We start from the raw sequence: 54,666 nt of genomic DNA, 5'->3' as shown, positions 1-54,666 counted from the left end.
GCCGCCGAGCACGTCCTGATCGGCCTCGAGCGCGTCGCCCGCCGCGTCGGCCGCGCCCTCACGCTCGACGCCGGCACCACTCCCCCGTCGGCCGCCGTCGAGGCGCTCTGGGCCGCGTGCGTCGAGAAGGCGCCCGAGCTCGCCGCGGTGATCGCCGAGCGCTCGCCGAGCGAGACGCACCGCCGGGTCCTGCTCTTCACGGCCGACCGGCTCGCGGCGACCCGCTCCGGCGGCGCGCTCGCCTACGGCTCCGCCGCCGAGCTGCTCGCCGATCTGCGCACGCTGCAGGACTCGCTGGTCGACGCGGGCGACGTCCGCTCGGCCTACGGCGACCTGCAGGACCTGCTCTGGCAGGTCGAGACCTTCGGCTTCCACCTCGCCGAGATCGAGGTGCGGCAGCACTCGAAGGTGCACCGCGAGACCCTCGCCGCGGTCCGCGCCGGCGGCGAGCTCGACGAGCGCAGCGTCGAAGTCCTCTCGGTCTACCGCGCGATCGCGAAGGTCCAGGAGCGCTTCGGCACCGACGCGGCCCGCCGCTACGTCGTCTCGTTCACTCAGTCGGCCGAGGACCTCAAGACGGTCTTCGACCTGGCCGAGGCGGCGACCGACGGGAACCCGCCGATCATCGACGCCGTCCCGCTGTTCGAGACCTTCGCGGACCTCGACGCCTCGACGGACATCCTCGCCGAGATGATCCGGCTGCCCCAGGTGCGCGCGCGCCTCGCGGCGACGGGCAACCGGCTCGAGGTCATGCTCGGCTACTCCGACTCGTCGAAGGACGTCGGCCCGGTCTCCGCGACGCTCGCGCTGTACGACGCGCAGGCGCGCATCGCGAAGTGGGCCGAGGACGAGGGCATCGTGCTCACGCTCTTCCACGGCCGCGGCGGCGCGCTCGGCCGCGGCGGCGGACCGGCGAACCGCGCGGTGCTCGCGCAGCCGCCCGGCTCGGTCGACGGCCGCTTCAAGCTGACGGAGCAGGGCGAGGTCATCTTCGCGCGCTACGGCAACCCGGACATCGCGACCCGGCACATCGAGCAGGTGGCCGGGGCGACGCTGCTCGCCTCCTCCCCCTCGATCGGCGACCGCAACGCCGGTGCCGCCGACCGCTTCCGCGACGTCGCCGCGACGATGGACCGCGAGTCGCGCCGCCGCTTCTTCGAGCTGGTCAAGGCGGACGGCTTCGCGCCCTGGTTCGCCCGGGTCACTCCGCAGGAGGAGGTCGGCCTGCTCGCGCTCGGCTCGCGACCGGCCCGCCGCGGCCTCTCGGTCGAGTCGCTGGAGGACCTGCGGGCGATCCCGTGGGTGTTCGCCTGGACCCAGGCCCGCGTCAATCTCACCGGCTGGTTCGGGCTCGGCAGCGCGCTGGAGGCGGTCGGCGACCTGGACGAGCTGCGCGAGGCGTACGCGACCTGGCCGCTGTTCACCACGATGATCGACAACGTCGAGATGTCGCTGGCGAAGACGGACGAGGGCATCGCCCGCCGCTACCTGGCGCTCGACTCCCGCGACGACCTCGCCGGTCTGGTGCTGGACGAGATGGAGCTCACCCGCCGCTGGGTGCTCTCGATCACGGGCGAGGAGAGCCTGCTCACCGGGCACCGCGTGCTCGGCCGGGCCGTGCGGCTGCGCACGCCCTACGTGAACGCGCTGTCGCTGCTGCAGTTGCGCGCGCTCCGGGCGCTGCGGACGGATCCGGGCGGCTCGGGCACCGAGCAGAACCAGCGGCTGCTGCTGCTGGCCGTGAACGGCGTGGCCGCGGGCCTGCAGAACACGGGCTGATCGGCACTCCTGCGCGATCTCCGCTGGAACGACGGAACCCCCGGTGGCCTGAGCGGCTGCCGGGGGTTCCGTCGTTCGTGCGGGTGGTGCGGTGGTGCCGCGTGATCAGATCTGCGCGCCGTGGTCGAACTTCTGCGGGGCGCCGGACTCCTGGGCGGCCTTCGCCTCGTCGTACTGCTTGCGGACGGCGACCATGTCGAGGCCGCGGACCTGCTCGAGCAGGGCGTCGAGCGCCGGGGCGGGCAGGGCGCCGGGCTGCGCCATCAGCGGGATGCCGTCGCGGTAGACGACGAGGGTGGGGATCGACGAGATGCCGTAGCTGCCGGCGAGCTGCTGCTGGTCCTCCGTGTCGACCTTCGCGAAGGTGACATCGGGGTTCTTCTCGCTGGTCGCCTCGAAGACGGGGGCGAACTGGCGGCACGGGCCGCACCACTCCGCCCAGAAGTCGATGAGGACGATGCCGTCGGAGACGGTCTGGTCGTGGGTGTCGAGAGTCATCGCTGTCGTGGCCATGAGGGGTGCAACGACCCCGATCCGCGCGCTATTCCCGGGCGGAGGGCGGGGCGGCGTCGAGCAGATCGAGCAGGGTGCGCGGGCCGAGCGCGGAGGCGCCGAGCTCCTCGATGCGCGCGACGAGGCCGCGGTCGGCGGTCACGACGCGGGCGGAGGCGCCGATCGCCGCGACGCGCTCGACGATCGCGTCGTCGCCCGATCCGGTGGCGCGCTCGACGCTGAGGCGGCCGCGGGGGGCGGACTCGGCCGCGCCGTCGGTGCGCGCCGCGCGGGCGTCGCCCTCGAGGACGACGGCGATCCGCGGCCAGACGGTGTCGGCGTCGACGGCGAACAGCGAGCCGGGGAGGCCGAGGGTCGCGAGCCGCTGGAGTCCCGCGACCAGGCGCTCCGCGGCGCCGGCGCGGTCGCGCCACCAGCCGTCCGGGCGCGAGCCGACGACGTTCGCCGCGTCGACGACGAGGACGCAGGGCTCGGTGTCGAGGGCGCGGAGCTCGCGCCAGGAGGCCTCGAAGCCGGGGTGCAGCGGGAGCGCGTCGACCTCGGCCGGCGGCACCCAGCGCAGCTCCTGGCTCTCGGCGTCGGCGATGCGGGGTGTGAAGTGCTCGAGGGCCTGCGCGACGACGGTGGTGTAGCTCCACGGGCCGATCGTGACGACGCGGGAGAGGACGGGCACGACGATCCCGTCGGGCACGCCCGCCTCCTCGACCGATTCGCGCAGAGCGCCCTCGAAGGCGGTCTCGTCGGGGTGGCGCGCGCCGCCCGGGAGTCCCCAGGTGTCGCCGAAGTGACTCCAGGTGGCGCGGTGCTGGAGGAGGACGCGGCCGTCCGGGTCGCGCAGCAGCAGGCCGGCGGCGCCGAAGCGGCCCCAGAAGCGGCGCCCGTCGCCGATCTCGACCCAGCCGTCACCGAGCGCGGCGTCGAAGGGGTGGCGCGGAAGCGCTCCGCCGTCGGCCGGGCCGTCGCTCGTCATGCCGTCCAGCCTTCCACATCGCGCTGTGCGCACCGGACCGCCCGGCACACCTGAGCGGCTCCCCGGGCGCCTCCGACCACCTGGCAGAATCGACGGATGCGCCGCTCGAGGATCCTCCTGCCCGCGACGCTCGCCTGGCTCGGCGTGATCGCCCTGATCACCCTGACGCCGGCGCCGTACCCGGCCGGGCAGCCGTCGGCGCTCGTGCGCGGCGTCATCGCGTTCATCGCCTCCACGCCGGTGACCACCTGGTTCACCTTCGACGTCGCCGAGTTCCTCGCGAACGTGCTGATGTTCGTGCCGCTCGGCGCGCTGATCGCGCTGCAGCTGCCGACGCGCCGCCGGCTGCTCGCCGCGCCGATCGGCCTCGGCGTATCGGTCCTGATCGAGACGATCCAGCTGCTCGCGCTGCCCTCGCGCGTCTCGGACGTGCGCGACCTCGTCTCGAACGGCACCGGTGCGCTCCTCGGGGCGCTGCTGATCGTCGTGCTCGCCCGACTCCCGCTCCGCCCTCGGAAGGACCGCACCGCCCATGCCCGCTGAGACCCTCGTCGTCCTCGCCCGCCCCTCGCTCGACGCTCCTGCGCACGACGGCGCTCCGGACGGCACGATCGACGTCACCGACCTCGGCTTCACCCGGGGCGACGGGGTCTTCGAGACGATCAACCTGGTCGACGGCCGTCTGCAGGCGCTCGACGCGCACCTCGACCGCTTCGAGCGCTCGGCGCTGATGCTCGACCTGCCGCGACCGGACCGGACCGCGTGGCGCGCGGCGATCGACGAGGCCGTCGCCGCCCATCCGCGCGTGCCGGAGGCGATGGTGAAGACGATCCTGAGCCACGGGGTCGAGGGCGACGGCCGGCCGACCGGGCTCGTCTTCGTGCAGACCAGCCCGGACTTCGGACCGGCGCGGCGCGACGGCGTGCGGATCGTGCTGCTCGACCGCGGGCTGCGCTCGGACGTCCAGCGCACCTCGCCGTGGCTGCTCGCCGGTGCGAAGACGCTCTCCTACGCGGTGAACCGCGCCGCCTCCCGAGAGGCCGTGCGGCGCGGGGCGGACGACGCGCTGTTCGTCTCCAGCGACGGCTTCCTGCTCGAGGGGCCGACCTCGAACCTGGTGCTGCTCGCGGGCGGCGAGCTGGTCACTCCGCCGCCGAGCCTGGGACTGCTGCCGGGGACGACGCAGGCCGATCTCTTCGCGCTCGCGGGCGGGCTCGGGCTCAGCACGGCGGAGCGACCCCTGCGGGCGGAGGACCTCGCGGCGGCGGAGGCGGCCTGGCTGGTCTCGAGTGCGCGGAACGCCGCGCCGATCCGCGCGGTGGACGCGCAGGAGCGCCGCTTCGACCGCGAGCTCACGGCCCGGATCAACGCGGCGCTCCTGGCGCGCTAGGCGCGGTCGCTCAGACCTGGCCGCTCAGACCGGGCCGCTCAGACCCGGTCGCTCAGACCTGGTCCTCGATGTCGGCCGTGCCGTGGTGCATGAGGCCGCCGCGCGTGTAGTCGAGCGCGGGGTCGGGGCTGCCCTGGACGCGCTCGTCGGCCGCCTCGTCGTTGATCACCGCGGAGACGATGCCGCGCCAGTCGGTGCCCTCGGCGACGGCCTCGTCGGAGCCGACGCGGCGGGTGACGAAGACCGCCTCGCCCTCCTCGCCACTGTGCGAGATGATCGCGAGGACGCCGACGGGCCGGCCGTCGGGGTGGCGGACCTGCCACTCCTCGTGCCCGGACGGGACCAGGGTGAACTCGAGTCCCGCGTGCGGGAACACGCTCTCGCGCAGCTCGGACGGCGAGCCGCTGTGCTCGGGGGCTCCGCGGGTGGGGACGCCCTCGCCGGTGTCCTCGCCGTAGCTGTGGTACGTGCTCATGGTGAACCTCCTCGGTCGGCGGCCGGTGGGGCCGCGGATCCTTCGTCGATGGGACTGCCTCCATCATGGCTTCGTAGACTGGACGGATGCAGATCCCGGTGACCGGCTCCGTCCGCGTGGACGCCTGGCTGTGGGCCGTCCGGGTGTACAAGACGCGCTCCGCCGCCACCACGGCCGCCCGGGCCGGTCACGTCCGGGTGAACGGCGAGCGAGCCAAGGCCGCGCAGACCGTCAAGGTAGGCGACGAGGTCCGGGCCCGGATCGGCGGCTTCGACCGCGAGCTGGTGGTCCGCGGTCTGATCGTGAAGCGGGTCGGCGCACCGGTCGCGGCCGAGTGCTTCGAGGACCGGACTCCCCCGCCGCCGCCGCCGCGCGAGGCGGCGCCCGCGATCATCGAGCGCGACCGCGGGGCCGGCCGCCCGACCAAGCGCGATCGGCGCGAGATCGAGCGGCTCCGCGGCTTCTGACGGCCGGCTCTGCGCGACTCAGGGAGCCGCGCCGCTCAGGGAGCCAGGGCGCGGGCCCGCTCGAGGAGGTCCTCGGCGACCTCGTCGAGGAAGCGCTGCTGCAGGGCGTCGCCGACCTGCACGAAGGCGATGTCGGTGAAGCCGGCCTCGATGAAGGGGACGACGCTCTGGGCGAGCTCGTCGAGGTCGGGACCGCAGGCGATCGACTCGGCGACGTCCTCCGGGCGAACGAACTGGCTGGCGCCCGCGAAGCCGGCCGTGGTGGGCAGGTCGGCGTTGACGGACCAGCCGCCCGCGAACCAGCGGAACTGCTCGTGCGCGAGCGCGACGCCCTGCTCCTTGTCCGGCGCCCAGCAGATCGGGATCTGCCCGATCGAGCGCGACGGGGCGGCGTCGGCGCCGCGGACGGCGGTCCACTGCGAGATCAGCTCGGCCTCGGGCTCGGTGGTGATCAGGTGGTCGCCAAGCGGGGCGAAGCGCTCGATCGACTTCTCGCCCGAGACGGCGAGTCCGATCGGCACGGGCTTGTCCGGGAGGTCCCAGACGCGGGCGGAGTCGACGCGGAAGTAGTCGCCCTCCCAGGTGACCAGCTCACCGCTGTGCAGGGCGCGGATGATGTGCACCGCCTCCTCGAGCATGTCCTGGCGCGCGGCGACCGCGGGCCAGCCCTCGCCGACCACGTGCTCGTTGAGGTTCTCGCCGGAGCCGAGGCCGAGCAGGAAGCGGTCGTCGGAGAGGATCGCGAGCGTCGCCGCCTTCTGCGCGATCACGGCGGGGTGGTAGCGGATGGTCGGCGCGGTCACGTAGGTGGCCAGCTCGATGGTCGAGGTCGCCTGCGCGACGGCGCCGAGCATCGTCCAGGCGTAGGAGGCGTGGCCCTGCTCGGTCAGCCAGGGCGAGTAGTGGTCGCTCGAGACCGCGAACTCGAAGCCGTGCCGCTCCGCGTCGACCGCGTAGCCCACCAGCTGCTTCGGGCCGCTCTGCTCGGTCATCAGGGTGTAGCCGAATCGCACCATCGTCCGCCTCGTTCCGCTCGTCGTCGTCGCCGTGCCGGAGGGCAGGCGTCTGTCGTGTGCCTCCATCGTCGGCGCCGGGGCGACGGCACCGACAGCCCCTTGCCTGCGGGCCGGGGGCGGGCTAGCGGCACCGCGCGTCAGACGAAGCGGACGCGGTTCTGGACGCGGGTGCGGACCTCGAAGGACTCGCCGTAGCCGCCGAGGCGGGGGTCGTCGGTGCCGGAGCGCAGCAGCTGCGGGAGGAGGGAGCGGCGGATGAGCACGTCGCCCTGGTGGCGGCCGCGCTCGACCTGCTCGTAGGGCTGGTCGAGGGCGTCGTCGGGGACGACGATCACGCTCGCGGAGAAGCGGACGCCGAGCTCGCGCCCGAGGCGGCGGGCGGCCTTCGAGAGCGAGGCGAGCGGCTTCTCGTCCTCGGCGAGGCCCACACCCTCGACCTCGCCCTTGCGCAGGCGCACGGGCTCGCCCCAGTCGGCGGAGGTCAGGGCCAGGAGGCCGGACGGGCCGAGCACGAGGTGGTCGATCTTGACGCCGCCGTCGCCGACCGCGACGTCGTTCCAGATCGTGAAGGCGATGCCGAGGGCGCCGACCAGCGACGCGGTGGCCTCCTCGGCCTGCGCCTTGGCCAGCCAGGAGCGGACCTCGCGCGGGGCGGAGCGCACCAGCGCGGGATCGAACGGGTCGTCGATCTCGACGCCGCGGCCTACCCACTCGCGGACGAGGCGGAGGTAGTACTCGCGGGCGGCGCCGCCCGGGTGGCCGTAGGAGCGGGCGCGCACCGAGGACGCGGTCTGCTGGCGGGGCGAGCCGGTGTACGGGGCGTGCGAGGAGGCGCCGGGGGCGGGGGCTCCTCGGTCGTAGTCGCCGCGGGCGCCGGCGCTGCCGATCCGCTCCCAGGCGACCTGCACGGCGTGGAAGGAGGCCGCGTCTCCCCCGGTGTCCGGGTGAGTCTCGCGGAGCAGGCGGCGGTAGGCGCGCTTGAGCTCGTCCTCCGACGCGCTCGCGGGGACGCCCAGCACCTCGTAGGGGGTGCGGGCGGCGTGGCTGTCTGGCATGTGCTTCCGGAGGGTCGGGGGCGGCGGATGAACGCCCGGTCTCCGAGCATATCGACGCCGCCCGGGCGCCCGGTGGGAGCGCGCAGTGCGCAGCCTCCACGGCGCCCGGGTGCGGGTCGGCGCCGAACGCGTGCCGGCGCCGTGCGGCTCAGCGGTCGGCGAGCAGCTCGCGGACGCGCGGGATCACCCGGGTGCCGTAGAGCTCGATGTTCCGCATGATCGCGGCGTGCGGCAGGGTGCCGGCGCTGTACTTGAGGTCGAAGCGGTCGATCCCCAGGGCGCCGACCGTGTTCGCGATCTTCCGGGCGACGGTCTCGGGAGAGCCGAGGTGCAGCGCGCCGTCGGGGCCCGCCTCCTCGGCGAAGCGCTCGCGGGTGAGCGGGGCCCAGCCGCGCTCACGGCCGATCGAGTCGAGCATGCCCTTGTAGTGGCCGTAGTAGAGCTCGTGCGCCTCCTCGTCGGTGTCGGCGATGAAGCCGGGCGAGTGCACGGCGACGGGCAGGCGGGGCTGCTCGAGCTGGTCGAGGGCGCGGCCGAAGAGGTCGACGTAGGGGCGGAAGCGGGCGGGTGCGCCGCCGATGATCGCGAGGACCAGCGGGAAGCCGAAGCGCGCTGCGCGCACGACCGACTCGGGGCTGCCGCCGACGCCGATCCAGGTGCGCAGACGGCGGTCGCCCTCCATCGACGGGTAGACGCTCTGCTCGGTGAGGGCCGGGCGGACGGTGCCCTGCCAGGTGACGGGGCCGCCCTGCACCAGCTCGTGGAACAGCTCCAGCTTCTCCTCGAAGAGCACCTCGTACTGCGAGAGGTCGAGGCCGAAGAGCGGGAAGGACTCGGTGAAGGAGCCGCGGCCGAGGATGACCTCGGCGCGGCCGTTCGAGAGTCCGTCGAGGGTCGCGAAGCGCTGGTAGACGCGCACGGGGTCGTCGGAGGAGAGCACGGTGACCGCGGAGCCGAGGTGGATGCGCTCGGTCTTCGCGGCGATCGCGGCGAGCACGACGTCCGGGGCGCTGACGGCGAAGTCGGCGCGGTGGTGCTCGCCGACGCCGAAGAAGTCGAGGCCGACCGCGTCGGCGAGGACGCCCTCCTCGACCACGTCGCGCAGGACCTGGCCGTGCGGGAGGAGCGTGCCGTCGGGGGCGGCCGTGACGTCGCCGAAGGTGTCGACACCGAACTTCAATTCATGCGTACTCATGGACTTTGCAACCTCCGAGGGTCGGGGACTATTCCGTGCTCCGGCGGGACGATCCCGGCCGCGACGGCCGGCTCGCGGTAGGCCAGCCCGAGCGACGCGACGGTATCGTGCGCGTTCAGGCCGCTGGGGTTGGGCAGCACCCAGAGCGGGGCTCCGGCGATCGGCTCCTCCTGGCGCCCCTGGCGGGCGCTCCTCCGGCCGAAGGCGGCGCGGTAGGCGGTGATGCCGACCATCGCGACGGCGGCGGGGCGGACGCGCTCGACCGTGCGGACCAGGCGCTCGGCGCCGGCGCGGAGCTCCTCTGGCGTGAGCTCGTCGGCGCGGGCGGTGGCGCGAGGGGCGAGGTTGGTGATGCCGACGCCGCGATCGGAGAGGGCGCGGCGGTCCTCGGCGCTCATCCCCTCGGAGACGCGGAGCACGCGGTCGAGGATGCCGGCGGCGGCGAGGGCCGGGTAGAAGCGGTTGCCGGGGTGGGCGAAGTGCGCGCCGGTCGCGGCCGTCCAGAGTCCGGGGTTGATGCCGACGAAGAGGAGGCGGACGTCGCCGTCGAGCAGGTCCTCGACGGTGCGGTCGCGGTACGAGGCGAGCTCGGCGCGGGAGAACGGCATGCGGCCATCCTGCCGTGCGCGCTGCCCGGCCTGCTGCCCGCCCTGGGCCCGGCCTGCCCCGCACGCTGGGCCGTCGGTGGCAGCATGGGGGCATGACGAACGCATCGCAGGACCACCCGATTCAGCACGGCAGCGACGACGCACCCCTGGACGAGAAGCTCCGCGGCATCCTGCTGCAGGTCGCCGGCGACGCCGAGCTGCGGCCCGAGGAGGACGTCGAGGCGCTGCTGCGCCAGCGTCTGCGCGACACGCGCATCGAGATCGCGGAGGAGCACATCGCCGGGCTCGCGCGGCGGATCCCCGGGCTGACCCAGCGCGGCGGCGGCGACCTGAGCCCCGGGGCGCACTGACGTCACTCCGGCCCTCGCTCCGGCAGCGCGCTCACTCCGGCAGCGCCGGCCCCTTACGGTGGTGGTCGAAGACCAGGCTCGTCCGGGTCGAGGCGACCGCCGGGTGCGCCGAGAGGTTCGACACCACGAAGTCGCGGATGTCGTTCGAGTCGCGCACGGCGACGTGGAGGAGGAAGTCCTCCGAGCCGCCGAGGAAGAACAGCTGGACGACCTCGGGCAGCGCGCGGATCTCCTCGGCGAACCGGGTGATCGCCTGGCGCTGACCGGCGCGGATGTTGACGCTGATCAGCGCCTGCAGCGTGAGCCCGAGCGCGGCGGGATCGAGCTCGGCGGTGAAGCCGGTGATGATGCCGCGGTCGACGAGCGAGCGCACCCGCGAGACGCAGGTGGAGGGCGCGATGCCCGCCCTCTCGGCGAGGCGGCTGTTCGGCGTGCGCGCGTCCGCCCGGAGCAGGCGGACGAGAGTGCGGTCGATCGGATCGAGGTCGCCGAGGTCGTGCAGATCGTGCGGTCTCACGGCGGTGCCGCCCTTCTCGATTGCGGATCCTGCGGTCTGTGGAGAGGATATCGACGATCCTGCGGATGTTCCCCCGTTCGAAACACGATCTTCGCACGATAGGGGCAGTCCACCGCGAAGGAGCAGTCATGCGCATCGGCATCCCCACCGAGATCAAGAACAACGAGAACCGCGTGGCCGCGACGCCCGCCGGAGTGCACGAGCTCGTGCGGCGCGGGCACGAGGTGCTGGTCGAGGCCGGTGCGGGGCTGGGCTCGCGGGTCTCGGACGAGGACTTCGCCGCCGCCGGCGCCCGGATCGCGGCTGGCCCGGACGAGGTCTGGGGCGAGGCCGACCTGGTGGTCAAGGTCAAGGAGCCGATTGAGGCCGAGTACCCGCGGATGCGCTCGGGGCAGGTCCTCTTCACCTACCTGCACCTCGCCGCCTCCCGGCCGTGCACGGACGCGCTCCTCGCCGCCGGCACCACCGCGATCGCCTACGAGACGGTGCAGCTGCCCGATCGCCACCTGCCCCTCCTCTCGCCGATGAGCGAGGTCGCCGGCCGGCTCTCGATCACCGTCGGCGGCTACCACCTGATGCGCGCGGCCGGTGGGCGAGGCGCCCTCCTCGGCGGAGTGCCCGGGACTCCGAAGGCGAAGGTCGTCGTGATCGGCGGCGGTGTGGCGGGCGAGCACGCGGCCGCGAATGCGCTCGGCATGGGCGCGGACGTGACCGTGGTGGACCTGTCGATCCCACGGCTGCGCGAGCTCGAGGCGCGCTTCGACGGGCGGATTCAGACGCGGGCCTCCTCGACCTACGAGATCGCGGCGCAGGTCGCGGACGCCGACCTGGTGATCGGGTCGGTGCTGATCCCGGGTGCGCGGGCGCCGAAGCTCGTCACCGACGAGATGGTCGCCACGATGAAGGCCGGCTCTGTGCTGGTGGACATCGCGATCGACCAGGGCGGCTGCTTCGAGGGCTCGCGGCCGACCACTCACGACGACCCGGTCTTCGCGGTGCACGACAGCGTCTACTACTGCGTCGCCAACATGCCCGGCGCGGTGCCGGAGACGTCGACACGGGCGCTGACGAACGCCACGCTCCCCTACGTGGTCGCCCTGGCGGACCGGGGCTGGAAGGCGGCGCTCGCGGCGGACCCGGCGCTCGCGAAGGGACTCAGCACGCACGACGGGCAGGTCGTGAACGCGGCGGTCGCCGAGGCGTTCGGGCTGCCGGCGGCGAGCCTCGAGGCGCTGCTGCGCTAGGCGGCCTGGAGGCCGAGGGTCGCGATGATCTGCGCGATCTCGTCCTCGGGCGCGGCGGCGAGATCGACGGTGAGGTGCCGCTCGTCGTCGCCGAGCGGCTCGAGGGCCTCGAACTGCGAGTCGAGCAGGGCGGGCGGCATGAAGTGGCCGGTGCGCGCGCCGAGGCGGTCGGCGATGAGCTCGCGGGTGCCGGCGAGGTGCACGAAGACGAGGTCGTCGCGGCGGAGGACGTCGCGGTAGCGGCGGCGCAGGGCGGAGCAGGTGACGACGACGGGGTCGTCGGCGCTGACGAGGGTGTCGATCCGGGCGGCGATGGTCGCGAGCCAGGGGGCGCGGTCCTCGTCGGTCAGCGGGGTGCCCTCGGCCATCTTCGCGACGTTCGCGGCCGGGTGGAGGTCGTCGCCCTCGACGAACGTCCAGCCGAGGCGGTCGGCGAGCAGCCGGGCGATCGTGGACTTGCCGCTGCCGGAGACGCCCATGACGACGAGGGCGCGGACGGGAGCGGCGGCGGGGGTGGCCGGTTCGGTCATGGCTTCGATTATGTCCGACGAATAGCTGGTCGGGCGAGGCGCGCGCCGGAATACTGAGGGGATGGATGGACCGCGCTCGCTGCACGAGGCGGTGCTCGACGAGCTGGGGGCGCAGATCGTGCAGGGGGCGCTCGCGCCGGGCAGTGTCTTCAGTGCCGACGAGCGGGCGGAGCGCCGCGGGGTGTCGCGCTCGGTGATGCGCGAGGCGGTGCGGGTGCTGGAGTCGCTCGGGCTGGTGGTGTCGAGGCGGCGGGCGGGCACGCGGGTGCAGCCTCCCGAGTGCTGGAACGCACTGGATCCGCGGGTGATCGGCTGGAGCCTCGACGGACCGGACCGGCAGGCGCAGCTGCACCGGCTGAGCCAGCTGCGCCTCGGGGTGGAGCCGCTGGCCGCGCGGCTCGCAGCGGGGCAGGCGTCGAGCGAGCAGGCGGCCGCGCTGGTGGCGGCGGCGGGTGGGATGTCGGAGCACGCGCGGGCGGCGGACCGGGCGGCGTATCTCGCCTCCGACACCGCGTTCCACCGGACGCTGCTGGCCGCCTCGGGGAACCCGCTGCTCACGCAGCTCGGCGATCTGGTCGCCGAGGTGCTCGCGGGGCGCACGCGGCACGCGCTGATGCCGCGCGAGGCGGATTCGGAAGCGGTGCGGCTGCACCGGGCCGTAGCGGCGGCTGTGGTGGAGGGCGACGGCGAGGCGGCGGAGGCGGCGATGCGCGCGATCGTCGAGGAGGCCGACCGGGCGGTGCAGGCGGGGTGAGTGCGGGGGCTGAGGCGGTGGGTCTCGATACGCGCTGCGCGCTACTCGACCAGCGCGAGGAGGGTGCACTGTCGAGAGAGGGCCCGCTCCGCATGCTGATCGAGTAGCCCGCGGAGCGGGCGTATCGAGATCCACCACCGTCAGAAGGACGACTCTGCAGACCCGTTCTGCTGGTGACGGCGGGTCTCGATACGCCCCTTCGGGGCTACTCGACCAGCATGTTCTGCGGGCGTCTCTTCCAAGTGGATCCACCGTCGTCCGGTGGGCGGGTCTCGATACGCCCTGCGGGCTACTCGACCAGCATGAGGAGGCCGCACTTTCGAGGGAGGGGCCGCCCTCCATGCTGATCGAGTAGGCCGCGGAGCGGGCGTATCGAGATCCACGAGCCTCAGAAGGACGAGTCTGCAGACCCGCCCTGCTGGGGACGGCGGGTCTCGATACGCCCCTCCGGGGCTACTCGACCAGCATGACGCGGCGCCGCCGCGTCCTTTCCCTCACCACTGAGACACGAAGCGGCTGAGGGCGCGCTTCGGAGAGGGGGCGGCCCATGCTGATCGAGGAGCCCTCGCAGAGGGCGTCTCGAGATCCACCCGCGTCAGAACGGTGCGGGTGTGTCGTCGAAGCGAGGCCTCGGCGGCGGGTCCGGCGGGCGGCCGGGCAGCGGGGGTGGTCGGTTGCCGATCCGGCGGCCGGTCGGGCTCGTCCAGACGAGGGTCCCTCGGTGGTCGATCCGGTCGTAGCTCCACTGTTCGCCGTGCCGGACGTGGTGGTGGGACGTGCAGAGGCTCACGAGGTTCTCGAGGGAGGTCTCGCCGCCGTTGCGCCATTCGAGGGTGTGGTCGGCCTCGCTGGTGCCGGCGCTGCGAGTGCAGCCGGGAAAGCGGCAGGTCTGGTCGCGCAGTTGGAGGTGGAGGCGCATCTGGGGCGGTGGGACGCGCCAGGTGCGGCCGACGGAGACGACGGCGCCGGTGTCCGGGTCGGTGAGCACTCGGGTGAACGAGGCGGCGGTGCGGATCAGCTCGCGCGCGACGTCCGCGGGGACGGGGCCGTAGCCGTCGAGGTCGGCGGGCGCGTCGTCGAGACCGACGGCGGTGGAGGCGGCGAGGGTGAGGCGGACCTCGGCGCGGACTCCGGGAACGTACGTCGGGTCGGGCCGGCGACCGACATCGGGAGTCGTCCCGGCGATGTCGCCGTCGCAGAGGAGGTCGATCGCCGCGTCCGCGCTCAGCTGCTGCAGGGTGCGCGGGTCGCCCTCATCGCGGAGGGTGCGGGCGATGCGGCGGAGACGGTCGTAGGCGCCTGCCACTGCCGGCGCGGGAGCGTACAGGCAGAGCGTCGCCATGCCGTCGACGTCCGGGGTGACCCAGACCACGCGGTCCTCGCGGGCTCGGATGTGCCGCTCGGCGAGGGGCTGCTCGTGCAGCTCCTCGCGCCAGCGGACGAGGGCTCGGCGCAACTGCGTCGTCGTCATCGTGAGGGCGGCGTCGGCGGCGCGCTCGTCGAGTGCGCCGCGGGAGTCGGCGGAGAGGCTGCTCGCGGTCGCGCAGATCGCCTCGGCGGTCTCCCAGTAGATGCGGGCGCCCGCGAGGAGGGCGCGCGTGAGCGGGAGGTGCTCGATCAGCAGCTGCGCCTGCTCGAGGAGGCGCGAGGCGTCCCGCTCGGACAGGAGCATCGCGGCGGCGAGCTCGGCGCGGACGGAGCGCTCGAAGAGGTCCCGGCTCTCGCTGCGAGAGGCGCCGCGAGCGAAACGGTCCGGGCGGGCGAGGGCGGTGCGGTAGCCGTCGTAGACCTCCTCGGCGGCGGCGAGCTTCTCCGGGGCGGCGGCGCGGGTGCGAGCGGCGGCGCGGTCGAAGCAGGCCTGCACGTGGGCCAGTGCGTCGTCGTCCGCTCTGTGGTCTGTCATACGAGTATTGAATCAGGGACCACCGACACTGAGGCCTGGAGCCGGGGTCGGGTGGGGAGAACGGGGGCGGAAGGGGGGGGGGCTGGGGAGGAGGCCTCGGGCAGCAGGTTCGGCGGTGGTGGGTCTCGATACGCCCTTCGGGCTACTCGACCAGCATGACGCGCGCAGGCTATGGTCGGGCTTGCCGTGGGTCTCGATACGCCCTGCGGGCTACTCGACCGACATGCAGCGGCATGCTGCAGCCCGGCGGGCTGCGAATCGGGTGGGGCGGGTTGCTGCGGGGGCGGGCGGGGCGCACAGTGGAGGGATGGTCGAGGGATACTCCTCCGCGCAGGTGCGGGCCGCCGAGGCGCCGCATCTGGCGCGTCGAGAGCCGCTGATGCAGCGGGCGGCGGACGGGCTCGCTCGCGAGCTGCGGGCAGCGCTCGGCACGCGGAAGGACCGGCACGGCGCGGGCAGCGTGCTCGTGCTGGTCGGGCCGGGGAACAACGGCGGGGACGCGCTGTACGCGGCCGCCGAGATCTCCTCCTCCGGCAGCGACGTGTCGCTCGTGCTGACCGCCGACCGGGCGCACCAGCGCGGGCTCGCGGTCGCGCTCGACGACGGCTGCGGGCGCGTCGCCGCCGACGACCCGGCCGCCCTCGCGGCGGCGGTCGCCCGGGCGGACGTGATCGTGGACGGCATCCTCGGCATCGGCACGGCGGAGCCGGCGCTGCGCGGACGGCCGCGCGAGGTGGTGGCGACCGTGATCGAGGCGCTCGGGCGCCGCGAGGACGCGCCCGTCGTGGTCGCCGTGGATCTGCCGAGCGGGATCGGGCCGGACGACGGCGCGGTGCCGGACGAGACCGTGCTGCCCGCCGACGTGACGGTGACCTTCGGGGCGATCAAGGCGGGGCTGCTGCTCGAGCCGGCGCGCTCCTACGTCGGGCGGATCCGGCTCGTGGACATCGGGCTCGGGCCCGACCTCGCCGGGGTCGAGCCGATCGTCAGAACCTAGAGCCTCGGCCTAAGCCTGCGCGCCGCGGGTGAGCAGGTGCGCCCGCTCCGGGTGCTGGTCGAACCACTGGCCGACGTACCAGCACATCGGCACGATGCTGCGGCCGCTCGACGCCTCGATGTCGTCGACGGCGAAGGCGACGAGCTCGCCGGCCAGGCCCTGGCCGCGGTGCGGCGGCGAGGTGAAGGAGCGCACGAGCGACACGCTCTCGTCGTTCTCGTGGTAGTCGAGGACGCCGACGAGCGCGCCGTCCTGGTGCAGTTCGTAGCGGGACGCGTGGTCCGCGCGGCGGAAGTCCTTGGCCATCTCCCCAGGGTAGGCCGCTCGCACTCCGTGTGGCCGGGGTGGTCAGGATCCGTCGTCGAGCAGTTCGCCGTCGACGTAGTACCAGCGGCCGTCCTCGCGGAGGAAGCGGCTGCGCTCGTGCACGAGGCCCGGCCCCTCGGAGGAGCGGTAGGAGGCGCGGAACTCGACGAGTCCCTCCGCGTCGTCCTCGCCGCCGAACGCGGTGTCGACGATCTGCAGGCGCCGCCAGCGGACGTCGTCGTCGAGGTCGACGCGCTTCGGCCGGGTAGAGGGGTGCCAGCTGGAGAGCAGGTAGCCGGCGCTGCCGAGCACGTTCGCGCTGTAGCGGCTGCGCATCAGGCGCTCGGCGGTCGGCGACGGCGTCTCGCCGAGGTGGGCGGGGCGGCAGCAGTCGGCGTAGTGGCGGCGGCTTCCGCACGGGCAGGCGTCGGCGGGGTGCATCCGGACAGTCTCGCAGGGCGCGGGACCCGCCACTCCTCCGCTACTCCCCCGCGCCCGCCACCAGCGAGACCGCGAGCAGCTCGCCCGTCGGTCGCGCGCCGACGGCGTGCAGCGAGAACTCGACCAGGCCGTCCTCGCCCGTGGACGGGGTGATCGCGTAGTCGGCCTCGACCTCCCCGTCGCGCGCGCGGACGGCGAGCGGCTCGCCCAGCGGACGCCCGTCGATCCGGAGCTCGTGCTCGCCGCCGCCGTCGCGGAGCAGGACCCGGAGCACCGCCGCCCGCTGCTCCGCGTCGACGAGGGTGTAGCCGAACCAGCCGTCCGGGCCCTCGGCGCCGCGCCAGTGCCGGCCGTCCGCGCCACCGGCCCGGCTGCGGTGCCCGACGAAGGCGTGGTCCGACTCGGGCTGCTGCTCCCCCGCGGTCACGGAGTCGATCACGGCGGCTCCCCCGGCGGCCTCGCGGTCGAGCGCGGCCAGCTCGGCGCGGCGCGCGACGGCGTCGGAGCCGGTCGGCCAGTAGAGCGTGTACCGGCTGTCGTGCAGTCCCGCGAACGGCTCGAGCCGCACCGGCCCGGCGTCGGTGGCCAGCTCGGCGGTCAGGGTCGCGCGGTCGAGGAGGGCGACGGCTCCGACTCCCCCGGTCACGATCGGTGTCGCGGCGAGGTCGCGGAGCGGGCCCGCGGCCACGTGCGCCATCCGCCGGCCGTCGGCGATCAGGCCGTCGAGGTCGGCGGCGTCGGTCCGGGCCGCGAGCACGACGGGGCCGTAGGAGAACGCCGACCAGGCGGAGCCGTCGGGCAGCGGCTCGGCGCGGAACGCGAGCGAGAAGCCGACCCGGATCTCGTGGCGGCCGGGCGTCAGGACCGCGGTGCGGACGACGCCGTCGACGGCCGCGGCGTCCAGCGGGGCTCCGTCGACCGTCACCGTCATCGACTCCGCCCAGGCCGGCCGGCGGAGTCGCACGGCGCCGGGGCGCTCCAGATGCACCGTGATCGTCGCGTCGTCCGCGTGCGGGAAGGCGGTATCGATCCGCGCGCGCAGGCCGTGCTCCGGAGAGTCGAGGGTCGAGGGCAGGTAGAGGGCGATCAGCAGGTCGTCGCCGTCGTGCGCGTCGTCACCGGCTCGGGCATCGTCACCGACGAGGGCGTAGATCAGCTCGCCGTAGCGGGCGTGGTTCTCGAGCCCGGTGCCGACGCAGCACCACATCCCCTCGTGCGGCGCCGAGTAGACCCGGTAGTGCGCCGGCCGCAGCGGAGTGAAGTAGACGAAGCCGCCGTCGGGGTGCTGCGAGGAGAGCACGTGGTTGTACTGCGCGCGCTCGAGGTAGTCGAGGTAGCGCTCGTCGCCGCTCGCCTCGAAGAGGACGCTGCTCAGCTCGATCATGTTGGCGGTGTTGCAGGTCTCGGGGCCCTCGCGGTCGAGGATCATCGGGGTGAAGTCGCTCGAGCGGTGGAAGTGCTCGCGCACGCTGTTGCCGCCGATCGCGACCGTGCGCTCGCGCGTGACCTGCTCCCAGAAGAACCGCGCGGCCGGCAGCAGCTCGCCGCCGAGGCGGGCGTAGCCGACGGCCTTCGGGATCTGCGTGTTCGCGTGCAGCCCGTCGAGCGCGTCGCGGTGCTGGAGCAGCGGGTCGAGCAGGGCGCGGTGCGAGAAGCGCGCGGCCTCGGCGCGGTAGGCGGCGGCCCGCTCGGGGTCGCCGGGGTCCGCGCCGGCCACCTGCTCCGCCAGATCGGCGAACGCCTCGTTCATCCCGCCGAACTCGGCGTGCAGCATCGCCTCGAACGCCTCGTCGTCCAGCCCGGCGGAGACGCCGAGCCACCAGTCCGCGAAGCGCACGGCCATCGCGAGCGCCCGCTCCGAGCCGCCGTAGGCGGCGGCGTCGAGCAGGCCCGAGAGCGTCTTGTGCAGGTTGTAGAGCGGCACCCACCGGCCGTTGAGGGTGAACAGGTCGGCGTCGACCTCGCCGCGCGCCAGCTCCTCGCCCAGGGCGCGTCCGCCGGGCACGCCGCCGAGGTAGCCGGTGCCGACCGCGTCCTGGGCGCGCTCGAACCCGTCGAGGAGGATCTCCATCCGCTCGCGCGCGGCCTCCTCGCCGGTGGCCGCGAGCATCAGCGCGCTCGCGGAGAGCGCGTGACCGCCGACGTGCCCGTCGAGCCCGTCCGCCTCCCAGTTGCCGTAGCCCTCCGCCGCGGGCAGACCGGCCTCGCGCAGGAACGGTGCGAGCAGGCGGTCGGGGTCGAGCGCGAGGAGGTAGCGCTGGCCCGTGGCCTGGGCGTCGGCGAAGGCGCTCGGCAGCAGACGGACGGAGCGCAGCGGGAAGCGGCGGACGGGGCGGACGGCGGGAGCGGTGCGGGGCAACGGGAGACCTCTCAGCCCTTGACGGCGCCCGCGACGAGACCGCGGACGTAGTACTTCTGGATGGCGGCGTAGAGCAGCAGGCACGGGATCATCAGCAGCACCGCGCCGGCGATGACGTAGCCGAAGTCGGTCTGGCCGAAGGCGCCGGAGGAGATGTTCTGGATGGCGACCGGCAGCGTGAAGAGGTCCTGCCGGGTGAGGAAGGTCAGCGCGCCGAGGAAGTCGCTCCAGGCGCCGAGGAAGGCGAAGAGGAAGACCGTCGCGACGCCCGGGACGATCATCGGCCGCAGCACCGAGAAGAGGATGCGGAACGGCCCGGCCCCGTCGATCCGCGCGGCCTCGGTCACCTCGCGCGGGATCTGCGCGAAGGAGTTCCGCATCAGGAACACCCCGAACGGCAGGTTGAAGGTGAGGTAGAAGAGGATGATCCCGACGTGGGTGTCGGTGAGGCCGAGCGCGTTCATCTCGAGGAAGAGCGGGGTCAGCACCGCCTGGAACGGCACCATCATCGTCAGCAGGATCAGGCCGAACGCGACGTTCGAGCCGCGGAACGGGAAGAGCACCAGCGCGTAGGCGGCGAGGGTGGTCACGACCACGCTGAGCACGGCGGTGCCGAGGGCGATGATCAGCGAGTTGACGATGTACGTCCCCGCGCCGATCGAGCCGAGCAGGCCGGTGTAGTTGTCGAGGGTCAGGTCCGAGAAGGACTGCTCGGCGGCGGGCGCGACGATCTGCGCGCCGGGCTGGAACGAGCGCAGGATCGACCAGGCGACGGGCGCGACGAACGCGACCGAGACCAGCGTGCCGAGCACGACGTAGAGGACGGTGCGGAGCCGGGCGGCGGGCGTGCTGCGGCGGCGGGCGGGCGCGGGAGCCCCGGCGGGTGTCGCCTGGCGGGTGGGCGTCGGAGTGCGAGGGGGCATCAGTCGTCCTTCATCACGCGGAACTGGAGCAGCGTCAGCGCGGCGGCGATGACGACGACCACGAACGACAGCGCGGTCGCGTAGCCGACCTGCAGATCGCCGAAGGCCTTGTTGTAGACGTAGAGCATCACGGTGAGGGTGCCGGTGCCCGGCCCGCCGCCCGTGATCACGTAGAACTGGGTGAAGGCGAGGATCGCGCCGACGAAGCCGAGCACGCTGAGCAGCCCGAGGTAGCGCTTCACCAGCGGGACCGTCACCAGGAACTCCTGCTTCCAGCGGCCGGCGCCGTCGATCGCCGCGGACTCGTAGAGGGCGTCGTCGATGCCCTGCATGCCCGACATCAGGACGATCATCGTGAAGCCGGAGCCGACGTAGGCGCCGAGGAGGACGATCAGCGTCGTCGCGCTCGTCGCGTCGAGCAGCCAGGCGGTGGGCGCGTCGGTCAGGCCGACGGCCATCAGCACCTGGTCGAGCGCACCGCTGTCGGGGCGGAACTCGAGCAGGGCGACGAAGCTCAGCGAGGTGAGGCCGATGACGTAGGGCACGAAGACGGCGGTGCGGATGATTCCCGCCCCGCGCCGGTTCGAGCGCACCAGCACGGCGAGCAGGTAGCCGACGACGATGCCCAGCAGCGTCGAGACGACGGCGAAGCCGAGCGTGTAGAGCACGGACGCCCAGAACGTGGTGTCCGAGAAGGCCGTCGCGTAGTTGTCGAACCCGACGAAGCCGACGGTGCCGACCAGCGGCCAGTCCGTCACCGAGATCACCACGGCGAAGAGCAGCGGCACCACGACGAAGACGACGACGAGGACGAGGGCGGGCAGGATCATCAGGAGCCCGGTGCGGGCGTCCTTCTTTCCGAGGGCGACGCTCATGCCTGGTTCACCTCCAGGACGCGGGCCGTCTCCTCCTGGCCGCGGTCGAGGACCGCGTCGAGGTCGTCGCTACCGAAGACCGCGCCGCGGAACATCGCGAGCCACGGGGACTGCACGGTGTTGGTGAGCTGGGTGTACAGGGTGGTCGGGGCGGCGAAGCCCTCGTTCATCCGCTCCATCCCGGGGACCATCAGCGGGAAGTCGTCGGCGAAGCCGGTCTCGAGCACGTCGTCGCGCACCGGGTACCAGCCGAGCGCGGCGAGCTCGGACTGCTGCTCGAGCTCGGTGACGAAGCGCATGAAGTCCCAGGCCGCCTCGGGGTTGCGCGCGCCGCGCGGGATGGAGAGCACCGCGCCGCCGGAGAACTGCGAGACGCCGCCGTCGGGGCCGGGGAACGCGCTGACGCCGAGGTCGCCGAGGAACTCGGGCGTCGCTCCGCCGACGATGAGGTCGTAGGAGCCGGGGAAGAGGCCGACCGTACCGTCGAGGAAGTCCTTGCCCCAGGCCGTGCCGCTGTCGGCGGAGACGCCGGGCTGGGCGAGGCCCTCCTGCGCGAAGGTGCGGTAAAGCTCGAGGGTGCGCCGCAGCGGCTCGTTGCCGGAGACGGTGGCGCGCTGGCGGCCGACGACGCCGTCGTAGAAGGGGCTCTCGTCGGCCCAGAAGTGCGGCTGGACGACGTAGCCGAGGATGCCGGCCGAGTTGCCGGTGAAGGTCACCCCGGAGACGCCGTCGAGCTGCTGGAGCGCCCGCGCGTGGGTGAGGTACTCGTCGAAGTCGGTCGGCCCCTGCTCCGGGTCGAGGCCGGCCTGCTCGTAGAGCCGCTTGTTCCAGAACAGCTGCGACACGTTCGAGAGGGCGGGTAGGCCGTAGACCTTGCCGTCGAAGGAGGCGACGTCGAGCAGCGGTCGGTTGAGGCGGTCGGCGTAGGGCAGCGCCTGGATCAGCGGAGTCAGGTCGGTCAGCGCCTCGCGGGAGCTGAAGACCGGCGTGGTGACCGAGTCGGGAGCGACGACGTCGGGCACGGCGTTCGCGCGGATCGCCGTGGCGAGCTTGGTGACCATCTGCCCCTCGGGCAGCACGGTCAGCTCGACCCGGACCGCGCTCTGCGCGGCGTGGTACTTCTCGGCGATCGCCTGGGCGGGCGTGAAGGCGACGCTGCGGCACCAGAAGCGGATCGTGCCGCTCGGGGCGGCGGCGAACGAGGGCGCCGAGACGTCGGCCTCGGGCAGCACGGCGGAGCAGCCGGTCAGGCCGAGCGCGGCCGCGAGGCCCGCGCCGCCGAGAGCGAGCGCGCGGCGGCGGGTCAGGTCGGGCAGGTGCGGGTCGAGCAGGCGGAGAGCAGAGTGCATCGTCGGTCCCTCGTCGTTCGGTCGGTGCGGGCGGTCGGGCGCGGGCGGGCGGGCGGGCGCGGCGGGTGAGCGCCGGGTCAGGTGGAGTCGCGGACGATCAGCTGGCAGGGGTGCGCCTCGATCCCGGGGCGCGGGCGGCCGTCGATCGCCTCCAGCGCGCGGGCGCCGGCCGCCCGGCCGAGCTCCTCGAGATTCATGTCGACCGTGGTGAGGGCGGGGCGGGAGTTCATCGCCGCGGCGGCCCAGTTGTCGAAGCCGACGATCGCGACGTCGTGCGGGACGCTCACGCCGGCCTCGCGCAGGCCGTCCGCGACGCCGCGCGCGATCTCGTCGCTGCCGCAGAGCACCGCGTCGACCGGCTCGACCCGCTGGCGCAGCATCTGCGCGGCCTGGCGGCCCCAGGTCTCGGTCCAGTTGCCGTAAAGCGAGCGGTCGCCGACCAGGCGGAGGCCGAAGGAGGGCGCGTGCTCCTGAACCGCCTCGGCGCGGATCCGGGCGGAGTAGTCGAGCCGGGGCCCGGCGACGTAGGCGATGTCGCGGCGGCCGAGCGCGGCGACGTGCTCCAGAGCGAGCAGGATGCCCTGGGTCTGGTCGACGACGACCGACATGTCGGCCGGGTCGTCGGAGGAGCCCATCACGTAGACGATCGGCACGCTGGTCGCGGGCAGCGCCGGACGCGGACCGGTGAGGTTGGTCATCACCACGATCGCGTCGACGCCGCGGGCCGCGAGGATCTCGACGCAGTGCCGCTCCCGCACCCGGTCGCCGCGGGAGTTGCTGAGCAGCACCGAGGCCTGCTCGGCGGGGAAGGCGTCCTCGAGGCCCCACATCACCGGGATGCTGAAGCGGCCGATGTCGTCGGAGGTGACCAGTCCTATCGTGAGCACCCGCTGCTCCGGGGCCGGCCCGCTCGCGGCGGCCGGCAGCGCGAAGCCGAGCTCGGCGGCGGCGGCGAGGATGCGGCCACGGGTGTCACCGCTCAGCTGGCCGCGGTTGTTCAGCGCCTTCGAGACGGTTCCGACGGAGACGCCGGTCGCTGCGGCGACGTCGCTGAGGGTGACGCGGCGGGCGGGGAAGCTCATCGGGGTCGACCTCTTCTCGTCGTCGAGAGCGCGGGTGCGCGTGACGGCCACGGTAGCTTGCGGCAACTTTCCGCGTCAAGGCAAATCTTGCCGCGCCTTGCTGCGGCGGGCGCGGAGGTGTGCATCCCCTCCACGTCCGCGGCCCCGGGTTGAGACGGGCCGCCGATCTCGGCATCGTGGCTCCCTCATCGATCACGGACGGAAGGAACGACCCGATGCTCACGCTCACCGACAACGCCAGCACCGTCGTCAAGACCATCACCGGTCAGACCGAGACCCCCGTCGAGGGCGGACTCCGCATCAGCGGCGACGACCTCGACGCCCGCAACTTCGCCGTCGCCGTCGCGCCGGCTCCGGAGACCACCGATGCGGTCGTGGAGCAGGACGGGGCGCGGGTCTTCCTCGACGTCGCCGCCTCCGTGGCCCTCGGCGACAAGGTGCTCGACGCGCAGGTGGACGAGGGCGGCTCCGTCACCTTCGGCATCACGCCGCAGGGCTGACGCCCGCCGCCGGAACGACCGAGGCCGCCCTTCCCGCATCAGCGGGCGGGCGGCCTCGGTCGTTCCGGCGGTACTTCCGGCTCAGGACAGGACGTCGCGGGTGGTGAAGCGCGCGATCGCCAGCGAGCCGAAGACGGCGACGTAGGCGAGCTGCAGCAGCGCGTTCTCGCCGAACGAGCTCCAGGCGATCGGATCGCGCAGCAGATCGGCGAAGTCGAACCAGCGGTCGGTGAAGAGGAACGGGTGCAGCGCGTCGAGCTGCGAGAGCGAGCCGACGATCTGCGCCGCGATCGAGACGACGACCGTCGCGGCCATCGCTCCGACCGGGACGTCGGTGAGCGTCGAGATGAACAGGCCGATCGCCGCGAGGCCGACCAGCGAGAGCGCCGCGTAGACGGCGATCGCGAGCGCGCGGCCGATGGCGTCGGCGAGCGGGACCGTGCTGCCGGAGAGCAGCGTCACCGGACCGGCCGGGAAGAGCGCCAGGCCGATCAGGATGCCGACGACCATCACGGTCAGCGCCGCGGCGAGGCAGAACGCGATCGCGGCGGCGAACTTGACGACGAGCAGCCGGATCCGCCCCACCGGGCTGACCAGCAGGTAGCGCAGGGTGCCGAGCGACGCCTCCCCCGCGATCGCGTCGCCCGCGACGACGCCGATGGTCAGCGGCAGGAAGAGCGGGACGGCGACCGTGATCGCCGCGAAGCCGGTGAACAGGCCGTTGCCGGCGATCGCGCCGACGAAGGAAGGGCCGCCGCCGTCGCCGCCGGACAGCCGCACCGCGACCGCCAGCAGGATCGGGATGGCCGCGAGGGCCGCCAGCAGCGCCCAGGTGCGGCGGCGGCGGAAGAGCAGGGCCAGCTCGGAGACGAGCAGCGACCCGATGCCGAGGCTGCGCGCCGGGCGGGCGGGGGCGGCAGGGGTGGCGGTGGCGGTGGTCTCAGCGCTCGACATCGAAGCCCTCCCCGGTCAGCTCGACGAAGCGCTCCTCGAGCGAGGGGCGGCGCACGGTGAAGCCGCGGACGCGGACGCCGGCGGTGACGAGGGCGGCGACCACGGACTCCGGAGCGGCGGTCGTCGGCATCGCCGCGACGACCAGCGGCGGGTCGATCGGGTGCTCGGCCGGGACGAGCCGCGGCGCGAGCCCCAGCTCGACGAGGGCGCGCTGGGCGTCGACGACGTCGGGCGTCAGCAGCTCGAGCGAGGCCGCGTCGCCGCGGAGCTCGTCGAGGCCGCCCTGGGCGACGAGGCGCCCGGTGCGCATCACCGCGGCGTGCGTGCAGAGCTGCTCGATCTCGGCGAGCAGGTGGCTGGAGACGAGGACCGTCGTGCCGTCGGCGTTGAGGCTGCGCACGAGCGAGCGGACCTCGCGGGTGCCCTGCGGGTCGAGGCCGTTGGTCGGCTCGTCGAGCACGATCAGGTCGCGCGGCGAGAGCAGGGCGACGGCGATGCCGAGGCGCTGCTTCATCCCGAGCGAGTAGGAGCCGACCTTCTTGCCTGCCGCGGCGGAGAGGCCGACGCGGGCGAGCGCCTCCTCCGCCCGGCTGTCGCGGCTGCGCGCGGAGGTGCCGGCCTCGGCCGCGTCGAAGCGGCGGAGGTTGGCACGTCCGGAGAGGAACGGGTAGAAGCCGGGCCCCTCGACCAGGGCGCCGATCCGAGGCAGCACCTCGGCGGCGCCGCGCGGCATCGCCGTGCCGAGGACGGTGATGTCGCCCTCGGTCGGCGCTGCGAGGGCGAGGAGCATCCGGATGGTCGTCGTCTTGCCCGAGCCGTTGGGCCCGAGGAAGCCGAAGACGGCGCCGCGCGGGACAGCGAGGTCGAGACCCGACACCGCCTCCTGGCGCCCGAAGCGCTTGGTGAGGCCCCGGGTCTCGACCGCGAGCTCGCCGATCGTCACCGACCGGCGGCCGCGGTGAGCGCGTCGACCGGGACGGCGCCCGCGAGGACGCGGCCGTCGTCCGTGAGGAGGACCGTGAACAGGGCGGAGGAGAGCACGCGGCCGCCGTCGACAGCCGTGGTCACGGCGTCGAGCTGGGCGAGCGACTCGGCGTCGCCGGCGGGCAGCTCGACGATCGAGCCCCAGCCGGTGCCGGTCGTGGTGACGCCGGAGTCGCCCTCGGGCGCGGCCGGGACGTCGGTGGCGTCGAAGGGCGCGGTGGCCTCCTCGTGGACGGGGGCGGCCTTCTCGGTGACCTCGGCGCCGGCGGGCGGCGTGAAGGAGAACATCGAGGCGTCGGGCGCGGAGACGTCGATGCTCGTGTAGGCGACGCTGAAGGCGGGAGCGGTGCCGCCGACGGCGGTGACGGCCACGCCGAGGGGCAGGCCGGTCTCGCCGTCGATCGAGACCGTGACCGAGCCGACGAGGGTGCTGCTGTCACGCGGGGTGAGCACGAGCTCGTAGGCGTCGCGGCCGGCGACGCGCACGTCGGAGCCGACGGCGACCGTGGTCGTCGGGTCGATCGCGGCGAGCAGCTGCTCGGCGATCGAGGAGGGCGTGGGGACCTCGCCGGCGGGAGCGTCCGGCTGCGGCGCGTCGCCGGTGGGCGGCAGCAGGTGGGTGACCGCGTTCTCGGCGGAGTCGTAGACCCAGACGCCGTCGGTCTTCGTGGCGACGACGTCGCGCTCGGCGAGGCGGTCGAGCACCTGGAGGCGGGCGCCGTGCTCGGCGTCGACGTAGACGCGGGCCTGGTGCGAGCCGGTCGCCAGCTCCATCAACGCGCTGGTGGCGGAGGCGTCGCCGGCGCCCTGCGCACCGGAGCCGGTGCTGCCGAGGGCGGAGAGATCGGGCAGGCCGAGCGCGGAGGTCTGCTGGACCTCGCCGGAGAACGCGGTGGTGTCGCTCTCGGCGACGAAGGTGAGGAGATCGGAGGCGGACTTCTCCGGGAGGTCGCCGGCCGCGTTCGCGGACAAGGGCAGAGTGACGGCCGCGGCGACGACGACCAGGGGGACGACCGCAGCCGGGACCCAGCGCTTCCAAGAGGTGCTCATAGTCCTCGACGCTACGCCTCGAAACGGCGCGCCGCCTCCGAGCCGGGCGCCGTCACGGCGGACCGTCAGGCGATGCGGTCGGCCGAGACGACGACGTTGTCGACGTAGTGCCCGTAGGAGTCGTCGAACACTCCCCCGCAGGTGATCAGCCGCAGCTGCGCCGTGGGGCTGGGGCCGTAGACGTCCTCGGTCGGGAAGTCCTCCTTGGGCACCGAGACGGAGCCGGTGACCGAGAAGGTGCGGGTGCTGCCGTCCGAGAGGATCACGTCGACGGTGTCGCCGGGAACGAGCGCCGTGAGGTCGAGGAAGACGCCCGGGCCGATGCGCGAGTCGACGTGACCGGCGATGACGGAGGGGCCGATGTCGCCGGGGACGACGCCGTCGCGGTACCAGCCGGCCTCGTCGACCTGGACGGGCGGCTGGATCCAGCCGGTCTCGTCGCGGGTCAGCGACTCGAGGGTGGAGTCGACGCCGATCGCCGGGATGACGACGCGGACCGGCGTGACCGCCGAGCGCGCGGGGGCGGCGGCGGCGACGGGGTTCTGCAGGGCGCCCGCGTCGCCCGGAGACGGGGTGGCCGGCGCGGTGGTGGCGGGGGCGGACGAGGCGGCGGAGGTCGCCGCGGGGGCGGCCTCCTCCCCCGCGGTGGCGCAGCCCGCCAGGAGCAGGAGCGCCGCGAGGGCGGCTCCCGCTCCGGCGAGGCGGCGCATCAGCTCGCTCGGCCGGTGCCGACCGAGGAGCGGCGCGCGATCAGGGCGAGGGCGCCGGCGACCGCGGCGAAGACGCCGAGGACCGACAGGACGCCGAGGAGTCCGTCGACGAGCGGCGCGGCCGCGGCGGAGTCGGTGGAGGCGACGTGCACGGCGGTGGCGCCGCCTCCGGTCTGGATGCCGCCTGTGGGCAGGTCGCCGATGGCGGCCGAGTCGAGCACGGGCGAGACGACGAGGCCGTTCGAGGCGTCGTCGAGGACGAAGAGCGAGGCGACGGAGCCGGGCGCGAGGTCGAGGTCGGCCTTGGCGGTCACGGCGCCGGCCGAGAGGTCGAGGCTCCACGGGCCGGCGGGGACGCTGGTGTAGCCGGTGGCGGTGCCCTGGGCGGCGCCGGTCGCGAGCAGCGTGCCGGTCGTGGTGGCGACGTTTACCTGGCTCGCGGTGGTCGAGGCCTGGACGACGCGGACGCGCGCCTGGCCGTCGGCGGGCGGGGTGAGGTCGTCGGTGAAGACCGTGGTGCGCAGGACGGCGTTGCGGCCGAGGGCGGCGACCGTCAGCGGGGTGCCGGCCGAGACGTCGACGGACTGCTCGATGACCGGGGCCGTGCCCTCGGGCGCGTCGGAGGGCACCATCGAGACGACGTAGGTACCGGGCTGCAGGGTCCAGTAGGCCGAGACCGCGCCGTAGGCGACGTCGTCGAGCTCGAAGGCCGCTCCTCCGCCGCCGAGGGCGGTCAGGGTGACGTCGACCGACTTGGTGTCGGGCGAGAGGTGCGCGACCCGGACCCAGCCGGTCGCGGGCGGCGCCTCGGCCGCCGAGGCGGGCGCGGCGCCCAGGGCGGCGAGCGCGGACACCGCGGCGAGGGCGAGCGCGGCGCGCGCGAGACGGAGGGGGCGGATCGGGTTCATGGCGGGTCCTTCGGGTGGGGGCGTGCTACTGAGCGCCCGGGAGCAGCCCGGTCGGCTCATCGAGGTCGAGGGCGACGAGGAGACCCTCGGGGGTCGACTCGACGGACGTCGGGACGAAGTCGCCCGTCTGACTGCCGAGCCACGTGGTGGCGTTCTGGACGGCGGCGGCATCGGCGGGGAGTGCGGCGCCGTTGTAGCCGGTGAGGAGCATGCGGTGGCGGACGCCGTCGACCTCGTTCGCGCCGACCGGGAAATCGGCGACGGACAGGGGCGTGAAGGCGAGCTGCTGGCCGAGCATCAGCAGGAGACGGGAGTCGACGCGGCCCCCCTCGAGCAGGGCGCGGGCGGCGTCGGTCGTGGTCAGCGCGGGATTGGCCGCGAGCTGACCGCCGGCCGAGGCGCGGGCGGCGGTGAGCACGGTGGCCGCGGCGGCGGCCTGGTCGGTGCCCTGGTCGAGGACCCGGCGCACCTCGACGGCGGTGTCGCCGCTGCCGAAGCTCGCGACGGCCTCGGAGTTGTCGAGCGCCGTCTCGGTCTCGCCGGTCGCGGTCGCCCGCAGGCCCGGCGTCGCGAGGATGTAGTCGGCCGCGCGCCACGCCGTGTCGGGCGCCGCCGCGCTGAGCGTCGACTCGGAGACGACGGTGTCGCCGGGGAAGCCGGCGTCGGTGACGTCGCCGACCAGGTCGTCCTGCACCAGGAGGACGGATGCGGGATCGATCGTGTCCGCGACCCAGGTGACCGCGGCCTCGGTGGTGCCGGGATCGGAGGCCGCGACGGGGCCGGTGGCGCCGTCTCCGCCGCCGTTCGTGATCAGCGGGACGGCGACGAGCGCGCCGCCGATGAGCAGGACGGCCGCGCCGATGCCGGCGCCGATCAGGACGCCCGCGCGGCGGGAGCGGGGGCGGCCCTCGTCGCCGGCCGGGTCGGCGGAGACGGGGGTGCCGTGCCACTGGTGCGCGGTGGCGGGCACCGGGGGTGCGAGGAAGGCGGGGTCGTCGTCGCGGGGGTCGTCGTCGGAGTCGCCGCGGCCGGGGAACGGCGCGGGAGCGAGGAACCGCTCGTCGAAGAGGTCCTGCGCCGGGTCGGCCGTGCGGTGCTGGGGCTCGGCGTGCTGCTCGGGCTCGGTGACGTGCGCGGGCTCGCCGACGTGCTGCGGCTCGGCGTACTGCTGGGGGTCCGCGTACTGCTGGGGTTCCGCGTACTGCTCCGCGTACTGCTCCGGCTCGGTGGGCGCGGACCGGCGCACGGGCTCGGGCAGGAGCAGCCCGAAGCCGCCGCGCGAGCGGCCCTGGACGGGCACGAAGGCGGCGGCGTTCGGGTGCGGGAACTCGAGGTGCTCGGTGTCGAGCTCGCAGACCTCGCCGATGACGGGCGCCGGCGCGGGGCCGATGGCGTCGGTCGGGACGAGGGCGAAGCCGCGGAGGAGCGCGGCGTCGACGGTCGGCGCCGGCGGGAGCGGCGGGGCGACGGCGACCGGGGGCGGCGGCTGGACCGCGGACGGCGCGGAGGTCGGCGGCTCGAAGAACAGCGCGTCGACCGGCTGCGGCTCGGCGGGCTGCGGCTCGACGGGCGGAGCCGCGGGCGGAGCCGCGGGCGGCCGGGGCGCGGCGAGACGGGTGCCGTCGAACTCGAGGGCCGCGGGCTCGGAATCCTCGGGCTCGGACTCCTCGGGCTCGCTCTCCGCGGGCTCGCTCTCCTCGGATGGGAGCTCGACCGGCTGCTCGGCGAGGGGCGGGGCGACCACGGGCGGGGCCGGCCACACCGGCGGCGCCGGGGGTGCGGGCGGACCGTCGAAGAACTGCGCGTCCACGGGCTGCGGCTCGAAGCGCGACGGCGGGGCTGGCGGCGCGACCTCGTCGGCGGGCGGCTCCGCGATCTCCTCCGAGGGCGCGAAGTCGCGCGGGAGGTCGATCATCGGCGAGGGCGCGGCGGGAGCCGGGGCGGGCGGCGGCGGCGGGCTGCGGAACGCACTGTGCGATCCTCCGCCGCGCGCAGGCCGCGAGAGGTCGGGGACGAAGGAGGCGACCCCCGGATGGGGGAATTCGAGAGCATCCGCGTCGAGCTCGCAGTACTCGCCGATCGCGGGCGCGGGCACGTCGAAGACGTGCTCGGCGGCCGCGTGAGCCGGAGGGGCGTGCTGCCCGAGAGCGGCGCCAGCGGGGGGCGCCTCCTCGGCGCGCGCCGGAGGCAGGTACTCGGTCACGTCGGGTTCGACTCCGTACGGGGGTTCCCCTTCCCCGGGGGAGTCGCTGCGCCGCGAGCGCGAGAACAGCTGCCGGGCGGCGGAGACGGCGGTGCGCGCCATCAGCGGCGGCTCCGTCCGGCGTCGTTCCGACATTCGAGGGTCACAGCACCTCTTCGGAGCGGCCGGGCCGATCGGACTGGTGTCGCGCGTGTTCCGCAGTGCTGTCCCCACATGGTCATGTGGCGCAGTCTTCCGTATCCGCTGGCGCCGGAGGTACCCGGGCCGGCGCTTGTGATCTGTTCGTCACGCGGTCGACCCCGGGGAGGAGACCTGCGAGGAGGGGCGCGAGGAGGGATGCGCCGGCCCTGCCGCGGCGAGGATGATCGCAGGATGGACCTCCCGTTCCCCCTCCCCCTCGCCCCGATGCTCGCCAAGGCGGTCGCCGCCGTGCCCGCGCAGGACGCGGTGGCCGGCGGCTACTCCTACGAGCCGAAGTGGGACGGCTTCCGCGCGATCGTCTCCGTCTCCGGCGGGGTCTGCGAGATCGGCAGCCGCGGCTCCAAGCCGCTCACGCGCTACTTCCCCGAGCTGGTCGAGGCCTTCCTCCGGCTGCTGCCCGACGGCTGCGTCCTCGACGGCGAGATCGTGCTGGCCACCGGGCCGGGCGGCGCGCAGCGGCTCGACTGGGAGCTGCTCTCGCAGCGGATCCACCCCGCGGCGAGCCGCGTCGCGACGCTCGCGGCCGAGACTCCGGCGATGCTCGTCGCCTTCGACCTGCTCGCCATGGACGGCCGGAGCCTGCTCGACGAGCCGTACTCGGCCCGGCGGGAGGCGCTCGGCGCGCTGCTGGACGGCGTCACTCCGCCCGTGCACCTCGGCCGGACCACCGCCGACGAGGCGCTCGCCCGTGACTGGCTGGAGCGGTTCGAGGGCGCGGGGCTGGACGGCGTGATCGCGAAGCCGCTGGCCGCGCCCTACGCGCCGGGCAAGCGGACGATGCTGAAGGTCAAGCACCACCGCACGGCCGACGTGATCGCGATCGGCTACCGCGAGCACACGTCCAAGCCCGGGCTCGGCTCGCTGCTGCTCGGCCTCTACGACACCGACGGGACGCTGCGGCAGGTGGGCGGCGCCTCCGCCTTCACCGACGCGCGGCGGGTCGAGCTGATCGACGAGCTCGCCGGCGTCGTCGAGCGCGACGCGGACGGCGAGGCGGTGCGCGGCGACGGCGAGCGCAGCCGCTTCTCCGGGAGCCGCGACACCTCGTTCGTGCGGCTGCGGCCCGAGACAGTGCTCGAGGTGCGCTACGACCAGATGGAGGGGTCGCGGTTCCGGCACACGGTGCAGTTCGAGCGCTGGCGGCCGGACCGCGACGCCGAGTCGTGCACCTTCGCGCAGCTGGAGCAGCCGACCGCGTACGACCTGGGGGACGTGCTCGGCTGAACTACTCGGCGGCGTCCTCCGCGGGCTCCGCCGCCGGCTTCTTCGCGCGGCTCGGCTGGACGCGGGGCGGCTCCCCCGGCATCTTGGGGAAGTCGGGCGGGAAGGGCAGCTCGCCCAGGCCCGCAGAGAGGTCGCGCTCCCACCAGCCGAGCAGCACGTCGAGGCGGCCGGGCGCGTCGTGCATCCGGGCCCAGGGGTCGCCGGTCGTGCTCAGGCGCTCGGGGACGGTGCGGATCGTGAAGGCGGTCGGGTCGACGCCGTCCAGCTCCTCCCACTCCAGCGGGCAGGAGACGGGGGCGTGCGCGAGCGGGCGCGGGCTGTAGGCGCCGGCCATCGTGCGGTCGCGGTTGGCCTGGTTGAAGTCGACGAAGATCCGCTCGCCGCGCTCCTCCTTCCACCACGCCGTCGTGACCTGCTCGGGCATCCGCCGCTCCAGCTCGCGCGCGGCGGCGATGACGGCGTGCCGCACGTCGAGGAACTCGTGCTCGGGCACGATCGGCGCGAAGACGTGCAGGCCGCGGTTGCCGGAGGTCTTCACGAACGACTCCAGGCCGGCCTCGCGCAGCACCTCGCGGAGCGCGTGGGCGGCGCGGACGGCGTCGTCGATGTCGGTGCCCGGCTGCGGATCGAGGTCGATGCGGAGCTGGTCGGGCCGGTCGGAGTCCTCGGCGCGGGACGCCCACGGGTGGAAGACGAGGGTGTTCATCTGCGCGGCCCAGACGGCGACGGCGGGCTCGTCGATCACGAGCTGCGGGTGCACGCGGCCGCTCGGGTAGGTGACGGGGACGGAGCGGACGTACTCCGGGGCGCCCTTGGGCGGGTTCTTCGAGAAGAACTGGTCGCCGTCGATGCCGGAGGAGAAGCGCTGCAGCGAGATCGGCCGGTCGCCGTTGGCGGCGACGAAGGCCTCGCCGACCGCGATCAGGTACTCCGCCACTTCGCGCTTGGTGATGCCGGGCTCCGGGAACAGCACGCGGCCCGGGCTGGAGAGGCGCACCTCCCGGTCGCCGTGCGGTCCGGGAACGGTGAGGACGACGGCGTCGCTGCTGGGCATGTCAGCGAGGCTAGCTGGCGGCGCCGCCGGGCGACAGGGGCCCGCCGGGGCGGCGGCGCAGGCGGATCGGGCCCTTCGCGCGCGACGGATCGACGATCTGCCCGCCCTGGACGATGTCGATCTCGCCGCGGTCGACGAGGCGGCGGGCGGCGCGGCGGACCGGCTCCATCAGCGGCCGCCACTCCTCTCCCCCGACGCGGCGGGCGACCTCGGACGGGCAGGCGGTGGAGGACGCGGCGCGGGCGAGGAGGACGGTGCGGATCTCCTCCTCGAGGCGCTGCTCCTCCGGGCCGACGCCGCGACGGCGGCAGGCGTCGGAGCAGTAGCGGACGTTCTCCCAGTCGCGCGCCCACTTGGCGCGCCACTCGATCTCGCGGCCGCAGGAGGCGCAGGTCTTGTTCTCGGGGCGGGTGCTCGACTCGCGGGGGCGGTGGGCCATGGTGTCGAGTCTGCGCGCTGCGCGGCGGGGGTGCCACGGGTTGCGCCTCGAGCGGACGCGGGGGTGGGGGTGTTCGATCTGCAGGCGATCCGGCGGGTGTGCCGCCCCCGTGCGCGGGTGGGAGGGCTCTCGCCGTCGCGTCGCCTGCAGATCGGACGAGCGGTTCGGGCTTCGGGGGGGGAGGGCGGCGGAGGCGGGGGTGTCATACTCCGCAATGAGGCGAACGGACTCCGCCCGGTGCGACAGGCTGGAGGGGCCGTGCTGCGGCGCGATGACGGGCCCGTTCCGCGCCGCATCCCCGATCGATCTGGAGTCTCCGATGAGCCGTGAGAACCTCGCCACCGCGTCCGACACCGCCGCGTCCGTCGGGTCGGCGCCTGCCGACGGCCGGCCGCACGCCGCCTTCGCCGGGCTCTCGCCCGCGGAGTTCAAGCTCGCCTTCCGCAACCACGCCGCGGGTGTCGCGCTGATCACCGCCGACCCGGGCACCGGACCGGTCGCGCTGACCGCGACCTCCGTCTTCTCCGTGAGCGCCGAGCCGCCGCTGTTCGTCTTCTCGCTGTCCTCGGCGTCGTCGAGCTCGCCGGCCATCCAGGCGTCGGAGACCCTCGTCGTGCACCTGCTCGGCGCCGAGCAGCTCGACCTCGCCCGCCTCGGCTCGACCAGCGGCATCGACCGCTTCGCCGACACCTCGATCTGGTCCCGGCTCCCCACCGGCGAGCCCTACTTCCCCGGCGCGTCCGCCTGGATCCGCGGCACCGTCATCAACCGCATGGAGGCGGGCTCGTCGACCATCGTCGCCGTGCACGCCCTCGAGGCGCACGTCCCCGACGACTCGGATGCCACCGCGCCGCTGGTGTACCACAACCGGACCTGGCACCACCTCGGCGAGCACTCCCGCCTGGGCTGACGCCGGCGGGCGTCGCCGCCCCATCCCACTCCTCGAAAGTTGCGGTAGTCGAGCGCGACTACCGCAACTTCTGCTGAATCGGCGGCGGAGCGAGCACGACGCGGGCGCACGCGGCGACGGCGACTCCGCAGAAGTTGCGGTAGCCGGACGCGACTACCGCAACTTTGGAGGTGTCGGAGGCGCTGACGGCCCGGGAGGCCGCGAGTACGCAGAAGTCGTCGTGCTCGAGTGCCTGCTGCGACGACTTCTGCGGAGTGATGAGCGGTGAGTGGCTCTCGGCAGATGTTCTGGTCGCGGGCGGGTCTCGTAGGAAAGATCACCTAGTACGTATGGGGAAAGTCATGTTGATCGAGTAGCCCGCGGTGCGGGCGTATCGAGATCCACCACCGTCAGAACGCGAGTCTGCAGACCCGCTCTGCTGGTGGTGGCGGGTCTCGATACGCCCCTGCGGGGCTACTCGACCAGCATGACGCGGCGTCGCCGTGTCCTTTCCCTCACCAACGAGACCCGAAGCGGGGCCGGCCCCCGGAGGGTGGGTCTCGATACGCGCTGCGCGCTACTCGACCGGCAGGAGGGGTGCGCTGCGCGCTGCTCGACCGGCAGGGTATGCGCTGCGCGCCGCTCGACCAGCAGGAGGGGGCTAGGCGTCCGGGCCCGTGGCGACGGGGCGGCCGGCCGTGTTCGACCACTGGGACCAGGAGCCGGGGTAGAGGGCGGGGGCGAAGCCGGCGAGGGTGAGGGCGACGGCGTCGACGGCGGCGGTCACTCCGGAGCCGCAGTAGACGCCGACGGGGGCGTCGGGGCGGACGCCGAGCTCCTCGAAGCGGGCGCGCAGGACGGCGGCGTCGAGGAAGCGGCCGTCGGCGTCGACGTTGCCGGTCGCGGGGGCGTTCAGAGCGCCGGGGATGTGGCCGGCGCGGGGGTCGATCGGCTCGACGTCGCCGCGGTAGCGCTCGGGGGCGCGGGCGTCGAGGAGGACGCCGGTGGACGGGAGCGCAGCGGCCTCGTCGATGTCGAGCACCGGCAGGGCGCCGTAGGCCAGCTCGACGTCCCCGCCCACAGGCTCCACGGGGCCGGCCTCCAACGCACGACCCGAGCCGGTCCAGGCGCGCAGCGAGCCGTCGAGGAGGCGCACGTCGGCGACTCCGGCGGCGCGCAGCAGCCACCAGGCGCGGGCGGAGGAGAGGTTCTTCAGGTCGTCGTAGACGACGACGGCCTGGCCCTGGCGCAGTCCCCAGCGGCGCGCCGACTCCTGCAGCACCTCGATCGGCGGCAGGGGGTGGCGGCCGTCCTCCGGAGCGCCGTGCGCGGCGAGCTCGTGGTCGAGGTCGACGTAGCCGGCACCGGGGACGTGGCCTTCGAGGTAGGCGGGGCGGCCGTCGGGCCGGTCGAGGCGCCAGCGCACGTCGAGGACGAGCGGGGGCTCGGGCGACGCGAGCGCCGCCTCCAGCTCGTCGGGGGTGACGAGCACGTCGGAGCGGAGGGTGGTGGTCATGTCGGTCCTCTCGAGGGGTGCGCTCACAGCGCGGTACCGGGATTCAGGATGCCCTGCGGATCGAAGACCCGCTGCACCGCGCGCTGCAGGGCGACGACGTCGGGGCCGAGCTCGCGGCGGGCCCAGTCGCGCTTGAGGGCGCCGACGCCGTGCTCGCCGCTGACGGTGCCGCCGAGCTCGAGGGCGAGCGCGAAGACGGCCTCGGCCGCGGTGTCGGCCTGGCGGCGGGACTGCTCCGTGTCGTCGCGCAGGCGGATGATCGGATGGAGGTTGCCGTCGCCGGCGTGGGCGAAGACGTAGACGTCGGCGCCGGTGTCCGCGGCGATCGCGTGCACGCGGCGGATCGCCTCGGCGAGGCGGGAGCGGGGCACGGCGATGTCCTCGATCAGCACGCGGCCGCGGGCCTCGATCGCGGGCAGGGCGTCACGGCGGGCGCTCGCGAGGGCGAGGCCCTCGGCCGGGTCGAGGGTGGTCTCGACGCTGAGCGCGGTCGCGGCGAGCACCGCGCGCACCTCGGCGATCTCCTCGGCGGCGCCGAAGCCGTCGGTCTGCACCAGGAGGAAGGCGCCGCCGCGGCCGGCCAGGGTCGAGCCGCGCAGGGCGTCGATGGCCTCGAGCGTGCGGTCGTCGACCAGCTCGAGGACGCTCGGGCGCAGTCCTGCGCGGGCGAGGGCGACGGCGGCTTCGGCGCCCGCGGCCACGTCGGCGAAGAAGGCGGCGGCGGTCGCGGTCGCTCGCGGCCGGGGCAGCAGGCGGAGGGTCGCGCCGACCACAACGCCGAGGCTGCCCTCGGAGCCGACGACGAGCGCGGTGAGGTCGAGGCCGACGACGCCCTTCACGGTGTCGCGGCCGAGGTGGACGAGCGAGCCGTCGGCCAGGACGACGTCGAGCGCGAGGACCGCGTCGCGCGTGACTCCGTACTTCGCGCCGCGCAGGCCGCCGGCGTTGGTGGCGATGGTGCCGCCGATCGTCGCGATCTCGACGCTGCCGGGGTCCGGGGCGTAGAGGAGGCCGTGCACGGCGGCGGCGCGATCGAGATCGGCGGTGATGACGCCCGGCTCGACGCGGGCGACGCCGTCGACGGGGTCGATCTCGAGGATGCGGTCCAGGCCCGAGACGTCGAGGACGAGGACGCCCTCGCCCGCGCTGGCGCCGCCGGCGAGCCCGGAGGCGGCGCCGCGGGTGACGACGGGGATGCCGTGGGCGGAGGCGTGCCGGAGCGCGGCGCGGACGTCGTCGACCGTGCGGGCGCGCACGACGCCGAGCGGGGTGCCGCCGGGCGACCAGCCGGAGCGGTCGGCGGTGGGGACGTCGGCGGTGATCGCGACGGGCGCGTCGGCGGGGTCGAGGGCGGGGGCGTCGGCGTTGTCGACAGCGGGATCGACAGCGGGGGCGAGCGCGCTCACTCCGCGACCCGCTCGATGATCGGCGCGGCGGCGGCCGACGCCTTCACCCGCTCGAGGAACAGGATCACCGTCGCGGCGGCCGAGCGGTGCGTCGCGTCGTTCAGCGCGTCGTGGCGGCCGTCGGCGAGGACGTGGATCTCGGCCCGCGGGGCGGTGCGGTAGACGGCGACCGCCTCCGCGAGCGGGCTGATCGCGTCGGCCGCGCCGTGCAGCGCGAGCAGCGGGACGGCGACGGCGCTCGCGGCGACCGCGAGCAGCTCGGGCGGGAGGGCGGCGTCGCGCGCGGCGGAGTCGGTCTCGCGCTCGAGGACGCCGGCGTGGTTCGGGCAGGCGGTCCGCTCGCCGATCCCCTCGCCGCCCTCGGCGCGCACGGGCAGGCCGGCGAGGACGACGGCGTCGACCGGCTCCGACGCGGCGAGCTCGAGGGCGACGGCCGCGCCGGCGTCGGAGCCGACGAGCACGAGCGGCGCGGTGGTCGCGGGGTCGCGGAGGACGGCGAGCGCGGCGTCGCGGACCCCGGGGGCCGTCGCGTCGCCGAAGGCGCGGACGCGGTAGGCGTCGCGGGCGATGCGGGTGCCGAAGCGCTCGTAGACGGCGGGGGTCTCGCCGCGGCCGCCGAGGACGACGAGGGTGCCGCGGGGGGCGATGCCCTCGGGCTCGTCGAAGGTGCGGGCGGCGGTGGCCGTGGTGGGGGCGGTGGGCGGGTGGGTGAGGGGCATGGGAGGGCTCCTTGTTCGGGCGGGCGGACGGGAGGGTGAGGGTGCGGAGGGGGTGGGTCTCGATACGCCCCTGCGGGGCTACTCGACCAACATGGAAGTGCTGCTCGGCCGACATGCACGGGCTGCTCGACCGACATGCACCGGGGCCTGCGTGGGGGCGGAGTGCATGCTGATCGAGTAGGCCGCGCAGCGGGCGTATCGAGATCCGCCTTGGGCAGTAGTGCGGGCGACGGTGGGTCTCGATACGCCCCTGCGGGGCTACTCGACCAGCATGAGGACGGGGCTGCTCGACCAGCATGAGGACGGCCTGGTGCGGCTACTCGACGGCATGAGGACCGGGCTACTCGGCGGCATGAGGACGGGGCTACTCGACGGCATGAGCGCGGGCTACTCGACCGACGTGAGCGCCGCAGCGGCGGGGTCGAGCAGGTCCGCGAGGGGGAGCGGCGCGGCGGCCGCGGCGCGGCCGTGCAGGCCGAGCAGGAGCTGCAGGCGCTCGTTCAGAGGGGCGGGCACGCCGGCGCGGCGGGCGAGCAGGACGATCTCGCCGGTGAGGTGGTCGATCTCGCTGCTCGTGCCGCGGGCGGCGCTCTGCCAGGTCGACAGCCGGCCGGCGGTGTGGCCGGGTACGGGCTCGACGGCGAGGCGGGTGCCGTCGTCGGGAGCGACCGCGAGGCCGTTCGCGGCGAGGGCGGCGCGCGCCTCCGCGACGAGCAGCTCGCGCGCGGCGGCGCGCTGCTCGGCCGGGCCCTCGAAGAGGTCGAGGCCGTTGGCCGCGTTGGCGAGCAGCTTGCGGGCCTTCCAGGCGCCGATGTCGGGCACGGCGCGGGCGGCGAAGCCGGCGCCGCGGAGGATCGCGGCGTACTCCTCCGCGCGCGGATCGGCGGCGTCGGGGTGCCGGCCGATCCAGAGCACGCCGACGGTCGGGAAGGAGGGCGAGACGACCTCGCCGGGCACCAGGAAGCTCGCGGCGATGCCGATCGACACCCCGTAGACCGCGGCGAAGCGGCGCAGCGCGCTGTCCTCGGTGGCGAGTCCGTTCTGCAGGGTCAGCACCGGCAGCTCGGCGCCGGCCCCTCCCCCGGCGAGCGGCGTCCAGGCCCACTCGGCGAGCGCCGCCTCCGCGTCCTGCGCCTTCACCGCGAGCACGAGGACGTCCCCGCGCGCCGGCGCCGCCTCCGCGGGGCCGCCCGCGACGGGCAGCCGCACGATCTCGTCGCCCGCGGGTCGGCGCACCCGCAGCCCGTTCTCGCGGAGGAGCCGCAGGTGCTCCCCGCGCGCCACGAGCACGACCGGCTGCCCGGCCAGGTGTAGCTGCGCCGCGAGGACGGAGCCGACGGCGCCGCCGCCGATCACGAGGAACCGGCCGCTCACGGGCGCATCGCCGCTCGCCCGGGGATCGCCGCGAGCAGGGTGCGGGTGTACTCCGCCGCGGGCGAGCCGAAGACGCGGGCGGTGGTGCCCGCCTCCTGCACCCGCCCGCGGTCGAGGACGACGACCTCGTGCGAGACCTCGGCGACGACGGCCAGGTCGTGCGAGACGAAGAGGTAGGCGACGCCGAGGTCGCGCTGCAGCTCGACCAGGAGCTCGAGGATCTGCGCCTGCACCGACACGTCCAGCGCGGAGACCGGCTCGTCGAGCAGCACGAGGTCCGGGCCCAGGGCGAGCGCGCGCGCGATGGCGACCCGCTGGCGCTGCCCGCCGGAGAGCTCGGCCGGCAGCCGGGAGAGGAAGGAGCCGGGCAGCCCGACCCGGTCGAGCAGCTCGCGGGCCCGCTCCAGCCGCGAGGCGCGGTCGCCGATCCGGAACGAGACCAGCGGCTCGACGACCGACTCCAGCACCGTGAAGCGCGGGTCGAGCGCGGCGAACGGGTTCTGCTGCACCAGCTGGATCCGCCGGCGCAGCGGCCGCCACTGCCGGTCGCTCGCCGCGGTGAGGTCCTCCCCCTCCACGAGCACCCGGCCGCTCGACGCCCGCTCGAGACCGAGGGCGATCCGCAGCGCCGTCGTCTTGCCCGAGCCCGACTCCCCCACGAGCGCGAGGGTCTGCCCCGCGCGGATCGAGAACGAGACGTCGTCGAGCGCGCGGTACGGCGGGCGGCGGCCCGGCAGCGCGAAGTCCTTCACCACGTTCTCGACCCGCACGATCTCGGGAGCCGGCTCGACGTGCTCGAAGCGCGGCACGAGCTCGCCGCCGAGTCCCGGCGCCGCCGCGAGCAGCTCGCGGGTGTACTCCTCCCTCGGCGCGACCAGGATCCGCGCGGGTGGGCCCTGCTCCACCACCCTGCCCTCCCGCAGCACGAGGACGCGGTCGGCCCGGTCGGCGGCGACGGCCAGGTCGTGGGTGATGATCAGCAGCGCGATGCCCTGCTCGCGGACGAGCGACTGCAGGTGGTCGAGCAGGCGCTTCTGCACGGTGACGTCCAGGGCGGAGGTCGGCTCGTCGGCGATGATCAGCCGCGGCCGGCCGGCCAGCGCGATCGCGATCAGCGCCCGCTGGCGCAGCCCGCCGGACAGCTCGTGCGGGTACTGCCGGGCGCGCAGCTCCGGATCGTCGATGCCCGACTGCCGCAGCGCCTCGAGCACCTCGGCGTCGACGGAGCGGCGGTCGACGCCGCGCAGGCGCACCGCCTCCGCCACCTGGGCGCCGATGCGCAGCGTCGGGTTGAGGCCGACCATCGGGTCCTGCGGGACGAGGCCGACGAACCGGCCGCGCAGGTGCCGGAGCCGCTTCTCCGCCGCGTGCGTCACGTCCTCGCCGGCGAGCGCGATCGAGCCGCCGGTGATCCGGCCGCCGGAGGGCAGCAGGCCGAGCACGGCGTTCGCGGTCGTCGACTTGCCCGAGCCGGACTCGCCGACCACGGCGACGATCTCGCCGGGCGCGATCTCGAGCGAGACCTCGTGCACGACCGTGCGCTCGCCGTAGGCGACGCTGAGCCGGTCGAGCCGCACGAGCGGGCCGGACGCGGCGGGGCCGACGGATCGGATCACCGCGGCGCTCATCGCTGCACCTCCTCGAGGCTCTTGGCCACGTGGTTGAGCGCGAAGACGAGGAGCCCGACGAAGAGCCCCGGCAGCAGCGACAGCCACGGGCTGGTGACGAGGTAGTTGCGGCCGCTGGAGATCAGCGTCCCCCACTCCGCCGCGGGCGGCGCCGCGCCGAAGCCGAGGAAGCTCAGCGCGGCGATCGCGATGATCGCGGTGCCGAGATCGAGCACGGCCAGCACGGCGACCGGCCCCCAGGAGTTGGGCAGCACGTGCCGCACGAGCACGCGCAGCCGGCTCGCCCCTCCGGTGCGCGCGGCCTCGACGTAGGGCAGCGTGCGCACCCGGAGCACCTCGGCGCGGGTGGTGCGCGCGAAGCCGGGCAGGATGCCGATGCCCACGGCGAGCGCCACCGGCAGCGTGCCGAAGCCGATCGCCGTCACGATCGCCAGGGCGAGAAGCAGCCCGGGGATCGCGAGCAGCACGTCCACCACGCGCATGATCACCGCGTCCACCACTCCGCCCGCGGAGCCGGAGACCACGCCGAGCGTCAGCCCGCCGACCAGGGCGATCGCGAGAGCGATCACCGTCGCCTGCACCGTCAGCGCCCCGCCGTGCAGGACCCGCGCGAACAGGTCGCGGCCCAGCTCGTCGGTGCCGAAGAGGTGCACGAGGCTCGGCGCCTGCAGCTTGTCGGCCGGCGCGGTCGCCGTCGGGTCGACACCGGTGAAGAGCGCCGGAGCGATCGCCGAGGCCAGGACGAACAGCACGAAGACCAGCGCCAGGACGAAGCCCGGACGGCGCAGCAGCAGGCGGAGGATCCGCACGCGGCGGGCACCCCGGCCGTGCGCCGCGCGGGTGAGCGGCTCGGGGACGACGAGCGCTTCGGGCCGGGTGAGTTCGAGAGTCATGGTCGGCTCGCCTTCGGTGTCGAGGTGATGCGCGGATCGAGGAGGGGGTAGAGCAGGTCGACCAGGAGGTTGATGCCGACGAACACGACGGCCGCCAGCACGACGATCGCCTGGACGACCGGCACGTCCTGGGTGAGCACCGACTCCTGGGCGAGCGTGCCGATGCCCTGCCGGGCGAAGATCGTCTCGGCGACGATCGCTCCCGTGACGGTGTTGCCGGCCAGGATCCCGAGGATCGTCAGCGTCGGCAGCGAGGCGTTGCGGAAGGCGTGCCGCCACTGCACCGCGCCGCGGGAGAGGCCCTTGGCGCGGGCCGTGGTGATGTAGGCCTCCGCCTCGACGTCCGCGAAGCTGCGGATCAGCACCTGGGCGAGCATCGCCGAGGTGGGGATCGCCATGGTGACCGCCGGCAGGATCAGGCTCGCCGGGGTCGCGCTGCCGGTGGAGGGCAGCAGGTGCAGCGAGAAGGCGAAGAACTGGATGAGCAGCAGGCCGATCCAGAAGCCGGGGAACGCCACGCCCGCGGAGGGCAGCCGGCCGAGCACCGTCTTCAGCGGCGCCCAGCGGACGTACGCCGCCAGGTAGGCGAGCACCGTGCCGCCGATCAGCGCGAGGCCGATCGCCAGGGCGCTGAGCTGCAGGGTGCCGGGCAGCTTCTCGGCGATCAGGTCGGTGACCGGGATGCCCTTGGTGATCGAGGTGCCGAAGTCGCCCCGCAGCGCGTTGCCGAGCATCGTCGCGTACTGCTGCCAGACCGGCTGGTCCAGGCCGTAGCGCGCCTGGGCCTCGGCGAGCTGCTGCGGGGTGAGCGAGTCCACCTCGACGTTGTTGGCCGAGAGCAGGAGCGCCAGCGGGTCGCTCGGCAGCAGCCACAGCACCGCGAAGGTCACGGTGTAGGCGGCCCAGAGCACCAGCACCGCCTGGCCGAGCCGGCCGATCAGGTAGCGGCCGAGGCCCGAGGGGGCCGAGCGGGTGCCCGGCCTCCCCGGTGCCGTCTCCGGAGCCACCGCCGCCGGGGCCGAGCCGAGCGCGGTCACGGCTGGATCCAGGCGTCGGCGAAGTCGCCGAACGCCTCCGAGGTGAAGCGGAAGCCGTGCACCGCCGACGAGACGCCCGCCAGCTGCACCCGCTCGGCGAACGGGAAGACCAGTGCATTGTCGATGAGGTAGTCCTGCAGCTCGCCGTAGACCTCGGCGCGGGCCGCGGTGTCGACCGTCTGCACGCCCTCGTCGAGCAGGGCCTGCACGGTCGCGGCCTGCTCGGCGTCGAGGCCGTTCGTCGCCTGCGCCTTCGAGCCGGCGTACCGGGAGTCGATGATCCACTGGATCACTCCCGGATCGGCCCGCGTGTAGTAGGTCGAGATCAGGTCGTAGTCGCCGCTGTTGAGCACGTCGGCGCGCTGGGCGTTGGTGATCACGTTCAGCTCGAGCTCGATGCCGACCTGCTTCAGCTGGTCCTGGATCAGCTGATCACCGGCGCCGAACTGGGTGACGATCGGCACCGACAGCGTGAGCCGTTGCCCGTCCTTCGAGCGGTAGCCGTCGTCGCCGAGCTCCCAGCCCGCCTCGTCCAGCAGCTCGCCCGCGCCCTCGGCGTCGAAGGCGAGCTTCGACGACTCGTCCTTGAAGAACGGCGTGGTGGTGTTGTAGATGCTGGTCGCGGCCGGGTAGCCGGCGCCGAAGACGGTCGTCGCGTAGGTCTCGCGGTCGATCGCCTTCTGCACGGCCTGCCGCACCCTCTCGTCCGAGAGGATCTTCCCCTCGGCGACGTTCGGGTAGTAGTTGCTCGCGGGGCCCGGCAGCGAGCGGCTCACGACGGTGTCGCCGGAGCCGGTGATCACGGCCTGGTCGTTCTCCGAGATCGGGTTCCGCGGCCAGGCGATGTCGATCTCGTCGCTGGTCAGCTGCCCGACGCGGACGCTGTCCTCGGCGACGTAGCTGATGTCGATCCCGTCGAGGTGCGCCTCCCCGGTGTTCTCGCGCAGGGCCGAGCCCCAGGCGTAGCCCGGACGCCTGTCCAGCGTGATGCCGGTACCGGGGGTGTAGCCGGTCAGCGTGAACGGGCCGGAGCCGACGATCCCACCGAGGCAGCGCTCCTCGGGCGTCTTCTCGTACGAGGAGGCGGCGAGGATCGCGAGGTTGGTGGTCGAGGTGCCCTGCAGGAACGCGGCGTTCGGCGTGGAGAAGACGACCTTCACGGTGTCGGCGTCCACGACCTCCGTGCCCGAGTAGCCGGCGAGGTAGACGCCTCCGTAGGCCGAGGGCAGCTGCGCGAGGGTGGCCTTGTCGTTGTCGAACGAGGTCTTCACGCTCTCCGCGGTGAAGGGCGTGCCGTCGGAGAAGGTGACGTCGGTGCGCAGGTCGAAGGTGTACTCGGTGCCCGCGTCGTTGACGCTCCAGTCGGTCGCGAGCCAGGGCTGGATCTCGCCGGTCTCCGGATCCTGGTCGGTGAGCGAGTCGGCGACGTTGCGGATCACGGTGCGGTGCTCGATCCAGTAGGTCTGGAACGGGTCGACGCAGGAGAACGCGGCGTTGTCGGGGAAGAAGGCCAGCGAGAGCCGGCCGCCGTCGACGGGGGTCGCGTCGTCGGAGACGGCGCCCGCGCCCGAGGCGCCCGAGCAGGCGGAGAGGGCCAGCGCGGAGGCGAGGGCGAGCGCGGCGGCGGCGGTGCCGGATCGTCGGAAGGAGCGTGAGCGGTGGAACGTCATGAGGGTGGTCTCCCGTGCAGAGAAGTCGAAGTGCGGGGTGTCGAAGAGCGGGGGTGTCGGAGTGCGGGGCTGTCAGAGCGCGGCGGCCGCGAGCGAGCGCGTGCCGGCGATCAGGAGGGCGGCGTCGTCCTGCGGCGGGTGCACCCGGGAGGCGAGGACATCGCGGAGGTGCCGCTCGAGCGGGTGGTGGCGGGTGAGACCGGGGTTGCCGAGCGCGGCGACGGCCGTCTCGACCGCGGTGACGGCCGAGCGGGTGGCGAGCAGCTTGCCGACGATGAGGCGCTCGGCGGCGCGCGGATCACCCGCGTCCACTCGCGCGGCCAGCGAGAGCAGCACCTCCTCGGCCTGAACCAGCTGCGCCTGGATCTCGCCGGCGACCGAGCGGATCCGCTCCGTGGTGGCGATCGGCCGGCCGAGCGAGGTCGGGACCCGCTCGTTCGCGAAGCGCACGAAGAAGCTCTGCGCCGCCCGTCCGACGCCGACGTAGAGCGCCGCGACGGCGAGGCCGAAGCCGCCGGCCGCTCCGGCCTCGGGCGCGAGCTGCGAGCGGGGCGTGCCGCGGAAGTGCTCGAGCGGCAGGCGGACCTGCTCGTAGACCACGTCGTGCGTGCTCGAGGCCCGCTGGCCCAGGTGGTCCCAGGTCCGCTCGATCCGGACGCCCGCGGCATCGCCGGGCACGATCGCGTGCGCGAGCTCGGGCTCGCCCGACGCGCCGCCGTGATCGACTGCCCAGACCAGGTGGTACGCCAGCCCCTCCGAGCCGGTGGCGAAGCCCTTGCGGCCCTCGAGCAGCCAGCCGTCGCCGTCGCGGCGGATCGTGGTGGCAGGCAGGCCGCCCCGGGCGGGAGCGCCCCACTCGGGCTCGGCGCGCACCGCGTTGAGCAGCACGGGGCGCTCGGCGGAGTCGGCGAGCACCGAGCGGTAGAGCTCCTCCGGCCAGAGCGCAGCGCGGTCCTGCGCGGCGTGCTGCAGCACGGTCATCGCCGAGATCAGCGCGACCGCCGGATCGCCCTGGCCGAGCGCGCCGAAGACGCGGACGAGGTCGACGGTGGAGGCGGGCGTGCCGCCGTAGCGGGTGCCGACTCCGAGGGAGAGCAGTCCCGCCTCGTGCACCGCCTGGATCCCCTGCCGGGGGAACTCGGCGGTGCGGTCGTAGTGCTCGGCGGTCTCGGCCAGGCGGACGGTGACCCGGGCGAGCGCGCGGTCGGAGAGGTCGGGCGCGGGCAGGATGACGGCGGCGGGGCGGACCGTGGCGGCGGGTCCCGTGAGCAGCGTCACGCGATCGCCCCGGCCAGCTCGGCCTCGAGCGGCGGCTGCGCGACGATCTCGCCGCGGCGCCCGGTCGCCTCGCGGTGCGCGAGCTCCTCGCGGACCAGCGGGATGACGTACCGGCCGTAGTCGACCGCGTCGTTCAGGTTGTCGTAGCCGCGGATCGAGATCAGGTCGGCGCCGAGGTCGACGTAGTCGAGGATCGCCGCGGCGACCGTCTCCGGCGTGCCGACGAGCGCGGTGGAGGCGCCGGCCGCCCCGGTCGCGGTCGCGGTCGGCGTCCAGAGCGCGCGGTCGTGCAGGTCCTTCCGCCGCGCGATGTCGAGCAGGCGCTGCGAGCCGACGTTCGCCGGGCCGGTGGCGCTCGGCGTCTGCACCCAGAGCCCCTTCTCGCCCTTGCGCGGGTTCGTCGTGCCGCCGCGGCTCTGCAGGATGCCGAGGATCCGGTGCGCCTTCTCCCAGGCGAGCTCCTCGGTCGGCGCGATGATCGGCCGGAAGGTGACCCAGGTGCGCGGGGTGTCGGCGCGGCCGGCGGCGAGCGCCGCGTCCGCGATCCGGTCGATCTGCTGCTGGGTGTCGGCCAGCGGCTCGCCCCAGAGGCCGAAGACGTCCGCGAGCGCGCCGCCCTGGCGGTAGGCCTCGTCGCTCGAGCCGCCGACCGAGATCGGGATGGTGCCGCGCACCGGCCGCACCCGCGAGACGAAGTCCTCGAAGCGGTAGTACTCCCCCTCGTGGTCGAACGGCTCGGTCGCCGACCAGACCTTCCGGAGGATGCGGAGGTACTCCTCCTGCCGGGCGTAGCGCTCGGCCTTGCTCAGCCGGTCGCCCTCGCGGGCCTGCTCGTGGTCGTTCCCGCCGGCGATGAAGTGCACGACGGCCCGGCCGCCCGAGAGCTGGTCGAGGGTGGCGAGCGCCTTCGCCGCGACGGTCGGGTAGACCGTGTTGGGCCGCAGCGCGACGATCGGCTTCAGGTGCTCGGTGTACTGGGTCACCGCGGCGGCGATCGTGAACGGGTCGTGCCCGGCCGAGCCGTAGGGCACCAGCGTGTAGTCGAAGCCGCCGTCCTCGAGGATCCGGGAGTAGCGGCGCAGGTAGGCCACGTCGATGGCCGGGTCGGCCAGGCCGTTGACCTCGTTCGAGTGGTTGACGTTGATCGCGGAGATGAACTCGACGGTCATGGGAGGTCCTTTCGAGAGGGTGCGGAGGCGCACCGGGGAGGCGCGCGGGCACGCCGGAGGAGCGCGGGACGGCGCCGAGAGAGGGACGCGCGGCGGCCGCGGAGGCGGGCGGCGGCGCGCAGAGGCCGGGACGGGGGCGGCTGGTGCCGGTCGTCGGGCGGAGGAGTCGGGCGACGCGGAGGCGTCAGCGGGAGACCGGACAGGAACATCCGCGCACCGGCGCGAAGGGGTTCCCGTCCGAGGACATTCGAGTGCCGGGCATCCGACCTGCGGAGCCGAGGACGCCGATGCTCCCGCGGCTCGCTGCACCGGTCGCGCCGGGCGGCGCGGCGGCGGTGAGGGCGGGCGGGAACGTCATGGCTCCGACGCTACGGGCGAGGTGCTCCGGGCGTCCAACGATGATTCCGGATGCGTTCCGATCGGCGATCCCGATCGTTGGTAACTCTTCGTCACACCCGCGCCGGCGACCGGCGACGGAGGTCACACTCGCGCGCCCGCGGGTACCGCGACCGGCCGTGCCCGCACCGTGCCGAAGACCTCCGCGAGCGCAGTGAGCGCCGTGTCCTCGACGTCCGGAGCCAGACCGCGCCGCGAGACCAGGCGCAGGTTGACCGAGCCGAGCGCCGGCAGGTCGTGCCGCTCGACGAGTCCCTCGGCGACCGTGCCGCGGTGCGCGGTCGGCAGCACCGCGACTCCGACACCGGCGCGGGCCGCCGCGATCACGCCCTCCAACCCCGCCGACTCGGCGACCACCCGCACCTCGTGACCGAAGGCGCCGAGCTGCTGCAGCGCGCGCTGTCGCATCCCGCACGGCTCGGAGTAGGCGACGAGCGGGATCGGCGCGCCCTCCGGCGGCTGCCAGCCGGGTGCCGAGTACCAGTCGAGCGGCAGCGTCGCGACCTGGCGGCCCGGCAGGTCGCCGCCCACGCCGAGGATGACCGCGAGATCGACGACGCCCCGCGCCACCGCCTCCGCCAGGTGAGTGGAGCGGTCGAGTGTGAAGGTGAGCGGGCGGTCGTCGAAGGCGCGGTGCAGCGTCTCGAGCAGGCGGGGCAGCAGCTGCTCCGCGGCCGGCTCGGTCAGGCCGAGGGCGAGCGGGTTCTCGCTCGCCGCGTCGAGCAGCTCGAGCGCGTCGTCGTGCACCGCCAAAATCCGGCGGGCCTGCACCAGGAGCCGCTCGCCGGCCGGCGTGAAGCGGGCCCTGCGCCCGACCTTCTCGATGAAGGTGCGCTCGAGGCGCCGCTCGAGGGTGCGGACGTGCTGCGAGACGGTCGGCTGGCTGATGTGCAGCGCCACCGCCGCCCGGCCGAAGCCCCCGCAGTCGGCGATCGCCACGAGCGTGCGCAGGTGGACGATGTCGAGGGTCTCGGGCATCCCCCGACGCTACGCAGCCACCCGACCCGGGGCGACCCGCGGCGCAACACGCCGACACGTCCGGGGAACGGCGAACGGCCGGGGCCCCCGCTGATGCGGGAGTCCCGGCCGGACGCGCGGGTCGATGCTGTCGTGAGGTCAGTGCGCGAGCACCGGCTCCGCGGAGGCTCCGGTCGAGACCGCGAGGCCCGCCGAGCGGCGGCGGAACAGCAGCACCGAGAGCACCGCGCCGAGGGCGAAGAAGCCCGCGCCCCAGCCGTAGGCGACCGCGTAGCTCTGCACCGCGGCCTCCGCCGCGGTCGCCGCCGTCGTCGGGGTGTGGCTGAGGAGGTAGTCGGTGACCGCCGTCGCCGCGAGCGTGTTCAGCAGCGCGGTGCCGATCGAGCCGCCGACCTGCTGGCTGGTGTTGACCATCGCCGAGGCGACGCCGGCGAAGCGCATGTCGACTCCGCGGGTGGCGGTCTGCATCGAGCCGGGCATGATCGAGCCCATCGCGAAGCCGAGCACCATCAGCGCCGGCAGCACGTCGGCCGCGTAGCCGCTGTCGAGGTCGAGGCGGGTGAGCAGCAGCATGCCGACCACGCCGAGCAGCATGCCGAAGGTCACCATGATCTTCGGGCCGAAGCGCGGCAGGAGCAGGTTGGTCGAGAGCTGCGCGGCGAGCACCAGCATCCCGATCATCGGCAGGAACGACAGCCCGGTCTGGATGGGCGAGTAGCCGAGCGAGACCTGCAGGTAGTAGGTGACGAAGAGGAAGATCCCGAACATCCCCGCGCCGGCGATCAGCACCGAGAGGTACGCGGCGCCGCGGTCGCGGTCGAGCACGATCTGCAGCGGCAGCAGCGGGTGCTCGGTGCTGCGCTGGCGGAGGACGAAGCCGACGAGGAGCACGACGGCCGCGGCGAGCGGCACCCAGGTCATCGGCGAGTCCCAGCCGTCGGTCTCCGCGTTGGCGAAGCCGAAGACCAGACCGAAGAGGGCGGCCGAGACGAGGATCGTCCCGGGGACGTCGAGCCTCGGGCGCGGGCCGACCCGGTCGATGGTCGGCACGAAGACGATGGCGCCGATGACCGCGACGACCGCGATCACGACGTTGATGTAGAGGTTCCAGCGCCAGTCGAAGCTCTCGGTCAGCACGCCGCCGAGGAGGAGGCCAACCGCGCCGCCGGCACCGGCGATCGCGCCGAAGACGCCGAACGCGCGGGCCCGCTCCTTCGGGACGGTGAAGGTGGTGGTGAGCACGGCGAGGGCGGTCGGCGCGAGGAGGGCGCCGAAGACGCCCTGCAGGGCGCGGGCCGCGATGAGCAGCTCGAAGTTCGGGGCGGCTCCACCGAGGGCGGAGGCGATCGCGAAGCCGATCAGGCCGATGATGAAGGTGCGCTTGCGGCCGATCAGGTCGGAGAGGCGGCCTCCGAGGAGGAGGAGGCTGCCGAAGGCGAGCGAGTAGGCGGTGACGACCCACTGGCGGTCGCCGTCCGAGAAGCCGAGGTCGGCCTGGGCGGCGGGGAGCGCGATGTTCACGACGGTGGAGTCGAGCACGACCATGAGCTGGGCGAGCCCGACGGCGACGAGCGTCCACCAGCGGCGGGAGGACGGGGCCGGAACCGCGGGGGCGGCGGAGTCCGGCAGTGATGTGGTCTGCGACATGGAGGAGACCATATACGAGACTCGCTAGTTTCGGAACTGCGGAGTTCTTCAATTAGCATGGTGTTCACACGGGCCGTTCGCGCGGCCCTCCCGAACCGATTGGAGAAGCCGCGATGACGCCGCCCACTCCCCCCGCCGCCACGGCCTGCGATGCTCCCGCGCGCCCCGGCCGCCGCCGCGACCCGAACCGCGACGGCGAGATCCTCACCGCCGCCCTCGACGTGCTCGCCGAGACCGGCTACGACGGCATGACGATCGACATGGTCGCCGCCCGCGCGAAGGCAGGCAAGGCCACCCTCTACCGCCGCTGGGAGTCGAAGGCCGAGCTGGTGCTCGAGGCCGTCGCCTGCCTCAAGGGCGCGGACCTCGACCAGGACGCGCTCCCCGACACCGGCACCCTGCGCGGGGACCTGGTCGCCCTGATCCGCCCGCGCGCGATCGAGGACGCCGAGCGGAAGCTCCGGATCATGTCCGGCGTCGTCGCGATGATCTCGAAGGCCCCGGAGCTCGCCGACGCCGTCCGCCAGGCGATCGTCGAGCCGCGCGCCCGCGCCAACCGGACGCTCCTGCGCCGCGCCATCGACCGCGGCGAGATCCCGGCCGACGTCGACGTCGACATGCTCGCCGTCCTGACCCCCTCGATGGTCTCCTACCGCGTGCTCCTGATGCGCGAGCCGGTCGACCGCGACTACCTGATCTCCCTGGTCGACAACGTGCTGCTGCCCGCGGTCGGCCTGCGCGGCGGGGCCCCGCGGCCCCTGCTGATCGAGTAGCCCGCACAGCGGGCGCATCGAGATCCTCCAGCGCCCGACGACGAGCCTGCAGACCCGCCCTGACGAGGCCGACGTCCCTGCGGTGGTGGGTCTCGATACGCCCCTGCGTGGCTACTCGACCAGCATGTCTACGGCGTCTCTTCCGAGTAGATCCACCAGCGCCCAAGGGCGAGCCTGCAGACCCGCCCTGCTGAGGCCGACGTTCCTGCGGTGGTGGGTCTCGATACGCCCCTGCGTGGCTACTCGACCAGCATGTCTGCGGGCGTCTCTTCCGAGTAGATCCACCAGCGCCGACGGACGAGCATGCAGACCCCCGGCCCGCACGGGGACCTGCATGCTGATCGAGTAGCCCGCGCCGCGGGCGTATCGAGATCCACCAGCGCCGATGGACGGGCCTGCAGACCCTCCCTGCTGGGGACGGCGGGGCTCGACGCGCCCCGCGCGTCCGCGCTGCTCAGCCGATTCCTACGCGACGACCGGAGCGTTTCCGCGCGGGCCCGCGAGCGGATGCGTCGCGGACGCTACCGGTCTTCGTGGCCGGACGATCGCGGTGCTGCGCGTGCACTGTGTGATCGTGCTCGGAGCGAGGAGAAGTGTCAGCAGAGCGCAGCGCGCACCTGGCGAACGGTGGACAGCGACACGTTCGCGCCGAGGCGCTCGATCCTGCGCTGCAGGGCGGAGTCGGTCGTGGTCGTGCAGGCGGCGGCGATGCGCGGGTCGGTCGCGTCGATGCCCAGGCGCTCGAGGACCGCGGCGACCTTCGCCGGGATGGCGGGCTGGGGTGCTGCAGTGCTCGAGAGCTCTCCGTCGATGCCTGTGCGGTCCTGGCCCGCGGTCACGAGGAGAGGCGTGGGAGTTCCTCCGAGGGGGACGTCCTTCCAGAACTCGGGGATGCAGTCGAGGGGGAAGGGCTGGAACGAGATCTCGACGTTCCCCGGGATGACTCCGGTGATCGCGTAGGTGCCGTCCGGTTCCGTCACCGCTGAACGCCCCAGCAAGAGGTTGATGCGGTTCACCGCGCCGACGGTGATCCCCCCGGTCGGGACGCCGTCGCACGTGACCCGGCCGGAGACGGTCGAGCCGGGGGTGAGAGTCACGTCCGCCGTGGCGACGGAGTCGGCAGTGATGTCGACCTCGGTCGCTTCCGCGGTGGTGAGGACCCCGTCCCACATCTGTGAGCCCCACTCGCTCCCCGCCGGCGGTTGGATCGCCAGCCGGTAGGTGCCGGTCTCGACGCGCACGGAGTAGTCACCCTGCGCGTCGCTCGTTGCACCGTCCCCGACCTGGTACCCCTCTTCGCTGATGGGGATCACGTTCGCGCCTGCGACCGGACCGGCTCCGGCGCCGCTCACCGTTCCCTGCAGCGTCCCGTACGCGACGTCGGCTCGTGCCGGCACGGCGGCACCGACCGTCAGTGCGGTGGCGAAGGTCATGGCGGCGATGCCGATGGATGTCATGCGTACTCGGCGGCTGGACTGTCGGAGCATGTGATTCCCCTCTCACGGCCGTCGCACAGGCGCGACGATCCCGCTCGAACGGTATCGGCTCCAGGTCGGATCGCATCAGCCCCACTCCTCCCTTGCGACGCTGCTCGGAGGTGCTCGGATCAGATCACCGGACGTCCGGTCGGGGCGTGCTGCGGATCGGCGGGGGCTCCTCGCATCGGGGCTCGCAGGCTTCCCCGTCGCGGAAGCAGAAGTGCTCCTCATCAAGGCTGTGCTTCCTCTCGGCAGGACCGGAGGGACCCGTCGAGGTTCATCGCGTCGTCACTCACGGTGATGTGCCCGCGAAGAAGGCCGAGACGCCGGCGCGACATCGCGGTGGTGTCGCGGCGCCGGCCGGAGCTCCCGCGACCGGCCGCGTCACGAGCAGCCCCGCGAGTCTCCTAAAATCGGAGCCATGTCGAAGGTCTTGAACAGTCTGCCCGTGGGCGAGCGCGTCGGAATCGCATTCTCGGGAGGGCTCGACACATCGGTCGCGGTCGCCTGGATGCGCGAGAAGGGCGCGGTGCCCTGCACCTACACCGCCGACATCGGCCAGGCCGACGAGCCCGACATCGACAGCGTGCCCGCGCGCGCCGCGCAGTACGGCGCCGAGATCTCGCGTCTCGTCGACGCGAAGTCCGCCCTCGTCGAGGAGGGTCTCGTCGCGCTGCAGTGCGGCGCCTTCCACATCCGCTCCGGCGGCAAGACCTACTTCAACACCACTCCCCTGGGCCGCGCCGTCACCGGCACCCTGCTGGTCCGCGCGATGCGCGAGGACGGCGTCGACATCTGGGGCGACGGCTCCACCTACAAGGGCAACGACATCGAGCGGTTCTACCGCTACGGCCTGCTCGCCAACCCGCGCCTGCGCATCTACAAGCCGTGGCTCGACGTCCAGTTCGTCAACGAGCTCGGCGGCCGCACGGAGATGTCGGAGTGGCTCGTCGCCCGCGGCTTCCCGTACCGCGACGCCACCGAGAAGGCATACAGCACCGACGCCAACATCTGGGGCGCCACCCACGAGGCCAAGCGCCTCGAGGAGCTCTCCAGCGGCATGGAGCTGGTCGAGCCGATCATGGGCGTCGCCGCCTGGCGCGAGGACGTCGAGATCGCCGCCGAGACGGTCAGCGTCCGCTTCGAGGCCGGCCGTCCGGTCGCCCTCAACGGCGTCGAGTACTCCGACCCGGTCGCCCTCGTCCTCGAGGCCAACGCGATCGGCGGCCGCCACGGCCTGGGCAACTCCGACCAGATCGAGAACCGCATCATCGAGGCCAAGAGCCGCGGCATCTACGAGGCGCCCGGCATGGCGCTGCTGCACCTGACCTACGAGCGCCTGCTCAACGCGATCCACAACGAGGACACCATCGCGCAGTACCACTCCGAGGGCCGCCGCCTCGGCCGCCTGATGTACGAGGGCCGCTGGCTCGACCCGCAGTCGCTGATGCTGCGCGAGTCCATCCAGCGCTGGGTCGGCTCCGCCGTCTCCGGCGAGGTCACCGTGCGCCTGCGCCGTGGCGACGACTACACGATCCTCGACACCACCGGCCCCGCGCTGAGCTACCACCCCGACAAGCTCTCGATGGAGCGCGTCGGCGACGCCGCGTTCGGGCCCGAGGACCGCATCGGACAGCTGACCATGCGCAACCTCGACATCGCGGACTCCCGCTCGCGCCTCGAGCAGTACGCCGCCGCGGGCCTGGTCGGCGGCTCGACCGCCGAGCTGGTCGGCCACCTCGAGATCGGCGAGTCCGAGGCCATCACCGAGGGCAACGGCTCCGCCGCCGCCGACGCCCTCGGCCGCGCCACCGACCTCGCCTCCGAGGGCGCCGCCTTCGACGCCGGCACCGACTGACGCACCCTCCCGAGGGCCGGCGGGAACTCCCCCGCCGGCCCTTCTCGGTACCACGGTCCGTGCCCACCTCCGGCACGCAGAACACCCCTCGGCACGTCGAATCGGCCCGTCCCCGCGAGCCGAACGCGGCCCCACGAGCCGAACTTCCGCCCGCGCCCTGACATCCGCTCTCCCCGAGCCCGCCGTGCCGCCACCTCCTCCGAACGGAGGGGTGGTCGCGGTGCCTCGTCGCGGCTCCTGGCTCGGGTCTGGCGGGCGCGCCGCAGGCGCGCGGGAAGGAGCCGCGACGAGGCGCCGCGTCCACCCCGTTCGCACCGCCAGAACGATGTCGCGAAGCGACGAGCACGCCAGCAGTCAGCACCCGGCCTCGTCAGTCCCCCCGCACCAGCCCGAGCGCCGCTTCCGCCGTCGCCACAGACTGCCCCGGATCGACCCGCGCCAGCACCAGCGCCGTCACCAGCAGCGACACCAGCACCCCCGCCTGCCGCCCCCGCCACTCGGCGGACTCCCCCGGCCACCGCGCCGCCGCCCCCGCGAGCATCGCCCGCTGCAGCTCCGCCCGGTACTCCGCGATCACCTCGCGCACCGCGTCGTCGCGCGCGATCGGCGCACCCGCCGCGTTGAGGAGGAGG

At 74.0% G+C, this 54,666-nt stretch carries 52 protein-coding genes (2 of these 52 running past the window's edge); 13 read left to right on the top strand and 39 right to left on the bottom strand.

Translation table 11 applies throughout. From position 1 onward, the window contains the following. On the top strand, positions 1-1,779 hold the 3' portion of the coding sequence (locus HQQ86_RS17425; RefSeq protein ID WP_173290382.1) for a phosphoenolpyruvate carboxylase. Its footprint begins 819 nt before the window's first position; 1,779 of the gene's 2,598 nt are visible here — the last part of the coding sequence; its start codon lies off the left edge, out of view; it ends in the stop codon at positions 1,777-1,779. Positions 1,780-1,884: 105 nt separating this feature from the next. On the opposite strand, the gene trxA is transcribed toward HQQ86_RS17425, so the two are convergent. Beyond that, positions 1,885-2,292, bottom strand: a complete 408-nt coding sequence (gene trxA / locus HQQ86_RS17420; RefSeq protein ID WP_173289541.1) for a thioredoxin — start codon at positions 2,290-2,292, stop codon at positions 1,885-1,887. A gap of 28 nt (positions 2,293-2,320) precedes the next feature. Further along, positions 2,321-3,262, bottom strand: a complete 942-nt coding sequence (locus tag HQQ86_RS17415; RefSeq protein ID WP_173289539.1) for an NUDIX hydrolase — start codon at positions 3,260-3,262, stop codon at positions 2,321-2,323. 96 nt (positions 3,263-3,358) lie between these two features. Here HQQ86_RS17415 and HQQ86_RS17410 point away from each other — a divergent pair, with 96 nt between their 5' ends. Beyond that, complete coding sequence (locus HQQ86_RS17410; RefSeq protein WP_173289537.1) at positions 3,359-3,805, top strand: VanZ family protein; 447 nt, start codon at positions 3,359-3,361, stop codon at positions 3,803-3,805. After that, a complete protein-coding gene (locus HQQ86_RS17405; protein WP_173289535.1) occupies positions 3,795-4,652 on the top strand; it encodes an aminotransferase class IV in 858 nt (285 codons plus the stop codon). Before HQQ86_RS17410 ends, HQQ86_RS17405 begins: the two co-directional genes overlap by 11 nt. A gap of 52 nt (positions 4,653-4,704) precedes the next feature. Here the strand turns inward: HQQ86_RS17405 and HQQ86_RS17400 are convergent, their stop codons facing one another. After that, on the bottom strand, positions 4,705-5,127 hold the full coding sequence (locus HQQ86_RS17400) for a hypothetical protein (protein WP_173289533.1): 423 nt from the start codon (positions 5,125-5,127) through the stop codon (positions 4,705-4,707). Positions 5,128-5,213: 86 nt separating this feature from the next. Between HQQ86_RS17400 and HQQ86_RS17395 the strand changes: the two genes are divergently transcribed. Next, the gene (locus tag HQQ86_RS17395; protein WP_173289531.1) at positions 5,214-5,594 is read left to right on the top strand and encodes an RNA-binding S4 domain-containing protein; all 381 of its coding nucleotides are present in this window, start codon (positions 5,214-5,216) and stop codon (positions 5,592-5,594) included. 35 nt (positions 5,595-5,629) lie between these two features. On the opposite strand, the gene HQQ86_RS17390 is transcribed toward HQQ86_RS17395, so the two are convergent. From HQQ86_RS17390 to HQQ86_RS17375, 4 genes are all read right to left on the bottom strand, one after another. Beyond that, on the bottom strand, positions 5,630-6,610 hold the full coding sequence (locus HQQ86_RS17390; protein WP_173289529.1) for a TIGR03557 family F420-dependent LLM class oxidoreductase: 981 nt from the start codon (positions 6,608-6,610) through the stop codon (positions 5,630-5,632). A 137-nt stretch (positions 6,611-6,747) separates the two neighbouring features. Then, positions 6,748-7,665, bottom strand: a complete 918-nt coding sequence (locus HQQ86_RS17385) for a J domain-containing protein (protein ID WP_173289527.1) — start codon at positions 7,663-7,665, stop codon at positions 6,748-6,750. 148 nt (positions 7,666-7,813) lie between these two features. Further along, positions 7,814-8,860, bottom strand: a complete 1,047-nt coding sequence (locus HQQ86_RS17380; RefSeq protein WP_173289525.1) for an LLM class flavin-dependent oxidoreductase — start codon at positions 8,858-8,860, stop codon at positions 7,814-7,816. Beyond that, positions 8,857-9,468, bottom strand: a complete 612-nt coding sequence (locus HQQ86_RS17375; RefSeq protein ID WP_173289524.1) for a mismatch-specific DNA-glycosylase — start codon at positions 9,466-9,468, stop codon at positions 8,857-8,859. The genes HQQ86_RS17380 and HQQ86_RS17375 overlap by 4 nt, the downstream gene beginning before the upstream one ends. A 92-nt stretch (positions 9,469-9,560) precedes the next feature. Between HQQ86_RS17375 and HQQ86_RS17370 the strand changes: the two genes are divergently transcribed. After that, complete coding sequence (locus HQQ86_RS17370; RefSeq protein WP_123446108.1) at positions 9,561-9,818, top strand: hypothetical protein; 258 nt, start codon at positions 9,561-9,563, stop codon at positions 9,816-9,818. A gap of 31 nt (positions 9,819-9,849) precedes the next feature. Here the strand turns inward: HQQ86_RS17370 and HQQ86_RS17365 are convergent, their stop codons facing one another. Next, the gene (locus tag HQQ86_RS17365; protein ID WP_173289523.1) at positions 9,850-10,335 is read right to left on the bottom strand and encodes an Lrp/AsnC family transcriptional regulator; all 486 of its coding nucleotides are present in this window, start codon (positions 10,333-10,335) and stop codon (positions 9,850-9,852) included. Positions 10,336-10,463: 128 nt separating this feature from the next. On the opposite strand from HQQ86_RS17365, the gene ald reads away from it, so the two are divergent. Further along, positions 10,464-11,579 carry an alanine dehydrogenase gene (gene ald / locus HQQ86_RS17360; protein ID WP_173289522.1) on the top strand — a complete coding sequence of 372 codons (1,116 nt, stop codon included), beginning with the start codon at positions 10,464-10,466 and terminating at the stop codon, positions 11,577-11,579. Here ald and HQQ86_RS17355 read toward each other — a convergent pair. Then, entirely contained in the window at positions 11,576-12,109 is a 534-nt protein-coding gene (locus HQQ86_RS17355) for a gluconokinase (RefSeq protein WP_173289521.1), read from the bottom strand. The two genes, ald and HQQ86_RS17355, sit on opposite strands and share 4 nt — an antisense overlap. Before the next feature lie 61 nt (positions 12,110-12,170). Between HQQ86_RS17355 and HQQ86_RS17350 the strand changes: the two genes are divergently transcribed. Further along, positions 12,171-12,863, top strand: a complete 693-nt coding sequence (locus HQQ86_RS17350; RefSeq protein WP_173289520.1) for a FadR/GntR family transcriptional regulator — start codon at positions 12,171-12,173, stop codon at positions 12,861-12,863. Between the two features lie 595 nt (positions 12,864-13,458). Here HQQ86_RS17350 and HQQ86_RS17345 read toward each other — a convergent pair. Next, positions 13,459-14,766 carry an HNH endonuclease signature motif containing protein gene (locus HQQ86_RS17345; RefSeq protein ID WP_173289519.1) on the bottom strand — a complete coding sequence of 436 codons (1,308 nt, stop codon included), beginning with the start codon at positions 14,764-14,766 and terminating at the stop codon, positions 13,459-13,461. Positions 14,767-15,073: 307 nt separating this feature from the next. Between HQQ86_RS17345 and HQQ86_RS17340 the strand changes: the two genes are divergently transcribed. After that, positions 15,074-15,763: an NAD(P)H-hydrate epimerase gene (locus tag HQQ86_RS17340; RefSeq protein WP_173289518.1), complete on the top strand. Its 690-nt coding sequence runs from the start codon at positions 15,074-15,076 to the stop codon at positions 15,761-15,763. Between the two features lie 9 nt (positions 15,764-15,772). Here the strand turns inward: HQQ86_RS17340 and HQQ86_RS17335 are convergent, their stop codons facing one another. From HQQ86_RS17335 to HQQ86_RS17305, 7 genes are all read right to left on the bottom strand, one after another. After that, positions 15,773-16,069, bottom strand: a complete 297-nt coding sequence (locus HQQ86_RS17335; protein WP_173289516.1) for a GNAT family N-acetyltransferase — start codon at positions 16,067-16,069, stop codon at positions 15,773-15,775. 42 nt (positions 16,070-16,111) lie between these two features. Next, positions 16,112-16,510: a YchJ family protein gene (locus HQQ86_RS17330; RefSeq protein ID WP_173289514.1), complete on the bottom strand. Its 399-nt coding sequence runs from the start codon at positions 16,508-16,510 to the stop codon at positions 16,112-16,114. A 40-nt stretch (positions 16,511-16,550) separates the two neighbouring features. Further along, positions 16,551-18,869, bottom strand: a complete 2,319-nt coding sequence (locus tag HQQ86_RS17325; protein WP_173289512.1) for a beta-L-arabinofuranosidase domain-containing protein — start codon at positions 18,867-18,869, stop codon at positions 16,551-16,553. 11 nt (positions 18,870-18,880) lie between these two features. Beyond that, positions 18,881-19,792: a carbohydrate ABC transporter permease gene (locus HQQ86_RS17320; protein ID WP_173289510.1), complete on the bottom strand. Its 912-nt coding sequence runs from the start codon at positions 19,790-19,792 to the stop codon at positions 18,881-18,883. Further along, entirely contained in the window at positions 19,792-20,667 is an 876-nt protein-coding gene (locus HQQ86_RS17315; RefSeq protein ID WP_123706545.1) for a carbohydrate ABC transporter permease, read from the bottom strand. The genes HQQ86_RS17320 and HQQ86_RS17315 overlap by 1 nt, the downstream gene beginning before the upstream one ends. Continuing rightward, positions 20,664-22,016 carry an ABC transporter substrate-binding protein gene (locus tag HQQ86_RS17310; RefSeq protein WP_173289508.1) on the bottom strand — a complete coding sequence of 451 codons (1,353 nt, stop codon included), beginning with the start codon at positions 22,014-22,016 and terminating at the stop codon, positions 20,664-20,666. Before HQQ86_RS17310 ends, HQQ86_RS17315 begins: the two co-directional genes overlap by 4 nt. 77 nt (positions 22,017-22,093) lie before the next feature. Beyond that, positions 22,094-23,098 (bottom strand): LacI family DNA-binding transcriptional regulator, encoded by a 1,005-nt coding sequence (locus tag HQQ86_RS17305; RefSeq protein ID WP_216845645.1) that lies wholly within the window; start codon positions 23,096-23,098, stop codon positions 22,094-22,096. A gap of 215 nt (positions 23,099-23,313) precedes the next feature. Here HQQ86_RS17305 and HQQ86_RS17300 point away from each other — a divergent pair, with 215 nt between their 5' ends. Then, the gene (locus HQQ86_RS17300; protein WP_123446096.1) at positions 23,314-23,598 is read left to right on the top strand and encodes a hypothetical protein; all 285 of its coding nucleotides are present in this window, start codon (positions 23,314-23,316) and stop codon (positions 23,596-23,598) included. A gap of 81 nt (positions 23,599-23,679) precedes the next feature. On the opposite strand, the gene HQQ86_RS17295 is transcribed toward HQQ86_RS17300, so the two are convergent. The 6 genes from HQQ86_RS17295 to HQQ86_RS17270 form a co-directional block, all read right to left on the bottom strand. Continuing rightward, positions 23,680-24,552 carry an ABC transporter permease gene (locus HQQ86_RS17295; RefSeq protein WP_173289504.1) on the bottom strand — a complete coding sequence of 291 codons (873 nt, stop codon included), beginning with the start codon at positions 24,550-24,552 and terminating at the stop codon, positions 23,680-23,682. Beyond that, positions 24,539-25,495 (bottom strand): ABC transporter ATP-binding protein, encoded by a 957-nt coding sequence (locus tag HQQ86_RS17290; RefSeq protein ID WP_173289502.1) that lies wholly within the window; start codon positions 25,493-25,495, stop codon positions 24,539-24,541. Before HQQ86_RS17290 ends, HQQ86_RS17295 begins: the two co-directional genes overlap by 14 nt. Next, positions 25,492-26,586: a DUF2092 domain-containing protein gene (locus HQQ86_RS21470; protein WP_173289500.1), complete on the bottom strand. Its 1,095-nt coding sequence runs from the start codon at positions 26,584-26,586 to the stop codon at positions 25,492-25,494. Before HQQ86_RS21470 ends, HQQ86_RS17290 begins: the two co-directional genes overlap by 4 nt. A gap of 65 nt (positions 26,587-26,651) precedes the next feature. Next, positions 26,652-27,296 (bottom strand): class F sortase, encoded by a 645-nt coding sequence (locus tag HQQ86_RS17280; protein ID WP_173289498.1) that lies wholly within the window; start codon positions 27,294-27,296, stop codon positions 26,652-26,654. Next, on the bottom strand, positions 27,296-28,204 hold the full coding sequence (locus tag HQQ86_RS17275) for a DUF4397 domain-containing protein (RefSeq protein WP_173289496.1): 909 nt from the start codon (positions 28,202-28,204) through the stop codon (positions 27,296-27,298). Before HQQ86_RS17275 ends, HQQ86_RS17280 begins: the two co-directional genes overlap by 1 nt. Positions 28,205-28,229: 25 nt before the next feature. After that, on the bottom strand, positions 28,230-30,509 hold the full coding sequence (locus tag HQQ86_RS17270) for a hypothetical protein (RefSeq protein WP_173289495.1): 2,280 nt from the start codon (positions 30,507-30,509) through the stop codon (positions 28,230-28,232). A gap of 270 nt (positions 30,510-30,779) precedes the next feature. On the opposite strand from HQQ86_RS17270, the gene HQQ86_RS17265 reads away from it, so the two are divergent. Next, entirely contained in the window at positions 30,780-31,832 is a 1,053-nt protein-coding gene (locus tag HQQ86_RS17265; protein ID WP_173289493.1) for an ATP-dependent DNA ligase, read from the top strand. A 1-nt stretch (position 31,833) separates the two neighbouring features. On the opposite strand, the gene ligD is transcribed toward HQQ86_RS17265, so the two are convergent. Both ligD and HQQ86_RS17255 read right to left on the bottom strand, forming a co-directional pair. Then, on the bottom strand, positions 31,834-32,886 hold the full coding sequence (ligD, locus tag HQQ86_RS17260; RefSeq protein WP_173289491.1) for a non-homologous end-joining DNA ligase: 1,053 nt from the start codon (positions 32,884-32,886) through the stop codon (positions 31,834-31,836). Between the two features lie 10 nt (positions 32,887-32,896). Then, positions 32,897-33,325: a DUF2256 and DUF3253 domain-containing protein gene (locus HQQ86_RS17255; protein ID WP_173289490.1), complete on the bottom strand. Its 429-nt coding sequence runs from the start codon at positions 33,323-33,325 to the stop codon at positions 32,897-32,899. A 319-nt stretch (positions 33,326-33,644) separates the two neighbouring features. On the opposite strand from HQQ86_RS17255, the gene HQQ86_RS17250 reads away from it, so the two are divergent. After that, positions 33,645-34,235: a flavin reductase family protein gene (locus HQQ86_RS17250; protein WP_173289489.1), complete on the top strand. Its 591-nt coding sequence runs from the start codon at positions 33,645-33,647 to the stop codon at positions 34,233-34,235. Between the two features lie 640 nt (positions 34,236-34,875). Here HQQ86_RS17250 and HQQ86_RS17245 read toward each other — a convergent pair. From HQQ86_RS17245 to HQQ86_RS17195, 12 genes are all read right to left on the bottom strand, one after another. After that, complete coding sequence (locus tag HQQ86_RS17245) at positions 34,876-35,730, bottom strand: sulfurtransferase (RefSeq protein WP_173289488.1); 855 nt, start codon at positions 35,728-35,730, stop codon at positions 34,876-34,878. Between the two features lie 23 nt (positions 35,731-35,753). After that, positions 35,754-37,136 carry an FAD-binding oxidoreductase gene (locus HQQ86_RS22165; RefSeq protein ID WP_367948711.1) on the bottom strand — a complete coding sequence of 461 codons (1,383 nt, stop codon included), beginning with the start codon at positions 37,134-37,136 and terminating at the stop codon, positions 35,754-35,756. Beyond that, a complete protein-coding gene (locus HQQ86_RS21455; RefSeq protein WP_254072208.1) occupies positions 37,133-37,855 on the bottom strand; it encodes an alpha/beta hydrolase in 723 nt (240 codons plus the stop codon). Before HQQ86_RS21455 ends, HQQ86_RS22165 begins: the two co-directional genes overlap by 4 nt. A gap of 387 nt (positions 37,856-38,242) precedes the next feature. Next, the gene (locus tag HQQ86_RS22160; protein ID WP_173289486.1) at positions 38,243-39,229 is read right to left on the bottom strand and encodes a 2-dehydropantoate 2-reductase N-terminal domain-containing protein; all 987 of its coding nucleotides are present in this window, start codon (positions 39,227-39,229) and stop codon (positions 38,243-38,245) included. Then, a complete protein-coding gene (locus tag HQQ86_RS17230) occupies positions 39,226-40,857 on the bottom strand; it encodes an ABC transporter ATP-binding protein (protein WP_173289485.1) in 1,632 nt (543 codons plus the stop codon). The genes HQQ86_RS22160 and HQQ86_RS17230 overlap by 4 nt, the downstream gene beginning before the upstream one ends. Then, positions 40,854-41,750, bottom strand: a complete 897-nt coding sequence (locus HQQ86_RS17225; protein WP_173289484.1) for an ABC transporter permease — start codon at positions 41,748-41,750, stop codon at positions 40,854-40,856. Before HQQ86_RS17225 ends, HQQ86_RS17230 begins: the two co-directional genes overlap by 4 nt. Continuing rightward, positions 41,747-42,787, bottom strand: a complete 1,041-nt coding sequence (locus HQQ86_RS17220; protein ID WP_367948710.1) for an ABC transporter permease — start codon at positions 42,785-42,787, stop codon at positions 41,747-41,749. The genes HQQ86_RS17225 and HQQ86_RS17220 overlap by 4 nt, the downstream gene beginning before the upstream one ends. Next, the gene (locus tag HQQ86_RS17215) at positions 42,784-44,457 is read right to left on the bottom strand and encodes an ABC transporter substrate-binding protein (RefSeq protein WP_173289483.1); all 1,674 of its coding nucleotides are present in this window, start codon (positions 44,455-44,457) and stop codon (positions 42,784-42,786) included. The genes HQQ86_RS17220 and HQQ86_RS17215 overlap by 4 nt, the downstream gene beginning before the upstream one ends. 72 nt (positions 44,458-44,529) lie before the next feature. Beyond that, positions 44,530-45,735 (bottom strand): acyl-CoA dehydrogenase family protein, encoded by a 1,206-nt coding sequence (locus tag HQQ86_RS17210; RefSeq protein WP_173289482.1) that lies wholly within the window; start codon positions 45,733-45,735, stop codon positions 44,530-44,532. After that, entirely contained in the window at positions 45,732-46,904 is a 1,173-nt protein-coding gene (locus HQQ86_RS17205) for an LLM class flavin-dependent oxidoreductase (RefSeq protein WP_173289481.1), read from the bottom strand. The genes HQQ86_RS17210 and HQQ86_RS17205 overlap by 4 nt, the downstream gene beginning before the upstream one ends. A gap of 480 nt (positions 46,905-47,384) precedes the next feature. Then, positions 47,385-48,278, bottom strand: coding sequence for a LysR family transcriptional regulator (locus tag HQQ86_RS17200; RefSeq protein WP_173289480.1), 894 nt, complete (start codon positions 48,276-48,278; stop codon positions 47,385-47,387). Positions 48,279-48,416: 138 nt separating this feature from the next. Further along, positions 48,417-49,925, bottom strand: a complete 1,509-nt coding sequence (locus tag HQQ86_RS17195) for an MFS transporter (RefSeq protein WP_173289479.1) — start codon at positions 49,923-49,925, stop codon at positions 48,417-48,419. Positions 49,926-50,038: 113 nt separating this feature from the next. Here HQQ86_RS17195 and HQQ86_RS17190 point away from each other — a divergent pair, with 113 nt between their 5' ends. Beyond that, positions 50,039-50,698: a TetR/AcrR family transcriptional regulator gene (locus HQQ86_RS17190; RefSeq protein ID WP_173289478.1), complete on the top strand. Its 660-nt coding sequence runs from the start codon at positions 50,039-50,041 to the stop codon at positions 50,696-50,698. Positions 50,699-51,294: 596 nt separating this feature from the next. On the opposite strand, the gene HQQ86_RS17185 is transcribed toward HQQ86_RS17190, so the two are convergent. Continuing rightward, entirely contained in the window at positions 51,295-52,155 is an 861-nt protein-coding gene (locus tag HQQ86_RS17185; protein ID WP_173289477.1) for a carboxypeptidase regulatory-like domain-containing protein, read from the bottom strand. A gap of 442 nt (positions 52,156-52,597) precedes the next feature. Between HQQ86_RS17185 and argG the strand changes: the two genes are divergently transcribed. Then, the gene (argG, locus tag HQQ86_RS17180) at positions 52,598-54,034 is read left to right on the top strand and encodes an argininosuccinate synthase (RefSeq protein ID WP_123446074.1); all 1,437 of its coding nucleotides are present in this window, start codon (positions 52,598-52,600) and stop codon (positions 54,032-54,034) included. Positions 54,035-54,404: 370 nt separating this feature from the next. On the opposite strand, the gene HQQ86_RS17175 is transcribed toward argG, so the two are convergent. Continuing rightward, positions 54,405-54,666 carry the 3' portion of a TetR/AcrR family transcriptional regulator gene (locus HQQ86_RS17175; RefSeq protein WP_173289476.1) on the bottom strand. It continues 320 nt past the right edge of the window, so the window shows 262 of its 582 coding nt (coding positions 321-582); its start codon lies beyond the right edge, outside the window; the stop codon is at positions 54,405-54,407.

Source organism: Rathayibacter sp. VKM Ac-2857 (assembly GCF_013205025.1).
GTDB lineage: Bacteria > Actinomycetota > Actinomycetes > Actinomycetales > Microbacteriaceae > Rathayibacter.
The sequence above is the reverse complement of the archived record's forward strand: the minus strand, read 5'-3'. Positions and strand labels throughout refer to the sequence as shown.

What these genes read in the sequence shown, in the direction of transcription:
- HQQ86_RS17400 (WP_173289533.1), bottom strand. Translation starts at nt 5,127, where the DNA reads ATGAGCACGTACCACAGCTACGGCGAGGACACCGGCGAGGGCGTCCCC.
- ald (WP_173289522.1), top strand. Translation starts at nt 10,464, where the DNA reads ATGCGCATCGGCATCCCCACCGAGATCAAGAACAACGAGAACCGCGTG.
- trxA (WP_173289541.1), bottom strand. Translation starts at nt 2,292, where the DNA reads ATGGCCACGACAGCGATGACTCTCGACACCCACGACCAGACCGTCTCC.
- HQQ86_RS17230 (WP_173289485.1), bottom strand. Translation starts at nt 40,857, where the DNA reads ATGAGCGCCGCGGTGATCCGATCCGTCGGCCCCGCCGCGTCCGGCCCG.
- HQQ86_RS17375 (WP_173289524.1), bottom strand. Translation starts at nt 9,468, where the DNA reads ATGCCGTTCTCCCGCGCCGAGCTCGCCTCGTACCGCGACCGCACCGTC.
- HQQ86_RS17410 (WP_173289537.1), top strand. Translation starts at nt 3,359, where the DNA reads ATGCGCCGCTCGAGGATCCTCCTGCCCGCGACGCTCGCCTGGCTCGGC.
- HQQ86_RS17390 (WP_173289529.1), bottom strand. Translation starts at nt 6,610, where the DNA reads ATGGTGCGATTCGGCTACACCCTGATGACCGAGCAGAGCGGCCCGAAG.
- HQQ86_RS17300 (WP_123446096.1), top strand. Translation starts at nt 23,314, where the DNA reads ATGCTCACGCTCACCGACAACGCCAGCACCGTCGTCAAGACCATCACC.
- HQQ86_RS17370 (WP_123446108.1), top strand. Translation starts at nt 9,561, where the DNA reads ATGACGAACGCATCGCAGGACCACCCGATTCAGCACGGCAGCGACGAC.
- HQQ86_RS17205 (WP_173289481.1), bottom strand. Translation starts at nt 46,904, where the DNA reads ATGACCGTCGAGTTCATCTCCGCGATCAACGTCAACCACTCGAACGAG.
- HQQ86_RS17350 (WP_173289520.1), top strand. Translation starts at nt 12,171, where the DNA reads ATGGATGGACCGCGCTCGCTGCACGAGGCGGTGCTCGACGAGCTGGGG.
- HQQ86_RS21455 (WP_254072208.1), bottom strand. Translation starts at nt 37,855, where the DNA reads ATGCCCCTCACCCACCCGCCCACCGCCCCCACCACGGCCACCGCCGCC.
- HQQ86_RS17250 (WP_173289489.1), top strand. Translation starts at nt 33,645, where the DNA reads ATGAGCCGTGAGAACCTCGCCACCGCGTCCGACACCGCCGCGTCCGTC.
- HQQ86_RS17185 (WP_173289477.1), bottom strand. Translation starts at nt 52,155, where the DNA reads ATGACATCCATCGGCATCGCCGCCATGACCTTCGCCACCGCACTGACG.
- HQQ86_RS17380 (WP_173289525.1), bottom strand. Translation starts at nt 8,860, where the DNA reads ATGAGTACGCATGAATTGAAGTTCGGTGTCGACACCTTCGGCGACGTC.
- HQQ86_RS17355 (WP_173289521.1), bottom strand. Translation starts at nt 12,109, where the DNA reads ATGACCGAACCGGCCACCCCCGCCGCCGCTCCCGTCCGCGCCCTCGTC.
- HQQ86_RS17305 (WP_216845645.1), bottom strand. Translation starts at nt 23,098, where the DNA reads ATGAGCTTCCCCGCCCGCCGCGTCACCCTCAGCGACGTCGCCGCAGCG.
- HQQ86_RS21470 (WP_173289500.1), bottom strand. Translation starts at nt 26,586, where the DNA reads ATGAGCACCTCTTGGAAGCGCTGGGTCCCGGCTGCGGTCGTCCCCCTG.
- HQQ86_RS17335 (WP_173289516.1), bottom strand. Translation starts at nt 16,069, where the DNA reads ATGGCCAAGGACTTCCGCCGCGCGGACCACGCGTCCCGCTACGAACTG.
- HQQ86_RS17345 (WP_173289519.1), bottom strand. Translation starts at nt 14,766, where the DNA reads ATGACAGACCACAGAGCGGACGACGACGCACTGGCCCACGTGCAGGCC.
- HQQ86_RS17255 (WP_173289490.1), bottom strand. Translation starts at nt 33,325, where the DNA reads ATGGCCCACCGCCCCCGCGAGTCGAGCACCCGCCCCGAGAACAAGACC.
- HQQ86_RS17245 (WP_173289488.1), bottom strand. Translation starts at nt 35,730, where the DNA reads ATGACCACCACCCTCCGCTCCGACGTGCTCGTCACCCCCGACGAGCTG.
- HQQ86_RS17190 (WP_173289478.1), top strand. Translation starts at nt 50,039, where the DNA reads ATGACGCCGCCCACTCCCCCCGCCGCCACGGCCTGCGATGCTCCCGCG.
- HQQ86_RS17280 (WP_173289498.1), bottom strand. Translation starts at nt 27,296, where the DNA reads ATGCGCCGCCTCGCCGGAGCGGGAGCCGCCCTCGCGGCGCTCCTGCTC.
- HQQ86_RS17265 (WP_173289493.1), top strand. Translation starts at nt 30,780, where the DNA reads ATGGACCTCCCGTTCCCCCTCCCCCTCGCCCCGATGCTCGCCAAGGCG.
- HQQ86_RS17315 (WP_123706545.1), bottom strand. Translation starts at nt 20,667, where the DNA reads ATGAGCGTCGCCCTCGGAAAGAAGGACGCCCGCACCGGGCTCCTGATG.
- HQQ86_RS17320 (WP_173289510.1), bottom strand. Translation starts at nt 19,792, where the DNA reads ATGCCCCCTCGCACTCCGACGCCCACCCGCCAGGCGACACCCGCCGGG.
- HQQ86_RS17225 (WP_173289484.1), bottom strand. Translation starts at nt 41,750, where the DNA reads ATGACTCTCGAACTCACCCGGCCCGAAGCGCTCGTCGTCCCCGAGCCG.
- HQQ86_RS17340 (WP_173289518.1), top strand. Translation starts at nt 15,074, where the DNA reads ATGGTCGAGGGATACTCCTCCGCGCAGGTGCGGGCCGCCGAGGCGCCG.
- HQQ86_RS17385 (WP_173289527.1), bottom strand. Translation starts at nt 7,665, where the DNA reads ATGCCAGACAGCCACGCCGCCCGCACCCCCTACGAGGTGCTGGGCGTC.
- HQQ86_RS17215 (WP_173289483.1), bottom strand. Translation starts at nt 44,457, where the DNA reads ATGACGTTCCACCGCTCACGCTCCTTCCGACGATCCGGCACCGCCGCC.
- HQQ86_RS17195 (WP_173289479.1), bottom strand. Translation starts at nt 49,925, where the DNA reads ATGTCGCAGACCACATCACTGCCGGACTCCGCCGCCCCCGCGGTTCCG.
- HQQ86_RS17270 (WP_173289495.1), bottom strand. Translation starts at nt 30,509, where the DNA reads ATGGCGCGCACCGCCGTCTCCGCCGCCCGGCAGCTGTTCTCGCGCTCG.
- HQQ86_RS17295 (WP_173289504.1), bottom strand. Translation starts at nt 24,552, where the DNA reads ATGTCGAGCGCTGAGACCACCGCCACCGCCACCCCTGCCGCCCCCGCC.
- argG (WP_123446074.1), top strand. Translation starts at nt 52,598, where the DNA reads ATGTCGAAGGTCTTGAACAGTCTGCCCGTGGGCGAGCGCGTCGGAATC.
- HQQ86_RS17310 (WP_173289508.1), bottom strand. Translation starts at nt 22,016, where the DNA reads ATGCACTCTGCTCTCCGCCTGCTCGACCCGCACCTGCCCGACCTGACC.
- HQQ86_RS17330 (WP_173289514.1), bottom strand. Translation starts at nt 16,510, where the DNA reads ATGCACCCCGCCGACGCCTGCCCGTGCGGAAGCCGCCGCCACTACGCC.
- HQQ86_RS17405 (WP_173289535.1), top strand. Translation starts at nt 3,795, where the DNA reads ATGCCCGCTGAGACCCTCGTCGTCCTCGCCCGCCCCTCGCTCGACGCT.
- HQQ86_RS17200 (WP_173289480.1), bottom strand. Translation starts at nt 48,278, where the DNA reads ATGCCCGAGACCCTCGACATCGTCCACCTGCGCACGCTCGTGGCGATC.
- HQQ86_RS17275 (WP_173289496.1), bottom strand. Translation starts at nt 28,204, where the DNA reads ATGAACCCGATCCGCCCCCTCCGTCTCGCGCGCGCCGCGCTCGCCCTC.
- HQQ86_RS17415 (WP_173289539.1), bottom strand. Translation starts at nt 3,262, where the DNA reads ATGACGAGCGACGGCCCGGCCGACGGCGGAGCGCTTCCGCGCCACCCC.
- ligD (WP_173289491.1), bottom strand. Translation starts at nt 32,886, where the DNA reads ATGCCCAGCAGCGACGCCGTCGTCCTCACCGTTCCCGGACCGCACGGC.
- HQQ86_RS17395 (WP_173289531.1), top strand. Translation starts at nt 5,214, where the DNA reads ATGCAGATCCCGGTGACCGGCTCCGTCCGCGTGGACGCCTGGCTGTGG.